Origin of the sequence: Escherichia sp. E4736 (assembly GCF_005781225.1) — a bacterium.
Classification (GTDB): domain Bacteria; phylum Pseudomonadota; class Gammaproteobacteria; order Enterobacterales; family Enterobacteriaceae; genus Escherichia.
The window spans coordinates 1-56,358 of sequence record NZ_VATT01000016.1; the positions used below are offsets into that span (position 1 = coordinate 1).

The 56,358-nt window shown below is 51.1% G+C and carries 60 protein-coding genes and 1 pseudogene (1 of these 61 only partly in view); 41 read left to right on the plus strand and 20 right to left on the minus strand.

Annotated features, from left to right (window positions below):
* The first annotated feature begins 252 nt into the window (after nt 1-252).
* Entirely contained in the window at nt 253-306 is a 54-nt protein-coding gene (locus FEK46_RS12695; RefSeq protein WP_100699686.1) for a hypothetical protein, read from the plus strand.
* On the opposite strand, the gene queG is transcribed toward FEK46_RS12695, so the two are convergent.
* Nucleotides 289-1,428 carry a tRNA epoxyqueuosine(34) reductase QueG gene (queG, locus tag FEK46_RS12700; protein WP_135560203.1) on the minus strand — a complete coding sequence of 380 codons (1,140 nt, stop codon included), beginning with the start codon at nt 1,426-1,428 and terminating at the stop codon, nt 289-291. The two genes, FEK46_RS12695 and queG, sit on opposite strands and share 18 nt — an antisense overlap.
* Between queG and nnr the strand changes: the two genes are divergently transcribed.
* The 21 genes from nnr (at nt 1,427) to FEK46_RS12805 (ending at nt 23,288) form a co-directional block, all read left to right on the plus strand.
* Entirely contained in the window at nt 1,427-2,974 is a 1,548-nt protein-coding gene (nnr, locus tag FEK46_RS12705) for a bifunctional ADP-dependent NAD(P)H-hydrate dehydratase/NAD(P)H-hydrate epimerase (protein WP_130259514.1), read from the plus strand. The genes queG and nnr overlap by 2 nt on opposite strands.
* A complete protein-coding gene (gene tsaE, locus FEK46_RS12710) occupies nt 2,946-3,407 on the plus strand; it encodes a tRNA (adenosine(37)-N6)-threonylcarbamoyltransferase complex ATPase subunit type 1 TsaE (RefSeq protein WP_000981977.1) in 462 nt (153 codons plus the stop codon). The genes nnr and tsaE overlap by 29 nt, the downstream gene beginning before the upstream one ends.
* A gap of 18 nt (nt 3,408-3,425) precedes the next feature.
* Nucleotides 3,426-4,769: an N-acetylmuramoyl-L-alanine amidase AmiB gene (gene amiB / locus FEK46_RS12715; protein WP_135560202.1), complete on the plus strand. Its 1,344-nt coding sequence runs from the start codon at nt 3,426-3,428 to the stop codon at nt 4,767-4,769.
* Between the two features lie 9 nt (nt 4,770-4,778).
* Nucleotides 4,779-6,644 (plus strand): DNA mismatch repair endonuclease MutL, encoded by a 1,866-nt coding sequence (gene mutL / locus FEK46_RS12720; protein WP_130259516.1) that lies wholly within the window; start codon nt 4,779-4,781, stop codon nt 6,642-6,644.
* Entirely contained in the window at nt 6,637-7,587 is a 951-nt protein-coding gene (gene miaA, locus FEK46_RS12725; RefSeq protein ID WP_135560201.1) for a tRNA (adenosine(37)-N6)-dimethylallyltransferase MiaA, read from the plus strand. Before mutL ends, miaA begins: the two co-directional genes overlap by 8 nt.
* An 85-nt stretch (nt 7,588-7,672) precedes the next feature.
* Nucleotides 7,673-7,981: an RNA chaperone Hfq gene (hfq, locus tag FEK46_RS12730; RefSeq protein ID WP_001051883.1), complete on the plus strand. Its 309-nt coding sequence runs from the start codon at nt 7,673-7,675 to the stop codon at nt 7,979-7,981.
* 76 nt (nt 7,982-8,057) lie between these two features.
* Entirely contained in the window at nt 8,058-9,338 is a 1,281-nt protein-coding gene (gene hflX / locus FEK46_RS12735) for a ribosome rescue GTPase HflX (RefSeq protein WP_000460360.1), read from the plus strand.
* Between the two features lie 85 nt (nt 9,339-9,423).
* Entirely contained in the window at nt 9,424-10,683 is a 1,260-nt protein-coding gene (gene hflK, locus FEK46_RS12740; RefSeq protein ID WP_000312488.1) for an FtsH protease activity modulator HflK, read from the plus strand.
* 2 nt (nt 10,684-10,685) lie between these two features.
* Nucleotides 10,686-11,690: a protease modulator HflC gene (gene hflC, locus FEK46_RS12745; protein ID WP_001232411.1), complete on the plus strand. Its 1,005-nt coding sequence runs from the start codon at nt 10,686-10,688 to the stop codon at nt 11,688-11,690.
* A gap of 81 nt (nt 11,691-11,771) precedes the next feature.
* Complete coding sequence (locus tag FEK46_RS12750; protein WP_001089295.1) at nt 11,772-11,969, plus strand: DUF2065 domain-containing protein; 198 nt, start codon at nt 11,772-11,774, stop codon at nt 11,967-11,969.
* Between the two features lie 103 nt (nt 11,970-12,072).
* Entirely contained in the window at nt 12,073-13,371 is a 1,299-nt protein-coding gene (gene purA / locus FEK46_RS12755) for an adenylosuccinate synthase (protein ID WP_000527955.1), read from the plus strand.
* Between the two features lie 206 nt (nt 13,372-13,577).
* The gene (gene nsrR, locus FEK46_RS12760) at nt 13,578-14,003 is read left to right on the plus strand and encodes a nitric oxide-sensing transcriptional repressor NsrR (RefSeq protein WP_001177639.1); all 426 of its coding nucleotides are present in this window, start codon (nt 13,578-13,580) and stop codon (nt 14,001-14,003) included.
* 38 nt (nt 14,004-14,041) lie between these two features.
* A complete protein-coding gene (gene rnr, locus FEK46_RS12765; RefSeq protein ID WP_130216725.1) occupies nt 14,042-16,483 on the plus strand; it encodes a ribonuclease R in 2,442 nt (813 codons plus the stop codon).
* A gap of 180 nt (nt 16,484-16,663) precedes the next feature.
* A complete protein-coding gene (rlmB, locus tag FEK46_RS12770; RefSeq protein ID WP_001293284.1) occupies nt 16,664-17,395 on the plus strand; it encodes a 23S rRNA (guanosine(2251)-2'-O)-methyltransferase RlmB in 732 nt (243 codons plus the stop codon).
* A 126-nt stretch (nt 17,396-17,521) separates the two neighbouring features.
* On the plus strand, nt 17,522-17,923 hold the full coding sequence (locus FEK46_RS12775) for a DUF2170 family protein (protein WP_130205993.1): 402 nt from the start codon (nt 17,522-17,524) through the stop codon (nt 17,921-17,923).
* Between the two features lie 18 nt (nt 17,924-17,941).
* On the plus strand, nt 17,942-18,640 hold the full coding sequence (locus tag FEK46_RS12780; protein WP_135560200.1) for a PspA/IM30 family protein: 699 nt from the start codon (nt 17,942-17,944) through the stop codon (nt 18,638-18,640).
* Between the two features lie 49 nt (nt 18,641-18,689).
* Nucleotides 18,690-19,349 (plus strand): YjfK family protein, encoded by a 660-nt coding sequence (locus FEK46_RS12785; RefSeq protein WP_135408730.1) that lies wholly within the window; start codon nt 18,690-18,692, stop codon nt 19,347-19,349.
* Between the two features lie 17 nt (nt 19,350-19,366).
* Entirely contained in the window at nt 19,367-19,765 is a 399-nt protein-coding gene (locus FEK46_RS12790) for a DUF350 domain-containing protein (protein ID WP_131419496.1), read from the plus strand.
* A 9-nt stretch (nt 19,766-19,774) separates the two neighbouring features.
* A complete protein-coding gene (locus FEK46_RS12795) occupies nt 19,775-20,413 on the plus strand; it encodes a DUF1190 domain-containing protein (RefSeq protein WP_135408732.1) in 639 nt (212 codons plus the stop codon).
* Nucleotides 20,414-20,415: 2 nt separating this feature from the next.
* Complete coding sequence (locus FEK46_RS12800) at nt 20,416-21,579, plus strand: glutathionylspermidine synthase family protein (RefSeq protein ID WP_130206001.1); 1,164 nt, start codon at nt 20,416-20,418, stop codon at nt 21,577-21,579.
* Nucleotides 21,580-21,662: 83 nt separating this feature from the next.
* Nucleotides 21,663-23,288 (plus strand): isovaleryl-CoA dehydrogenase, encoded by a 1,626-nt coding sequence (locus FEK46_RS12805; protein WP_135560199.1) that lies wholly within the window; start codon nt 21,663-21,665, stop codon nt 23,286-23,288.
* Nucleotides 23,289-23,404: 116 nt separating this feature from the next.
* On the opposite strand, the gene yjfN is transcribed toward FEK46_RS12805, so the two are convergent.
* Nucleotides 23,405-23,680, minus strand: coding sequence for a DUF1471 family protease activator YjfN (yjfN, locus tag FEK46_RS12810; protein ID WP_001517630.1), 276 nt, complete (start codon nt 23,678-23,680; stop codon nt 23,405-23,407).
* A 148-nt stretch (nt 23,681-23,828) separates the two neighbouring features.
* Nucleotides 23,829-24,158: a biofilm peroxide resistance protein BsmA gene (bsmA, locus tag FEK46_RS12815; protein ID WP_000254636.1), complete on the minus strand. Its 330-nt coding sequence runs from the start codon at nt 24,156-24,158 to the stop codon at nt 23,829-23,831.
* 181 nt (nt 24,159-24,339) lie between these two features.
* Between bsmA and yjfP the strand changes: the two genes are divergently transcribed.
* Complete coding sequence (gene yjfP / locus FEK46_RS12820; protein WP_130206005.1) at nt 24,340-25,089, plus strand: esterase; 750 nt, start codon at nt 24,340-24,342, stop codon at nt 25,087-25,089.
* Here yjfP and ulaR read toward each other — a convergent pair.
* Both ulaR and ulaG read right to left on the minus strand, forming a co-directional pair.
* Nucleotides 25,086-25,841, minus strand: a complete 756-nt coding sequence (gene ulaR / locus FEK46_RS12825; protein WP_000133631.1) for an HTH-type transcriptional regulator UlaR — start codon at nt 25,839-25,841, stop codon at nt 25,086-25,088. The genes yjfP and ulaR overlap by 4 nt on opposite strands.
* A gap of 107 nt (nt 25,842-25,948) precedes the next feature.
* Entirely contained in the window at nt 25,949-27,013 is a 1,065-nt protein-coding gene (gene ulaG, locus FEK46_RS12830; RefSeq protein ID WP_001295191.1) for an L-ascorbate 6-phosphate lactonase, read from the minus strand.
* A 353-nt stretch (nt 27,014-27,366) separates the two neighbouring features.
* On the opposite strand from ulaG, the gene ulaA reads away from it, so the two are divergent.
* From ulaA to ulaF, 6 genes are read left to right on the plus strand one after another with little or no spacing between them, the layout of a single operon-like run.
* Nucleotides 27,367-28,764 carry a PTS ascorbate transporter subunit IIC gene (gene ulaA / locus FEK46_RS12835; RefSeq protein ID WP_135560198.1) on the plus strand — a complete coding sequence of 466 codons (1,398 nt, stop codon included), beginning with the start codon at nt 27,367-27,369 and terminating at the stop codon, nt 28,762-28,764.
* A 15-nt stretch (nt 28,765-28,779) separates the two neighbouring features.
* Nucleotides 28,780-29,085, plus strand: a complete 306-nt coding sequence (ulaB, locus tag FEK46_RS12840) for a PTS ascorbate transporter subunit IIB (protein WP_000218362.1) — start codon at nt 28,780-28,782, stop codon at nt 29,083-29,085.
* A 9-nt stretch (nt 29,086-29,094) separates the two neighbouring features.
* Entirely contained in the window at nt 29,095-29,559 is a 465-nt protein-coding gene (gene ulaC, locus FEK46_RS12845; RefSeq protein ID WP_000776505.1) for a PTS ascorbate transporter subunit IIA, read from the plus strand.
* Between the two features lie 13 nt (nt 29,560-29,572).
* Nucleotides 29,573-30,223, plus strand: coding sequence for a 3-keto-L-gulonate-6-phosphate decarboxylase UlaD (gene ulaD, locus FEK46_RS12850; RefSeq protein ID WP_023216462.1), 651 nt, complete (start codon nt 29,573-29,575; stop codon nt 30,221-30,223).
* Nucleotides 30,224-30,232: 9 nt separating this feature from the next.
* Nucleotides 30,233-31,087: an L-ribulose-5-phosphate 3-epimerase UlaE gene (gene ulaE / locus FEK46_RS12855; RefSeq protein ID WP_135560197.1), complete on the plus strand. Its 855-nt coding sequence runs from the start codon at nt 30,233-30,235 to the stop codon at nt 31,085-31,087.
* Nucleotides 31,087-31,773 (plus strand): L-ribulose-5-phosphate 4-epimerase UlaF, encoded by a 687-nt coding sequence (ulaF, locus tag FEK46_RS12860; protein ID WP_130206009.1) that lies wholly within the window; start codon nt 31,087-31,089, stop codon nt 31,771-31,773. Before ulaE ends, ulaF begins: the two co-directional genes overlap by 1 nt.
* A gap of 130 nt (nt 31,774-31,903) precedes the next feature.
* On the opposite strand, the gene yjfY is transcribed toward ulaF, so the two are convergent.
* Complete coding sequence (gene yjfY / locus FEK46_RS12865; protein ID WP_115201975.1) at nt 31,904-32,179, minus strand: DUF1471 family protein YjfY; 276 nt, start codon at nt 32,177-32,179, stop codon at nt 31,904-31,906.
* Nucleotides 32,180-32,505: 326 nt separating this feature from the next.
* On the opposite strand from yjfY, the gene rpsF reads away from it, so the two are divergent.
* The 6 genes from rpsF (at nt 32,506) to FEK46_RS12900 (ending at nt 36,118) form a co-directional block, all read left to right on the plus strand.
* Nucleotides 32,506-32,901, plus strand: a complete 396-nt coding sequence (gene rpsF / locus FEK46_RS12870) for a 30S ribosomal protein S6 (RefSeq protein ID WP_001216676.1) — start codon at nt 32,506-32,508, stop codon at nt 32,899-32,901.
* A gap of 6 nt (nt 32,902-32,907) precedes the next feature.
* The gene (gene priB, locus FEK46_RS12875) at nt 32,908-33,222 is read left to right on the plus strand and encodes a primosomal replication protein N (protein ID WP_001296681.1); all 315 of its coding nucleotides are present in this window, start codon (nt 32,908-32,910) and stop codon (nt 33,220-33,222) included.
* A gap of 4 nt (nt 33,223-33,226) precedes the next feature.
* The gene (rpsR, locus tag FEK46_RS12880) at nt 33,227-33,454 is read left to right on the plus strand and encodes a 30S ribosomal protein S18 (protein ID WP_000135199.1); all 228 of its coding nucleotides are present in this window, start codon (nt 33,227-33,229) and stop codon (nt 33,452-33,454) included.
* A gap of 41 nt (nt 33,455-33,495) precedes the next feature.
* Nucleotides 33,496-33,945 carry a 50S ribosomal protein L9 gene (rplI, locus tag FEK46_RS12885; RefSeq protein ID WP_001196062.1) on the plus strand — a complete coding sequence of 150 codons (450 nt, stop codon included), beginning with the start codon at nt 33,496-33,498 and terminating at the stop codon, nt 33,943-33,945.
* A 410-nt stretch (nt 33,946-34,355) separates the two neighbouring features.
* On the plus strand, nt 34,356-34,847 hold the full coding sequence (locus FEK46_RS12895) for a helix-turn-helix transcriptional regulator (protein WP_135560196.1): 492 nt from the start codon (nt 34,356-34,358) through the stop codon (nt 34,845-34,847).
* Between the two features lie 2 nt (nt 34,848-34,849).
* Nucleotides 34,850-36,118: a HipA domain-containing protein gene (locus FEK46_RS12900; RefSeq protein WP_135560195.1), complete on the plus strand. Its 1,269-nt coding sequence runs from the start codon at nt 34,850-34,852 to the stop codon at nt 36,116-36,118.
* 56 nt (nt 36,119-36,174) lie between these two features.
* Here the strand turns inward: FEK46_RS12900 and FEK46_RS12905 are convergent, their stop codons facing one another.
* The 8 genes from FEK46_RS12905 to FEK46_RS12940 are packed head-to-tail and all read right to left on the minus strand — an operon-like array spanning nt 36,175 to nt 45,098.
* Nucleotides 36,175-37,146 (minus strand): TRAP transporter substrate-binding protein, encoded by a 972-nt coding sequence (locus tag FEK46_RS12905; RefSeq protein WP_135495125.1) that lies wholly within the window; start codon nt 37,144-37,146, stop codon nt 36,175-36,177.
* A gap of 52 nt (nt 37,147-37,198) precedes the next feature.
* Nucleotides 37,199-38,500, minus strand: coding sequence for a TRAP transporter large permease (locus FEK46_RS12910; protein WP_130206017.1), 1,302 nt, complete (start codon nt 38,498-38,500; stop codon nt 37,199-37,201).
* Nucleotides 38,501-38,542: 42 nt separating this feature from the next.
* Nucleotides 38,543-39,019, minus strand: coding sequence for a TRAP transporter small permease (locus tag FEK46_RS12915; RefSeq protein WP_130259525.1), 477 nt, complete (start codon nt 39,017-39,019; stop codon nt 38,543-38,545).
* Nucleotides 39,020-39,039: 20 nt separating this feature from the next.
* The gene (locus FEK46_RS12920) at nt 39,040-41,121 is read right to left on the minus strand and encodes an FAD-binding protein (RefSeq protein WP_135560194.1); all 2,082 of its coding nucleotides are present in this window, start codon (nt 41,119-41,121) and stop codon (nt 39,040-39,042) included.
* Nucleotides 41,118-42,659, minus strand: coding sequence for a CoA-transferase (locus tag FEK46_RS12925; protein WP_130206023.1), 1,542 nt, complete (start codon nt 42,657-42,659; stop codon nt 41,118-41,120). Before FEK46_RS12925 ends, FEK46_RS12920 begins: the two co-directional genes overlap by 4 nt.
* Nucleotides 42,660-42,668: 9 nt before the next feature.
* Nucleotides 42,669-43,445, minus strand: a complete 777-nt coding sequence (locus FEK46_RS12930) for an enoyl-CoA hydratase/isomerase family protein (protein ID WP_130259528.1) — start codon at nt 43,443-43,445, stop codon at nt 42,669-42,671.
* A gap of 9 nt (nt 43,446-43,454) precedes the next feature.
* Complete coding sequence (locus FEK46_RS12935) at nt 43,455-44,297, minus strand: sugar phosphate isomerase/epimerase family protein (RefSeq protein WP_130206027.1); 843 nt, start codon at nt 44,295-44,297, stop codon at nt 43,455-43,457.
* A gap of 9 nt (nt 44,298-44,306) precedes the next feature.
* Nucleotides 44,307-45,098: a 3-ketoacyl-ACP reductase gene (locus tag FEK46_RS12940; RefSeq protein ID WP_130216695.1), complete on the minus strand. Its 792-nt coding sequence runs from the start codon at nt 45,096-45,098 to the stop codon at nt 44,307-44,309.
* Nucleotides 45,099-45,309: 211 nt separating this feature from the next.
* Between FEK46_RS12940 and FEK46_RS12945 the strand changes: the two genes are divergently transcribed.
* Nucleotides 45,310-45,957: a TetR/AcrR family transcriptional regulator gene (locus FEK46_RS12945; RefSeq protein ID WP_130206029.1), complete on the plus strand. Its 648-nt coding sequence runs from the start codon at nt 45,310-45,312 to the stop codon at nt 45,955-45,957.
* Here the strand turns inward: FEK46_RS12945 and ytfB are convergent.
* On the minus strand, nt 45,941-46,576 hold the full coding sequence (gene ytfB / locus FEK46_RS12950) for a cell division protein YtfB (protein ID WP_130259529.1): 636 nt from the start codon (nt 46,574-46,576) through the stop codon (nt 45,941-45,943). The genes FEK46_RS12945 and ytfB overlap by 17 nt on opposite strands.
* A 217-nt stretch (nt 46,577-46,793) precedes the next feature.
* Here ytfB and fklB point away from each other — a divergent pair, with 217 nt between their 5' ends.
* Nucleotides 46,794-47,414, plus strand: a complete 621-nt coding sequence (fklB, locus tag FEK46_RS12955) for an FKBP-type peptidyl-prolyl cis-trans isomerase (protein ID WP_064525832.1) — start codon at nt 46,794-46,796, stop codon at nt 47,412-47,414.
* 301 nt (nt 47,415-47,715) lie between these two features.
* Entirely contained in the window at nt 47,716-49,119 is a 1,404-nt protein-coding gene (gene cycA / locus FEK46_RS12960; RefSeq protein WP_135560193.1) for a D-serine/D-alanine/glycine transporter, read from the plus strand.
* A gap of 41 nt (nt 49,120-49,160) precedes the next feature.
* Here the strand turns inward: cycA and FEK46_RS23925 are convergent.
* Nucleotides 49,161-49,259: pseudogene (locus FEK46_RS23925) on the minus strand (hypothetical protein); the annotation flags it as partial.
* A 126-nt stretch (nt 49,260-49,385) separates the two neighbouring features.
* On the opposite strand from FEK46_RS23925, the gene FEK46_RS12965 reads away from it, so the two are divergent.
* On the plus strand, nt 49,386-50,543 hold the full coding sequence (locus FEK46_RS12965; RefSeq protein ID WP_135560231.1) for a hypothetical protein: 1,158 nt from the start codon (nt 49,386-49,388) through the stop codon (nt 50,541-50,543).
* Between the two features lie 32 nt (nt 50,544-50,575).
* Complete coding sequence (locus FEK46_RS12970) at nt 50,576-52,069, plus strand: hypothetical protein (RefSeq protein WP_135560192.1); 1,494 nt, start codon at nt 50,576-50,578, stop codon at nt 52,067-52,069.
* 52 nt (nt 52,070-52,121) lie between these two features.
* Here the strand turns inward: FEK46_RS12970 and ytfE are convergent, their stop codons facing one another.
* The 3 genes from ytfE to qorB all read right to left on the minus strand — a co-directional run bounded on the left by ytfE (nt 52,122) and on the right by qorB (nt 54,825).
* Nucleotides 52,122-52,784 carry an iron-sulfur cluster repair protein YtfE gene (gene ytfE / locus FEK46_RS12975; RefSeq protein ID WP_000331451.1) on the minus strand — a complete coding sequence of 221 codons (663 nt, stop codon included), beginning with the start codon at nt 52,782-52,784 and terminating at the stop codon, nt 52,122-52,124.
* A 107-nt stretch (nt 52,785-52,891) separates the two neighbouring features.
* A complete protein-coding gene (locus FEK46_RS12980; protein ID WP_024211586.1) occupies nt 52,892-53,857 on the minus strand; it encodes a DMT family transporter in 966 nt (321 codons plus the stop codon).
* 107 nt (nt 53,858-53,964) lie between these two features.
* A complete protein-coding gene (gene qorB / locus FEK46_RS12985) occupies nt 53,965-54,825 on the minus strand; it encodes an NAD(P)H:quinone oxidoreductase (RefSeq protein WP_135560191.1) in 861 nt (286 codons plus the stop codon).
* An 88-nt stretch (nt 54,826-54,913) separates the two neighbouring features.
* On the opposite strand from qorB, the gene FEK46_RS12990 reads away from it, so the two are divergent.
* Nucleotides 54,914-55,294 (plus strand): helix-turn-helix domain-containing protein, encoded by a 381-nt coding sequence (locus tag FEK46_RS12990; RefSeq protein ID WP_000084622.1) that lies wholly within the window; start codon nt 54,914-54,916, stop codon nt 55,292-55,294.
* A gap of 212 nt (nt 55,295-55,506) precedes the next feature.
* Here the strand turns inward: FEK46_RS12990 and cpdB are convergent, their stop codons facing one another.
* Nucleotides 55,507-56,358: the 3' end of a 2',3'-cyclic-nucleotide 2'-phosphodiesterase gene (cpdB, locus tag FEK46_RS12995; RefSeq protein ID WP_135560190.1), read on the minus strand. 1,092 nt of this gene lie beyond the right edge of the window; the window shows 852 of its 1,944 coding nt (coding positions 1,093-1,944); its start codon lies beyond the right edge, outside the window; the stop codon is at nt 55,507-55,509.

Here is a 56,358-nt window from a genome sequence, read left to right on the forward strand (position 1 = left end):
AGTCTCGTTTCCCGCTCCAAATTCTTCCCCCAATAAAATATCCACAGCGACGCGATGCGTTATTGCTGGTTTTTGTTGCCTCTGACAAACTCTTGTAAACAGAGTTATCCACAGGTCCGGGCTGTAATCTTAATTTCAGAAAAACTTCGCACGGTGAATAGTAATTTTTTAACTTGTTGATATATAAGTTGAAAATTAAGATTGTATTTTGTCGTATCGATCACTTGACGATGATATTCGTCTTGAATTGCAATGCGTTTTTATTTTTATTCACAAGCTGTGGATGAATCAGGCGTCACGTGGTAGTCCCTTTTCAATTACACGAACCAGACGCTGTTTTTTTGGTAATTGCACTTCGACCACGCACGCATTTCGTCTCTCAATTTGCTGCGCAATCGCCCACGCTATATGCTCATCAAGAAGTGGGTGCTCACCTTTACGACTTTCCAGCGCCGTCAGAATCGCTTCATCCCAGGGCGCATTGCCTAATGCTATGGCGATATTACGCAGCCAACGCAGGTGACCTATACGGCGAATCGCCGATCCTTCCGTGACTTTTAAGAATTTCTCTTCGCTCCATGCAAAAAGCTCAATGAGTTCCGGTGCGTGTAGTGGTTTGCGCGGGCTGAAATCGTCTTCAGTTGTCAGTTGTGAATAGCGATTCCACGGGCAGATAAGCTGACAGTCATCACAGCCGTAAATACGGTTTCCCATTAACGGTCGCAACTCTTCCGGGATAGCCCCTTCCAGCTCAATCGTCAGATAAGAAATACAACGGCGAGCATCGACGGTATATGGCTCGACGATGGCGCCGGTCGGGCAAATCGTCATACAGGCCACGCATTTACCGCATCCTTCCTCGACCGGTTGATCCACGGGCAGAGGAATATCGACCAGCAATTCACCTAAAAAGAAGAACGAACCGGCCTCGCGATTGAGGATAAGTGAGTGCTTACCTGTCCAGCCAAGTCCAGCTTTTTCAGCTAACGGGCGCTCGAGAATAGGCGCAGAATCGACAAACGGTCTAAAATTCAGCGAAACACAATGTTGCTGAATCATCTCGCCCAGCTTTTTGAGTCGGTTGCGCAGAAGCTTGTGATAGTCACGGCCCAGCGCATAACGGCTAACATAGCCGAGTTTGGGATTTTTCAGCGTGCTGGCAAATGCGGCGTTGGCAGGAAGATAATTCATCCGCACGCTGATCACGCGCAGCGTACCGGGCAATAACTCGTGGGGGCGGGCGCGCAGCATACCGTGACGCGCCATCCAGTCCATTTCGCCGTGGTACTGTTTGTCCAGCCATGCTTGCAGTTTGGGCTCGGACTCGCTGAGATCGGTATTGGTAATACCTACCTGCTGAAAGCCCAGTTCCAGCCCCCACTGTTTAATTTTTTGCGCTAACTGATTGAGATCGAGGGGCTCTGACATGACGGACCATACAATGAAGAAAAACCCCGTAAGTATACCACACACCGTCTGGCACGCCGATGATATCCGCCGCGGCGAACGTGAGGCGGCAGATGCGCTGGGGCTAACGCTCTATGAGCTGATGCTTCGCGCTGGCGAAGCCGCATTTCAGGTGTGTCGTGCGGCTTATCCTGACGCCCGCCACTGGCTGGTGCTGTGCGGTCACGGCAATAACGGCGGTGATGGTTACGTGGTCGCGCGGCTGGCAAAAGCGGTCGGCATTGATGTCACGCTGCTGGCCCAGGAAAGTGACAAACCGTTGCCGGAAGAGGCCGCGCTGGCACGCGAGGCATGGTTAAACGCGGGAGGCGAAATCCATGCGACGAATATTGTCTGGCCCGAGTCGGTGGATCTGATCGTCGATGCGCTGCTCGGCACTGGATTGCAGCAAGCGCCTCGTGAATCTATTAGCCAATTAATCGACCATGCTAATACCCATCCCGCGCCGATTGTGGCGGTTGATATCCCTTCCGGCCTGTTGGCGGAAACCGGCGCCACGCCAGGTGCGGTGATCAACGCCGATCACACCATCACCTTTATTGCGCTGAAACCTGGCTTGCTCACCGGGAAAGCGCGGGATGTTACCGGACAACTGCATTTTGACTCTCTGGGGCTGGATAGCTGGCTGGCAGGTCAGGAGACGAAAATTCAACGGTTTTCTGCTGAACAACTTTCTCACTGGCTGAAACCGCGTCGCCCGACTTCGCATAAAGGTGATCACGGGCGGCTGGTGATTATCGGTGGCGATCACGGCACGGCAGGAGCTATTCGTATGGCAGGAGAAGCGGCGCTGCGTGCTGGCGCTGGTTTGGTCAGAGTGCTGACCCGCAGTGAAAACATTGCGCCGCTGCTGACCGCACGACCGGAATTGATGGTGCATGAACTGACTATGGACTCTCTTACAGACAGCCTGGAATGGGCCGATGTGGTGGTGATTGGCCCAGGTTTGGGCCAGCAAGAATGGGGAAAAAAAGCCCTGCAAAAAGTTGAGAATTTTCGTAAACCGATGTTGTGGGATGCCGATGCATTGAACCTGCTGGCAATCAATCCCGATAAGCGTCACAATCGCGTGATCACGCCGCATCCTGGCGAGGCTGCGCGGTTGTTAGGCTGTTCCGTCGCTGAAATTGAAAGTGACCGCTTACATTACGCCCAACGTCTGGTACAACGTTATGGCGGCGTAGCGGTGCTGAAAGGTGCCGGAACCGTGGTCGCCGCACATCCTGACGCTTTAGGTATTATTGACGCCGGAAATGCAGGCATGGCGAGCGGCGGCATGGGCGATGTGCTCTCTGGTATTATTGGCGCATTGCTTGGGCAAAAATTATCGCCGTATGATGCAGCGTGCGCGGGCTGTGTCGCACACGGTGCGGCAGCTGACGTACTGGCAGCGCGTTTTGGTACGCGCGGGATGCTGGCAACCGATCTCTTTTCCACGCTACAGCGTATTGTTAACCCGGAAGTGACTGATAAAAACCATGATGAATCGAGTAATTCCGCTCCCTGATGAGCAGGCAACATTAGACCTGGGCGAGCGGGTAGCGAAAGCCTGCGATGGCGCAACCGTAATCTATCTGTATGGCGATTTAGGCGCAGGTAAAACCACCTTCAGCCGGGGCTTTTTACAAGCTCTGGGTCATCAGGGTAATGTCAAAAGCCCCACTTATACGCTGGTCGAACCCTATACGCTCGACAATTTAATGGTTTATCACTTTGATTTGTACCGCCTTGCCGATCCCGAGGAGCTGGAGTTTATGGGGATCCGCGACTATTTTGCCAACGATGCCATCTGCCTGGTGGAGTGGCCACAACAAGGTACAGGTGTTCTTCCTGACCCGGATGTCGAAATACACATTGATTATCAGGCACAAGGCCGTGAGGCGCGCGTGAGTGCGGTTTCCTCTGCGGGTGAATTGTTGCTGGCGCGTTTAGCCGGTTAACCTTTAAAAGGTGGCGGGATGATGTATCGCATCAGAAATTGGTTGGTGGCGGCGTTGGTGCTGCTGTGCGCGCAGGCTGGCGCCGCGACGCTCTCTGATATTCAGGTTTCTAACGGTAATCAACAGGCGCGGATAACGTTAAGTTTTAATGGCGATCCTGATTATGCGTTTAGCCATCAAAGCAAACGCACCGTGGCGCTCGATATCAAACAAACGGGCGTGATTCAGGGGCTGCCGTTGTTGTTCAGCGGTAATAATCTGGTGAAGGCGATTCGCTCTGGAACGCCTAAAGATGCACAAACGTTGCGGCTGGTGGTCGATCTTACCGAAAACGGTAAAACCGAAGCGGTGAAGCGGCAGAATGGCAGCAATTACACCGTTGTCTTTACGATTAATGCCGATGCGCCGCCACCGCCCCCGCCCCCTCCAACGCCTGTGGTTGCTAAACGCGTTGAGGCTCCGCCAGTGGTTGCCCCGCGTGTCAGCGAACCGGCGCGCAATCCGTTTAAAACAGAAAGCAACCGTACCACGGGTGTTATCAGCAGCAATACGGTAACGCGTCCGGCAGCGCGCGCGACGGCTAACACTGGCGATAAAATTGTCATCGCTATTGATGCTGGACACGGCGGTCAGGACCCTGGCGCTATCGGCCCTGGTGGTACGCGGGAGAAAAATGTCACCATCGCCATTGCGCGTAAATTACGTACCTTGCTCAATAACGATCCGATGTTTAAGGGCGTTTTAACCCGTGACGGGGATTACTTTATCTCGGTGATGGGGCGCAGTGATGTGGCACGTAAGCAAAACGCCAATTTCCTTGTGTCGATTCATGCCGATGCCGCACCAAACCGTAGTGCCACCGGTGCCTCCGTATGGGTGCTCTCTAACCGTCGCGCCAACAGCGAAATGGCAAGCTGGCTGGAACAGCATGAGAAGCAGTCGGAGCTGCTGGGCGGGGCGGGCGATGTGCTGGCGAACAGTCAGGCCGACCCGTACCTAAGCCAGGCGGTGCTGGATTTACAATTCGGTCATTCCCAGCGGGTAGGGTATGATGTGGCGACCAATATGATCAGTCAGTTGCAACGCATTGGCGAAATTCATAAACGCCGACCAGAACACGCCAGTCTCGGGGTTCTGCGTTCGCCGGATATCCCGTCAGTACTGGTCGAAACTGGTTTTATCAGCAATAACAGCGAAGAACGTTTGCTGGCGAGCGACGATTACCAACAACAACTGGCAGAAGCCATTTACAACGGCCTGCGCAATTACTTCCTTGCGCATCCAATGCAGTCTGCGCCGCAGGGTGCAACGGCACAAACTGCCAGTACGGTGACGACGCCAGATCGCACGCTGCCAAACTAAGGATTATTGATGCCAATTCAGGTCTTACCGCCACAACTGGCGAACCAGATTGCCGCAGGTGAGGTGGTCGAGCGACCTGCGTCGGTAGTCAAAGAACTGGTGGAAAACAGCCTCGATGCGGGCGCGACGCGTATCGATATTGATATCGAACGCGGTGGGGCGAAACTTATCCGCATTCGTGATAACGGCTGCGGTATCAAAAAAGATGAGCTGGCGCTGGCGCTCGCGCGTCATGCCACCAGTAAAATCGCCTCTCTGGACGATCTCGAAGCCATTATCAGCCTGGGCTTTCGCGGTGAGGCGCTGGCGAGTATCAGTTCGGTTTCCCGTCTGACGCTCACTTCGCGTACCGCGGAGCAGCAGGAGGCCTGGCAGGCTTATGCCGAAGGCCGCGATATGGACGTGACGGTAAAACCGGCGGCCCATCCGGTGGGAACGACGCTGGAAGTGCTGGACCTGTTCTACAATACCCCGGCGCGGCGCAAATTCCTGCGCACTGAGAAAACTGAATTTAACCATATCGATGAAATCATCCGCCGCATTGCGCTGGCGCGTTTCGACGTCACTATCAACCTGTCGCATAACGGAAAAATCGTACGCCAGTACCGCGCAGTGCCGGAAGGCGGGCAAAAAGAACGCCGTTTAGGGGCGATTTGCGGCACCGCTTTTCTCGAACATGCGCTGGCGATTGAATGGCAACACGGCGATCTCACGCTGCGCGGCTGGGTGGCCGATCCGAATCACATCACGCCCGCACTGGCGGAAATTCAGTATTGCTACGTGAATGGTCGCATGATGCGCGATCGCCTGATCAATCACGCGATCCGCCAGGCCTGCGAAGACAAACTGGGGGCCGATCAGCAACCGGCATTTGTGCTATATCTGGAGATCGACCCGCATCAGGTGGACGTCAACGTACACCCCGCCAAACACGAAGTGCGTTTCCATCAGTCGCGTCTGGTGCATGACTTTATCTATCAGGGCGTGCTGAGCGTGCTGCAACAGCAGCTGGAAACGCCTTTGCCGTTGGAAGATAACGCCCAGTCAGCACCGCGCCATATACCCGAAAACCGCGTGGCAGCAGGGCGTAATCACTTTGCTGAACCGGCAGTTCGTGAGCCAGTGGCTCCGCGTTACTCTCCGTCTTCATCTCCTGCGCCTGCTGCAAGTAGCGGTAGCCGTCAGGCCGCCCCGTGGCCGAACGCGCAACCGGGCTACCAGAAACAGCAAGGCGATGTGTATCGCCAGCTTTTGCAAACGCCTGCAGCGATGCACAAACCAAAAGTGCAAGAATCGCAGGAACTTACGCTGGCTGCGAATGGTCAAAGCTTTGGTCGGGTGTTGACTATCGTCCATTCGGACTGTGCGCTACTAGAACGTGACGGCAATATTTCACTTTTAGCCCTGCCGGTGGCGGAGCGCTGGTTACGTCAGGCGCAGTTAACGCCGGGAGATGCGCCGGTCTGCGCTCAGCCGCTGCTTATTCCGCTGCGGCTAAAAGTCTCTGGTGAAGAAAGAGCGGCCTTAGAAAAAGCGCAGTCTGCACTGGCGGAATTGGGTATTGAATTTCAGTCCGATGCGCAGCATGTGACCATCAGGGCCGTGCCTTTACCCTTACGCCAACAAAATTTACAAATCTTGATTCCTGAACTGATAGGCTACCTGGCGAAGCAGTCCGTATTCGAACCTGGCAATATTGCGCAGTGGATTGCACGAAATCTGATGAGCGAACATGCGCAGTGGTCAATGGCACAGGCCATTACCCTGCTGACGGACGTAGAACGGTTATGTCCGCAGCTTGTGAAAACGCCGCCGGGTGGTCTGTTACAATCTGTTGATTTACATCCGGCGATAAAAGCCCTGAAAGATGAGTGATATCAGTAAGGCGAGCCTGCCTAAGGCGATTTTTTTGATGGGGCCGACGGCCTCCGGTAAAACGGCGTTAGCTATTGAGCTGCGTAAAATTTTACCAGTAGAGTTGATAAGCGTTGATTCTGCCCTTATTTACAAAGGGATGGATATCGGGACGGCGAAGCCGAACGCTGAAGAATTACTCGCCGCGCCGCACCGATTGCTGGATATTCGCGATCCGTCGCAGGCTTACTCGGCCGCTGATTTTCGCCGCGATGCGCTGGCGGAGATGGCCGATATCACGGCGGCGGGGCGGATCCCACTGTTAGTGGGCGGTACGATGTTGTATTTCAAGGCATTGCTGGAAGGGTTGTCGCCGCTACCGTCGGCGGACCCGGAAGTACGGGCCAGAATTGAGCAACAGGCGGCAGAGCAAGGTTGGGAGTCATTGCATCGTCAACTTCAGGAGATCGATCCGGTTGCGGCAGCAAGGATTCATCCAAATGATCCACAAAGGCTTTCCCGAGCACTGGAAGTTTTTTTCATTTCGGGTAAAACTTTAACGGAACTGACGCAAACGTCAGGAGACGCTCTACCGTATCAGGTGCATCAGTTCGCCATCGCCCCGGTGAGCCGTGAACTGCTCCATCAACGAATTGAGCAGCGTTTTCATCAGATGTTGGCTTCAGGTTTTGAAGCAGAAGTCCGGGCGCTTTTTGCCCGAGGAGATTTGCATACGGATTTGCCTTCCATTCGTTGCGTGGGTTATCGCCAGATGTGGTCTTACCTTGAAGGCGAAATCTCATACGATGAAATGGTTTATCGAGGTGTTTGCGCCACGAGACAGTTGGCGAAGCGGCAGATAACCTGGCTGCGTGGTTGGGAAGGAGTTCACTGGCTTGACAGTGAAAAACCAGAACAGGCGCGTGACGAAGTATTACAGGTTGTTGGTGCTATCGCAGGCTGAATGTGTACAATTGAGACGTATCGTGCGCAATTTTTTCAGAATCGAAAGGTTCAAAGTACAAATAAGCATATAAGGAAAAGAGAGAATGGCTAAGGGGCAATCTTTACAAGATCCGTTCCTGAACGCACTGCGTCGGGAACGTGTTCCAGTTTCTATTTATTTGGTGAATGGTATTAAGCTGCAAGGACAAATCGAGTCTTTTGATCAGTTCGTGATCCTGTTGAAAAACACGGTCAGCCAGATGGTTTATAAGCACGCGATTTCTACTGTTGTCCCGTCTCGCCCGGTTTCTCATCACAGTAACAACGCCGGTGGCGGTACCAGCAGTAACTACCATCATGGTAGCAGCGCGCAGAATACTTCCGCGCAACAGGACAGCGAAGAAACCGAATAAGGTTTCGGGCTGTTTTTTTTACACGGGGAGCCAGCGATCCTGCGTTCCCCGCTGATCTATTTAGAGGGTTATACGCTTGTTTGACCGTTATGATGCTGGTGAGCAGGCGGTACTGGTACACATCTATTTTACGCAAGACAAAGATATGGAAGACCTCCAGGAGTTTGAATCTCTGGTTTCTTCCGCCGGTGTCGAAGCATTGCAGGTGATTACCGGTAGCCGTAAAGCGCCGCACCCAAAGTATTTTGTAGGTGAAGGTAAAGCAGTTGAAATTGCGGAAGCCGTAAAAGCGACGGGAGCTTCGGTCGTTCTTTTTGACCATGCCCTGAGCCCGGCGCAGGAGCGTAACCTGGAGCGTTTGTGCGAGTGTCGTGTTATCGACCGCACCGGCCTTATTTTAGATATTTTCGCCCAACGTGCGCGTACCCATGAGGGTAAGTTGCAGGTTGAGCTGGCGCAGCTGCGCCATCTGGCTACGCGCCTGGTGCGTGGCTGGACCCACCTTGAAAGACAGAAAGGCGGGATAGGTTTGCGTGGTCCGGGTGAAACCCAGCTCGAAACCGACCGTCGTTTGTTGCGTAATCGCATCGTGCAGATACAGTCGCGCCTGGAAAGAGTTGAAAAGCAGCGTGAGCAGGGGCGGCAATCACGTATCAAAGCCGACGTCCCTACTGTTTCGCTGGTGGGATATACCAACGCCGGTAAATCTACCCTTTTCAATCGCATCACCGAAGCGCGGGTCTACGCGGCAGACCAGTTGTTTGCCACCCTCGACCCGACGTTGCGGCGTATTGACGTCGCAGATGTCGGTGAAACCGTGCTGGCAGATACCGTAGGGTTTATTCGCCACCTGCCGCACGATCTGGTGGCGGCATTTAAAGCCACGTTACAAGAGACGCGGCAAGCCACATTGCTGCTGCACGTCATTGATGCGGCAGATGTGCGTGTACAAGAAAACATCGAAGCGGTGAATACGGTTCTTGAAGAGATCGATGCTCACGAGATCCCAACTCTGCTGGTGATGAACAAGATCGATATGCTGGAAGATTTCGAACCGCGTATTGATCGGGACGAAGAGAACAAACCGATCCGTGTCTGGCTTTCCGCACAGACCGGAGCGGGGATACCACAGCTTTTTCAGGCTTTGACGGAGCGGCTTTCCGGCGAGGTGGCGCAGCATACATTGCGTCTGCCGCCGCAGGAAGGGCGTCTGAGAAGTCGTTTTTATCAGCTTCAGGCAATAGAAAAAGAGTGGATGGAGGAGGACGGCAGCGTAAGTCTGCAAGTTCGTATGCCGATCGTTGACTGGCGTCGCCTCTGTAAACAAGAACCGGCGTTGATCGATTACCTGATCTAACGGCGTAGCGTCTGAAGCGTGGAGTCATATCCTCTGGCGTCGAAAGACAACAGGGATCACCGCATAACAAATATGGAGCACAAACATGGCGTGGAATCAGCCCGGTAATAACGGACAAGACCGCGACCCGTGGGGAAGCAGCAAACCTGGCGGCAACTCTGAGGGAAATGGAAACAAAGGCGGTCGCGATCAAGGGCCACCTGATTTAGATGATATCTTCCGCAAACTGAGCAAAAAGCTCGGTGGTCTGGGCGGCGGTAAAGGCACTGGTTCTGGCGGTGGCAGTTCATCGCAAGGCCCGCGCCCGCAGCTTGGCGGTCGTGTCGTTACCATCGCAGCGGCAGCGATTGTCATTATCTGGGCGGCCAGTGGTTTCTACACCATTAAAGAAGCCGAACGCGGCGTGGTAACACGCTTTGGCAAATTCAGCCATCTGGTTGAGCCGGGTCTGAACTGGAAACCGACGTTTATCGACGAAGTCAAACCGGTGAACGTGGAAGCCGTGCGTGAACTGGCCGCTTCCGGTGTGATGCTGACGTCCGATGAAAACGTAGTGCGCGTTGAGATGAACGTGCAGTACCGCGTCACCAATCCGGAAAAATATCTGTATAGCGTGACCAGCCCGGATGACAGCCTGCGTCAGGCTACCGACAGCGCCCTGCGTGGGGTTATCGGTAAATACACCATGGACCGCATTCTGACGGAAGGTCGTACCGTGATTCGTAGCGATACTCAGCGCGAACTGGAAGAGACTATCCGCCCGTATGACATGGGTATCACGCTGCTCGACGTCAACTTCCAGGCTGCTCGTCCGCCGGAAGAAGTAAAAGCGGCGTTTGATGATGCGATTGCCGCGCGTGAAAACGAACAGCAATACATTCGTGAAGCAGAAGCGTATACCAACGAAGTTCAGCCGCGTGCGAACGGTCAGGCGCAACGTATCCTCGAAGAGGCGCGTGCGTATAAGGCCCAGACCATCCTGGAAGCTCAGGGTGAAGTGGCGCGCTTTGCTAAACTTCTGCCGGAATATAAAGCCGCGCCGGAAATTACTCGCGAGCGTCTGTATATCGAGACGATGGAAAAAGTGTTGGGTAACACCCGCAAAGTGCTGGTTAACGATAAAGGTGGCAACCTGATGGTTCTGCCGTTAGACCAGATGCTGAAAGGTGGTAACGCCCCTGCGGCGAAGAGCGATAACGGTGCCAGCAATCTGCTGCGTCTGCCGCCAGCCTCTTCCTCCACAACCAGTGGAGCAAGCAACACGTCGTCCACCAGTCAGGGCGATATTATGGACCAACGCCGCGCCAACGCGCAGCGTAACGACTACCAGCGTCAGGGGGAATAACGATGCGTAAGTCAGTTATCGCGATTATCATCATCGTGCTGGTAGTGCTTTACATGTCTGTCTTTGTCGTCAAAGAAGGTGAGCGCGGTATTACGCTGCGTTTTGGTAAGGTACTGCGTGACGATGACAACAAACCTCTGGTTTATGAGCCGGGTCTGCATTTCAAGATACCGTTCATTGAAACGGTGAAAATGCTCGACGCGCGTATTCAGACCATGGACAACCAGGCCGACCGCTTTGTGACCAAAGAGAAGAAAGACCTGATCGTCGACTCTTACATCAAATGGCGCATCAGCGATTTCAGCCGTTACTACCTGGCAACGGGCGGTGGCGACATTTCGCAAGCGGAAGTGCTGTTGAAACGTAAGTTCTCGGACCGTCTGCGTTCTGAAATTGGTCGCCTGGACGTGAAAGACATCGTCACCGATTCCCGTGGTCGTCTGACCCTGGAAGTGCGTGACGCGCTGAACTCTGGTTCTGCGGGTACAGAAGATGAAGTTACTACCCCGGCAGCAGATAACGCCATTGCCGAAGCGGCAGAGCGCGTAACGGCTGAGACGAAGGGCAAAGTTCCGGTCATCAACCCGAACAGTATGGCGGCGCTGGGTATTGAAGTTGTCGATGTGCGTATCAAGCAGATCAACCTGCCGACCGAAGTGTCTGAAGCGATCTACAACCGTATGCGCGCCGAGCGTGAAGCGGTAGCGCGTCGTCATCGTTCACAAGGTCAGGAAGAAGCAGAAAAACTGCGTGCGACTGCCGACTATGAAGTGACCAGAACGCTGGCAGAAGCTGAGCGTCAGGGCCGTATCATGCGCGGTGAAGGTGATGCCGAAGCTGCCAAGCTGTTTGCAGACGCATTCAGCAAGGATCCGGACTTCTACGCATTCATTCGTAGCCTGCGTGCTTATGAGAACAGCTTCTCTGGCAATCAGGACGTGATGGTCATGAGCCCGGACAGCGATTTCTTCCGCTACATGAAGACGCCGAGTTCCGCGACGCGTTAAGATAACGACCGCGGTACAGGTCAATAAAGCCACCGCATCCTCAGGGATGTCGGTGGTTTTCTTTTTCTATAAGGATAATGAATGAATTCGACAATCTGGCTGGCGCTTGCCCTGGTTTTAGTCTTGGAAGGTTTAGGGCCGATGCTTTACCCGAAGGCATGGAAGAAGATGATCTCCGCAATGACTAATTTACCCGATAATATTTTACGTCGTTTTGGCGGTGGACTTGTGGTTGCGGGCGTTGTGGTCTACTACATGTTGAGGAAAACGATTGGCTGAGCAAAAAATAGGCTGACTAAGGTCATTTTTGGATGCAAAAAGTGCTGTAACTCTGAAAAAGCGATGGTAGAATCCATTTTTAAGCAAACGGTGATTTTGAAAAATGGGTAACAACGTCGTCGTACTGGGCACCCAATGGGGTGACGAAGGTAAAGGTAAGATCGTCGATCTTCTGACTGAACGGGCTAAATATGTTGTACGCTACCAGGGCGGTCACAACGCAGGCCATACTCTCGTAATCAACGGTGAAAAAACCGTTCTCCATCTTATTCCATCAGGTATTCTCCGCGAGAATGTAACCAGCATCATCGGTAACGGTGTTGTGCTGTCTCCGGCCGCGCTGATGAAAGAGATGAAAGAACTGGAAGACCGTGGCATCCCCGTTCGTGAGCGTCTACTGCTGTCTGAAGCATGTCCGCTGATCCTTGATTATCACGTTGCGCTGGATAACGCGCGTGAGAAAGCACGTGGCGCGAAAGCGATCGGCACCACCGGTCGTGGTATCGGGCCTGCTTATGAAGATAAAGTGGCTCGTCGTGGTCTGCGTGTTGGCGACCTTTTCGATAAAGAAACCTTCGCTGAAAAACTGAAAGAAGTGATGGAATATCACAACTTCCAGTTGGTTAACTACTACAAAGCTGAAGCGGTTGATTACCAGAAGGTTCTGGATGATACGATGGCAGTTGCCGACATCCTGACTTCTATGGTGGTTGATGTTTCTGACCTGCTCGACCAGGCGCGTCAGCGTGGCGATTTCGTCATGTTCGAAGGTGCGCAGGGTACGCTGCTGGATATCGACCACGGTACTTATCCGTACGTAACTTCTTCCAACACCACTGCTGGTGGCGTGGCGACCGGTTCCGGCCTGGGCCCGCGTTATGTTGATTACGTTCTGGGTATCCTCAAAGCTTACTCCACTCGTGTAGGTGCAGGTCCGTTCCCGACCGAACTGTTTGATGAAACTGGCGAGTTCCTCTGCAAGCAGGGTAACGAATTCGGCGCAACTACAGGTCGTCGTCGTCGTACCGGCTGGCTGGATACCGTTGCCGTTCGTCGTGCGGTACAGCTGAACTCCCTGTCTGGCTTCTGCCTGACCAAACTGGACGTTCTGGATGGTCTGAAAGAGGTGAAACTCTGCGTGGCTTACCGTATGCCGGATGGTCGCGAAGTGACTACCACTCCGCTGGCAGCTGACGACTGGAAAGGTGTTGAGCCGATTTACGAAACCATGCCAGGCTGGTCTGAATCCACCTTCGGCGTGAAAGATCGTAGCGGCCTGCCGCAGGCGGCGCTGAACTACATCAAGCGCATTGAAGAGCTGACCGGCGTACCGATAGATATCATCTCTACCGGCCCGGATCGTACTGAAACCATGATTCTGCGCGACCCGTTCGACGCGTAATTCTGGGACGCCCGGCAGATATTTTGCCTGCTGGGCTAACAGTGTGATACATTGCTGTGTCGGGTAAGCCATTACGCTATCCGACACAGTGTTAAATCCTCGCTTTTTTCCTTCCCCAAACTGAAATAAATTAGCGACACAGCTTGTGGCTGGTTTATCATCAATATAAATGTATTTTTTCCCGATTTCCCTTTTTTGAGGTTGATGTGCAGTTAACGAGTTTCACTGATTACGGATTACGTGCGCTGATCTACATGGCATCATTGCCAGAAGGGCGGATGACCAGTATTTCTGAAGTGACTGACGTCTACGGCGTCTCCCGTAATCATATGGTCAAAATAATCAATCAACTTAGTCGTGCCGGCTACGTGACTGCTGTTCGTGGAAAAAATGGCGGCATTCGCCTGGGTAAACCGGCGAGTGCGATACGTATTGGTGATGTGGTGCGCGAGCTGGAACCTTTATCGCTGGTGAATTGCAGTAGTGAGTTTTGCCACATTACACCTGCCTGTCGGTTGAAACAGGCACTTTCTAAGGCCGTGCAAAGTTTTCTTACGGAACTGGATAACTACACGCTTGCCGATTTGGTTGAAGAGAATCAACCGCTTTATAAATTATTGCTGGTGGAGTGACGAAAATCTTCATCAGAGATGACAACGGAGGAACCGAGATGTCACAAGATCCTTTCCAGGAACGCGAAGCTGAAAAATACGCGAATCCCATCCCTAGTCGGGAATTTATCCTCGAACATTTAACCAAACGTGAAAAACCGGCCAGCCGTGATGAGCTGGCGGTAGAACTGCACATTGAAGGCGAAGAGCAGCTTGAAGGCCTGCGTCGCCGCCTGCGCGCGATGGAGCGCGATGGTCAACTGGTCTTCACTCGCCGTCAGTGCTATGCGCTGCCGGAACGCCTCGACCTGGTGAAAGGTACCGTTATTGGCCACCGTGATGGCTACGGCTTTCTGCGGGTTGAAGGACGTAAAGATGATTTGTATCTCTCCAGCGAGCAGATGAAAACCTGCATTCATGGCGATCAGGTGCTGGCGCAGCCGCTGGGCGCTGACCGTAAAGGTCGTCGTGAAGCGCGTATTGTTCGCGTACTGGTGCCAAAAACCAGCCAGATTGTTGGTCGCTACTTTACCGAAGCGGGCGTCGGCTTTGTGGTTCCTGACGACAGCCGTCTGAGCTTCGATATTTTAATCCCGCCCGATCAGATCATGGGCGCGCGGATGGGCTTTGTGGTGGTTGTTGAACTGACCCAACGCCCGACTCGCCGTACCAAAGCGGTGGGTAAAATCGTCGAAGTGCTGGGCGACAATATGGGCACCGGCATGGCGGTTGATATCGCTCTGCGTACCCATGAAATTCCGTACATCTGGCCGCAGGCTGTTGAGCAACAGGTTGCCGGGCTGAAAGAAGAAGTGCCGGAAGAAGCAAAAGCGGGTCGTGTCGATCTGCGCGATTTACCGCTGGTCACCATTGATGGCGAAGATGCCCGTGACTTTGACGATGCAGTTTACTGCGAGAAAAAACGCGGCGGCGGTTGGCGTTTATGGGTCGCGATTGCCGACGTCAGCTACTATGTGCGTCCGCCAACACCGCTGGACAGCGAAGCGCGTAACCGTGGTACGTCGGTGTATTTCCCTTCGCAGGTTATCCCGATGCTGCCGGAAGTGCTCTCTAACGGCCTGTGCTCGCTCAACCCGCAGGTAGACCGCCTGTGTATGGTGTGCGAGATGACAATTTCGTCGAAAGGCCGCCTGACTGGCTACAAATTCTATGAAGCGGTGATGAGCTCTCACGCGCGTCTGACCTACACCAAAGTCTGGCATATTCTGCAGGGCGATCAGGATCTGCGCGAGCAGTACGCCCCGCTGGTTAAGCATCTCGAAGAGTTGCATAACCTCTATAAAGTGCTGGATAAAGCCCGTGAAGAACGCGGTGGGATCTCGTTTGAGAGCGAAGAAGCGAAGTTTATTTTCAACGCTGAACGCCGTATTGAGCGTATCGAACAGACCCAGCGTAACGACGCACACAAGTTAATTGAAGAGTGTATGATTCTGGCGAATATCTCGGCGGCGCGTTTCGTTGAGAAAGCCAAAGAACCGGCACTGTTCCGTATTCACGACAAGCCGAGCACCGAGGCTATTACCTCTTTCCGTTCAGTGCTGGCGGAGCTGGGGCTGGAACTGCCGGGCGGCAACAAGCCGGAACCGCGTGACTACGCGGAGCTGCTGGAGTCGGTTGCCGATCGTCCTGATGCAGAAATGCTGCAAACCATGCTGCTGCGCTCGATGAAACAGGCGATTTACGATCCGGAAAACCGTGGTCACTTTGGTCTGGCATTGCAGTCCTATGCGCACTTTACTTCGCCGATTCGTCGTTATCCTGACCTGACGCTGCACCGCGCCATTAAGTATCTGCTGGCGAAAGAGCAGGGGCATCAGGGCAACACCACTGAAACCGGCGGCTACCATTATTCGATGGAAGAGATGCTGCAACTGGGTCAGCACTGTTCGATGGCGGAACGTCGTGCCGACGAAGCAACGCGCGATGTGGCTGACTGGCTGAAGTGTGACTTCATGCTCGACCAGGTGGGCAACGTCTTTAAAGGCGTTATTGCCAGCGTCACTGGTTTTGGCTTCTTTGTTCGTCTCGACGACCTGTTCATTGATGGTCTGGTCCACGTCTCTTCGCTGGACAATGACTACTATCGCTTTGACCAGGTAGGGCAACGCCTGATGGGCGAATCCAGCGGCCAGACTTATCGCCTGGGCGATCGCGTGGAAGTTCGCGTCGAAGCGGTTAATATGGACGAGCGCAAAATCGACTTTAGCCTGATCTCCAGCGAACGCGCACCGCGCAACGTCGGTAAAACGGCGCGCGAGAAAGCGAAAAAAGGCGATGCAGGCAAAAAAGGCGGCAAGCGTCGTCAGGTCGGTAAAAAGGTAAACTTTGAGCCAGACAGTGCCTTCCGTGGCGAGAAAAAACCGAAGCCGAAAGCGGCGAAGAAAGATGCGAGAAAAGCGAAAAAGCCATCGGCTAAAACGCAGAAAATAGCCGCAGCGACCAAAGCGAAGCGTGCGGCGAAGAAAAAAGTGGCAGAGTGATCATTACCCTCTTCAAACAGAAGAGGGTTAGATTGCTGACAAAATGCGCTTTGTTCATGCCGGATGCGGTGTGAACGCCTTATCCGGCCTACATAATCACGCAAATTCAATATATTGCAGGGACCATGTAGGCCGGATAAACGTAGTGCATCAGGCAAAACGTAAACAACGAGTACATTAATGAGCGAAATGATTTACGGCATCCACGCAGTGCAGGCCCTGCTGGAGCGCGCCCCTGAACGTTTTCAGGAAGTCTTTATTTTAAAAGGCCGTGAAGATAAACGTCTGTTACCGCTGATTCACGCCCTTGAATCCCAGGGCGTGGTTATCCAGCTGGCAAACCGCCAATATCTCGATGAGAAAAGCGACGGTGCCGTGCATCAGGGCATTATCGCCCGTGTGAAACCAGGACGGCAGTATCAGGAAAACGATCTGCCGGATCTGATCGCTTCGCTCGAACAACCGTTCCTGCTGATCCTCGACGGTGTAACCGATCCGCACAACCTCGGTGCGTGCCTGCGTAGCGCGGACGCCGCTGGCGTTCATGCGGTGATTGTGCCGAAAGATCGCTCCGCACAGCTCAACGCCACGGCGAAAAAAGTAGCCTGCGGCGCGGCAGAAAGCGTTCCGCTGATTCGGGTGACTAACCTTGCGCGCACCATGCGTATGTTGCAGGAAGAGAACATCTGGATCGTCGGTACGGCAGGCGAGGCGGATCATACGCTCTATCAGAGCAAAATGACCGGACGACTGGCGCTGGTGATGGGCGCGGAAGGTGAAGGTATGCGTCGTCTGACCCGTGAACATTGCGATGAGTTGATCAGCATCCCAATGGCAGGAAGTGTTTCTTCGCTGAACGTTTCGGTTGCGACCGGAATTTGCTTATTTGAAGCGGTTCGCCAGCGCAGCTAATCCCTCTGATTTAAGAAAAACCATCCAGATTTGGATGGTTTTTTTTTATCTATAGCTGGTAAGATAATTACGCTCTATAAATATTCACCTTATTAATAATTAAATTTAATATATATGGAATAATATATGATATGGAATCCGTTGGCGCTGGCGACAGCGTTACAAGCTGTACCTAAACAAAATATTGATGTAACAAATAGTGAAAATGCATTAATTATTAAAATGAATGATTACGGCGATTTGCAAATCAATGTTCTTTTTACTTCTCGCCAGATGATTATCGAAACATTTATTTGTCCGGTAAGCTATATCAATAATCCAAATGAATTTAATACATTCCTTTTAAGAAATCAGAAAATTATGCCGCTGTCATCGGTGGGGATCTCCAGCGTGCAACAGGAAGAGTATTACATTGTTTTCGGGGCATTATCGCTTAAATCTTCTCTTGAAGATATCCTGCTTGAAATAACCTCGCTGGTAGATAATGCATTGGATCTGGCTGAAATTACAGAAGAATATTCACACTAATTACAAGGACGGGTATTTATGGGAATTTTAAAAAGTTTATTTACGCTGGGGAAATCGTTTATCTCCCAGGCGGAAGAATCCATTGAAGAAACCCAGGGCGTGCGCATGCTGGAACAGCATATTCGTGACGCAAAAACTGAACTCGATAAAGCCGGAAAATCTCGCGTTGATCTGCTGGCGCGAGTGAAATTAAGTCACGATAAGCTGAAAGATTTACGTGAGCGCAAAGCCAGTCTGGAAGCTCGTGCGCTGGAAGCGTTAAGCAAGAACGTGAATCCGTCGTTGATTAACGAAGTTGCTGAAGAAATCGCGCGCCTTGAGAATCTCATTACCGCTGAAGAGCAAGTGTTGTCGAATCTGGAAGTCTCCCGCGATGGTGTGGAAAAAGCCGTTACGGCAACGGCACAGCGTATTTCCCAGTTTGAGCAACAAATGGAAGTCGTTAAAGCTACTGAAGCCATGCAGCGTGCGCAGCAGGCCGTAACGACCTCGACCGTTGGCGCCTCTTCCAGCGTTTCGACAGCTGCAGAGTCATTAAAACGCCTGCAAACGCGTCAGGCTGAGCGCCAGGCCCGGCTGGATGCCGCCGCGCAGCTGGAAAAAGTGGCAGACGGTCGCGATCTCGACGAAAAACTGGCGGAAGTGGGGATTGGTGGTGTTAATAAAAGCAATGCCCAGGATGTGCTGGCAAGGCTGCAACGCCAACAGGGCGAGTAATTTTTTGCCAGCCTCACTAAAAGGCTGGCTGCTAATTTAAGGATAAAATATGTCTGGTTTTTTCCAGCGCCTGTTTGGTCAGGATGATAAGCCTGTTATCGTTCGCGGTCCGCTGGGACTTCATCTCAATAGTGGCTTTACGCTCGACTCGTTAGCGTTTCGTTTGCTGGAAGATGAATTGCTGATTGCGCTGCCGGGTGAAGAATACACGGTAGCAGCTGTCAGCCACATCGATCTGGGCGGCGGTAGCCAGATTTTCCGCTACTACACTTCGGGCGATGAATTTCTGCAAATCAATACCACCGGCGGCGAAGATATTGATGACATTGATGATATCAAGCTCTTTGTCTATGAAGAGAGCTACGGTATCAGTAAAGAGAGTCACTGGCGCGAGGCGATCAACGCCAAAGCGATGGGGGCAATGACCTTAAACTGGCAGGAAAAACGCTGGCAGCGATTTTTTAACAGCGAAGAACCGGGAAATATCGAACCCGTCTACATGCTGGAAAAAGTAGAAAATCAAAACCATGCCAAATGGGAGGTCCATAATTTTACCATGGGCTACCAACGGCAAGTGACCGAAGATACTTACGAATATTTGCTGTTAAATGGTGAGGAATCTTTTAACGATCTCGGCGAGCCGGAGTGGTTATTTTCGCGCGCGCTGGGCGTCGATATCCCGCTGACATCACTTCATATTATTGGTTAATTACAGGGACGTTTACGATGCATATACTGGATTCACTTCTTGCTTTTAGCGCCTATTTTTTTATTGGCGTGGCGATGGTAATTATTTTTCTTTTTATCTATTCTAAAATTACACCACACAACGAATGGCAGTTAATCAAAAACAATAATACCGCGGCGTCACTGGCGTTTAGCGGTACATTGTTGGGCTACGTGATCCCGTTATCCAGTGCGGCAATCAATGCGGTGAGCATTCCAGATTATTTCGCCTGGGGCGGGATCGCACTGGTGATTCAGTTACTCATTTTTGCTGGCGTCAGGCTTTATATGCCGGCATTAAGCGAAAAAATTATTAATCACAATACCGCAGCAGGAATGTTTATGGGAACCGCCGCGCTGGCTGGCGGTATTTTTAACGCAGCTTGTATGACATGGTAATGGACGATCATGGCCAGAAAACGCAAATCAAGAAATAACTCTCAGTTAGGTCACGGAGCTATCAGCCGTATCGGTAGACCAAATAACCCTTTCGAGCCGCGTCGGAATCGCTATGCGCGAAAATATCTGACCCTGGCGATTATGGGGGGCGCTTTATTTTTAGTGCTGAAGGGATGGAGTGAAAGTAGCGACGAAGATAACGACGGCGACGGAACGTTTTATTCGACAGTGCAGGATTGTATTGATGACGGTAATAATGCAGACATTTGCGCACGTGGCTGGAACAACGCCAAAGCGGCATTTTATGCCGATGTTCCGAAGAATATGACTCAGCAAAATTGCCATTTTAAGTATGAAAATTGCTATTACGACAATGTTGAACAGAGTTGGATCCCGGTCATTTCTGGATTTTTGTTAAGCCGGGTTATTCGTAAAGATCGCGATGAGCCGTTCGTCTATAACAGCGGCGGATCCTCATTTGCTTCCCGTCCCGTCTGGCGCAACACTTCCGGTGATTACTCCTGGCGCTCCGGTTCTGGCAAAAAAGAGTCTTATTCCACGGGCGGCTTTACCACCAAAAAAGCGTCTACCGTTTCTCGCGGCGGCTATGGTCGTTCTTCCAGCGCCCGTGGGCATTGGGGAGGCTAATCATGCTGAGACACAATGTTCCTGTGCGGCGGGATCTGGACCGGATTGCCGCCGATAACGGATTTGACTTTCATATCATCGACAATGAAATCTATTGGGATGAGAGTCGGGCTTACCGCTTTACTCTGCGCCAGATTGAAGAGCAGATCGAAAAACCGACTGCGGAACTGCATCAGATGTGCCTGGAGGTGGTGGATCGTGCGGTTAAAGATGAAGAGATCCTGACGCAACTGGCGATCCCGCCGTTGTACTGGGATGTGATCGCCGAAAGCTGGCGCGCACGCGATCCTTCGCTGTATGGCCGTATGGATTTTGCCTGGTGTGGTAATGCGCCGGTTAAGTTGCTGGAGTACAACGCCGATACGCCAACTTCATTGTACGAGTCGGCTTATTTCCAGTGGTTGTGGCTGGAAGATGCTCGGCGCAGCGGCGTTATTCCGCGCGATGCCGATCAGTACAATGCCATTCAGGAGCGCCTGATTTCACGCTTTAGCGAGCTTTATAGCCGGGAGCCATTTTATTTTTGCTGCTGTCAGGACACCGACGAAGACAGGAGTACCGTGCTGTACTTGCAGGACTGCGCTCAGCAGGCAGGACAGGAGTCGCGGTTTATCTACATTGAAGATCTCGGTTTGGGCGTCGGCGGTGTACTGACCGATCTTGATGATAATGTCGTCCAGCGTGCATTTAAGCTGTATCCGCTGGAGTGGATGATGCGTGACGATAACGGTCCGCTGCTGCGCAAGCGTCGTGAGCAGTGGGTGGAGCCGTTATGGAAAAGTATCTTGAGTAACAAAGGGCTAATGCCGCTGCTTTGGCGCTTCTTTCCTGGTCATCCTAATCTTCTGGCGTCCTGGTTTGAGGGCGAAAAACCGCAGATCGCCGCTGGCGAAAGCTATGTGCGTAAACCGATCTACTCACGCGAGGGCGGTAACGTCACCATTTTCGACGGCCAGAATAACGTCGTTGACCACGCTGATGGTGATTACGCCGATGAACCGATGATCTATCAGGCGTTTCAACCGCTACCGCGATTTGGCGATAGTTACACGCTGATTGGTAGCTGGATTGTCGATGATGAAGCGTGCGGTATGGGTATCCGCGAAGATAACACGCTGATCACTAAAGATACTTCGCGTTTTGTTCCGCACTACATTGCGGGTTAAGAATGTTTTAGCAATCTCTTTCTGTCAGGAATCCGTGGCAGTGACCATACTAATGGTGACTGCCATTGATGGAGGGAGACACCGTGCACTGGCAAACTCACACTGTTTTTAATCAACCTATACCCTTAAATAACAGCAATTTATACCTGTCTGATGGCGCGCTCTGCGAAGCGGTAACGCGCGAAGGCGCTGGCTGGGATAGCGATTTTCTCGCCAGTATTGGTCAGCAACTCGGAACGGCAGAATCCCTTGAACTGGGGCGGCTGGCGAATGTAAACCCACCTGAACTGTTGCGCTACGATGCCCAGGGGCGACGTCTGGACGATGTCCGTTTCCATCCCGCATGGCACCTGCTGATGCAGGCGTTATGTACCAATCGGGTACACAACCTGGCCTGGGAAGAAGATGCTCGTTCTGGCGCATTTGTGGCGCGGGCGGCGCGTTTTATGTTGCACGCGCAGGTTGAGGCCGGGTCGTTATGCCCGATAACGATGACCTTTGCCGCTACGCCATTGCTGTTACAGATGCTACCCGCGCCGTTTCAGGACTGGACCACGCCGCTGTTGAGCGATCGCTACGATTCCCACTTATTGCCAGGCGGGCAAAAACGCGGTTTGTTGATTGGCATGGGAATGACGGAAAAGCAGGGCGGTTCCGATGTCATGAGCAACACCACCCGTGCAGAGCGTCTGGAAGATGGCTCTTATCGGCTGGTGGGGCATAAATGGTTTTTCTCGGTGCCACAAAGCGACGCGCATCTGGTGCTGGCGCAGACCGCGGGCGGTTTGTCCTGCTTTTTTGTGCCGCGATTTTTGCCTGACGGGCAACGCAACGCGATTCGGCTGGAGCGTCTGAAAGATAAGTTGGGTAATCGTTCCAATGCCAGTTGCGAAGTGGAGTTTCAGGATGCCATTGGCTGGTTGTTGGGTCAGGAAGGGGAAGGGATTCGCCTGATCCTGAAAATGGGCGGGATGACGCGTTTTGATTGTGCACTGGGCAGCCACGCCATGATGCGCCGTGCGTTCTCGCTGGCGATTTATCACGCACATCAGCGTCATGTATTTGGTAATCCGTTAATAGAACAGCCTCTGATGCGCCATGTCTTAAGTCGCATGGCGCTTCAGCTTGAAGGGCAAACAGCATTGTTGTTTCGTCTGGCGCGGGCCTGGGATCGACGTGCCGATGCTAAAGAAGCCCTATGGGCGCGCTTATTTACGCCTGCGGCGAAATTTGTGATCTGCAAACGTGGCATTCCGTTTGTGGCTGAAGCGATGGAGGTAATGGGCGGTATTGGCTATTGCGAAGAGAGCGAACTACCGCGACTTTATCGAGAGATGCCAGTGAACAGCATCTGGGAAGGCTCTGGCAATATTATGTGCCTCGATGTGCTGCGCGTTCTTAATAAGCAAGCGGGCGTATACGACTTGCTGTCGGAAGCGTTTATGGAAGTGAAAGGGCAAGATCGTTATTTTGATCGCGCGGTTCGTCGCTTACAACAGCAACTGCGCAAACCGGCTGAGGAATTGGGACGGGAGATAACACATCAATTATTTTTGCTGGGCTGCGGCGCGCAAATGTTGAAATATGCTTCTCCGCCAATGGCGCAGGCGTGGTGTCAGGTGATGTTAAATACGCGCGGTGGCGTGCGGTTGTCAGAGCAGATCCAGAATGATTTATTGCTGCGGGCGACGGGGGGAGTGTGTTTGTAAGCGTATACGACGGATGCGACGCTGGTTTCGATTAACTAAATGAAATATGTGAAAATTGTAGGCCGGACAAGGCGCTCGCGCCGCATCCGGCATTGTTCATTTGCTGTAGATGACACTCACGCATACAGTATCGCCTGTACACGCCAGTTATCGGGCTGCTGGTCTTCATACATGGTAATAATGCGATACCATGATGCCCCTTGTTCATCGGCCTTTAACGCCACGATACGTTCCACGTCCTGCGGATCCCCTGAAATATTGCTAACCGAGATCTGACCTATTTCATTCAGGCCCGTCACGCAGTCAGCACTGGCGAATTCTGCAGACTGTGCCGTGGCGCTCGCAGGGCAAGTCACTAATTGCAGCGAGGGTGAGGCAAGTAATTGTTTCATCGTCAGCTCCATTTTTCGTTTCCCCACATGTTGCAGGGCATTCCATCGCGGTAATAAACGCCCGAGCTTCCAGCCGGTAATTTATTGTGCACAGGTAAACGCATAGGGACGCAAAGCAATGTAAAGCTGACTATGTAAGTTGTCTGATTTATTTACGGTACAAAATGGCTTGTGAATACCACTGTCCTGTCACGATGGTTTCATCCACCATTACGACAACGTAATAATCAGCTTTTGCAGCGACAGCTTTCGCTCTGATTTCTGCTAATGCGTCATCCGGAGAGCCCCGTACCATCGTGCTTACGCTACCTATTCGCTGTAACCCTTGTGTCTGGTCACGGCGAATCTCTTGCGGATGGTCCGTTACTGGCGGTGCTGGCTGTGGCGTACCTTGCAGTGCGCTACAGGCGCTTAGCATCAACACCAATAATAAACTGGCAAACCGATAAATAACGCTATTACGTTTCCTGCTAACCATAGTGTAGTGCCTTATTTATTTAACTTGAGGGGAATGTTCCCGAATTGTTACCTGGTACGCGATTTTCGAATGAAAACGTTGTGAAAGCGTAATCCACATCTCAACATTATGAACTAATACGGTCAGCAGAAACTTGTGCTAAGGATTTCTTCATGTCATACCAGACTCAAAGGAGAAAAAGATGATTGAATTAGAATCACGCGTGCTGGCTGATATTCCCGTTCTTCACGCTTATCCCATAGGGCAAAAAGAACCCCCATTACCGTGTGTGATTTTTTATCACGGATTTACTTCATCCAGCCTGGTTTATAGCTATTTTGCCGTCGCGCTGGCGCAGGCTGGTTTCCGGGTGATCATGCCGGATGCGCCCAATCACGGTAGCCGTTTTAGTGGCGACGCAGCGAGGCGTTTAAATCAATTCTGGCAAATCTTGCTACAAAGTATGCAGGAATTCACTACTTTACGTGCGGCAATAGCCGAAGAAAACTGGCTGCGTGATGAACGCCTGGCGGTTGGTGGCGCGTCGATGGGCGCAATGACCGCGTTGGGGATTACCGCTCGCCACCCCACGGTGAAATGTACCGCCAGCATGATGGGGTCTGGCTATTTCACATCGCTTGCCCGTTCACTGTTTCCACCGTTGAAGCCTGAAACGCCAGCACAGCAAAACGAATTTGATAACATTATTGCTCCACTGGCAGAGTGGGAAGCGACAAACCACCTGGACGAACTGGGAAGCAGGCCACTGCTGTTGTGGCATGGCCTTGACGATGATGTTGTGCCTGCCGAGGAATCACTACGTTTGCAGCAGGCATTAAGAGAAACGGGACGAGATAAACAGTTAACCTGTTTATGGCAGCCTGGCGTGCGCCACCGTATTACACCCGAGGCGTTAGATGCTGCGGTGACATTTTTCCACCAGCATCTTTAAACACGCAGAATGCTGACCCCTTGCGCTTCCAGCTGTTGCAGGATCTCTGGGTTAGCATTTTTGCCGGTGATCAGCATATCGATTTGATCGGCGCGGCTAAAGAGCATCCCCGCGCGTTCACCAATCTTACTGCTATCGACCAGCACTACCAGTTTCCCCACCACACTCAGCATCTTCTGCTCTGCCATCGCCGTCAGCATATCGGTTTTATATAACCCTTCTGCGGTCAGCCCTTTGCCGCTGGTAAACATCCAGTGCCCGGCATAGAGACTGTTTTCGCTGCCCTGTGGGCTTAAGGTGATGGACTGACTTTTGTTGTACTGCCCGCCCATGATGATCACGCTGTCATGTTCCTGATCGATCAGATAGTTTGCCAGCGGGAGATAATTAGTGATGATTTGTACCGGTTTGCCACACATTTCCCGGCCGAGCAGAAACGCGGTAGAGCCGCAGTTGATGACCACGCTTTCGCCCGGATTGACCAGTTGTGATGCCGCTTTAGCGATACGTACTTTTTCATCGTGATTCTGCGCCTGATGCAGATTCATCGGCGTCCATCGCGGGCGCTGCTGGGTAATCGCTTCGGCGCCATTGCGCACTTTTTTCAGTTTGCCGCTTTCGTCGAGTTTATTGATATCGCGTCGCGCAGTGGCAGGCGAAATTCCCAGACGCTCAACGACTTTCTCCACGGTCACAAAGCCCAATTGTGCTAGCATTTCCAGGAGGATTTGATGTCTTTGTGCTTCAGTCATGAGCTATTCCGATAAAATTTGATTTTTTTAGATGATATTTGAAATAGCCAGGAAATACTACGCCGGATAGCGCGAACAGATCCACGCTACCCGGTATCAACGACAGATTACAGGAACGATTTGAACGGCAGATCCGGTTCAATAGTGAAGCAATCGTCAAAACCACGCGGATAGTGATACTCGAAGTTATCTTTATCCAACGGCCAGGTAAACTTGCCACCGACCTGCCAGATAAATGGCTTAAAGCCATACTTCAGACGATCTTTTTTCATCTCCCACAGTACGCGGATTTCCTGCGGATCGGCCTGGAAGTTTGACCAGATATCATGGTGGAACGGGATAACTACTTTCGCATTCAACGCTTCGCCCATACGCAGCATATCGGCGCTGGTCATTTTGTCGGTAATACCGCGTGGGTTCTCACCGTACGATCCTAACGCCACGTCGATCTGATGCTCGTTGCCATGTTTTGCATAGTAGTTAGAGTAGTGGGAATCGCCGCTGTGATACAGGGAACCGCCCGGTGTTTTGAACAGATAGTTTACTGCGCGATCGTCCATGCCGTCTGGCAGCACGCCAGCCGCTTTTTGATCCGCTGGTAGGGTGATCAGTGCAGTACGGTCGAACGCGTCAAGGGCATGAATTTCAATGTCTTTCACTTTTACCACATCGCCTGGTTTGACCACGATGCAGCGCTCTTTTGGTACTCCCCAGCCAATCCATAAATCCACGCAGGTTTTCGGTCCGATAAACGGTACGTCATCAGCACAGTTCTGCATCACGGCAGCAGCGACGTTGACGTCGATATGATCGTTGTGATCGTGAGTTGCCAGTACGGCGTCGATCTGGCGAATCGCAAATGGATCAAGAACAAACGGGGTGGTACGCAGGTTTGGCTGCAGTTTTTTCACACCAGCCATGCGCTGCATCTGATGACCCTGTTTCATCAGCGGGTTACCGTGACTTTGTTTGCCAGTACCGCACCAGAAATCAACACAAACGTTGGTGCCACCTTCCGATTTCAGCCAGATCCCAGTACAACCGAGCCACCACATCGCGAATGTACCAGGAGCTACCTGCTCTTGTTCAATTTCTTCATTCAGCCAGCTACCCCACTCCGGGAAAGTGCTCAGGATCCAGGATTCACGGGTGATACTTTTCACTTTACTCATCGCCATTTACCTTCATGATGTTCAATTTTAATCAATATGTGATTGGTTTTGATTAATTCTGACACTATTTTTTCAGGAAGGCAATGACCATTTTTTGACTTTTTGCCAGGGGAGTTGTTGTGGATTTTGAGTGCGGAAAGATTTAACGGAATGTGTAATTCATTTAACTAAATGAATTTAAATGAATAATTGTTTCGTTGCATGAATCCCACTCTATCCATGTGGAATTATTTGCGTGCCGCGTCACATTTAATCATAAATAATCTTGTTGTGATTACTTTTGAAAATTAGAGTGAATGCACAACATTCCGGGTGTGCGGAATACCCGGTTACCTCTTCTTCAGGAGATCGTTATGGAGATTCTCTACAACATCTTTACCGTGTTTTTTAACCAGGTCATGACCAATGCCCCGTTGTTGCTGGGTATTGTGACCTGTCTGGGCTACATCCTACTGCGCAAAAGTGTCAGCGTTATTATTAAAGGGACGATTAAAACCATTATTGGTTTCATGTTGTTGCAGGCAGGGTCCGGCATCCTGACCAGCACCTTCAAACCGGTGGTGGCGAAAATGTCGGAAGTCTACGGTATCAACGGTGCGATTTCAGATACTTACGCTTCGATGATGGCCACTATCGAGCGCATGGGCGATGCCTATAGCTGGGTGGGGTACGCGGTGCTGCTGGCACTGGCGTTGAACATCTGTTACGTGCTGCTGCGTCGTATTACCGGTATTCGCACCATCATGCTGACTGGTCACATCATGTTCCAGCAGGCGGGGCTGATTGCCGTTACGCTGTTTATTTTCGGTTATTCCATGTGGACGACCATTATCTGCACCGCGATTCTGGTTTCGCTCTACTGGGGTATCACCTCCAACATGATGTACAAGCCGACTCAGGAAGTCACCGACGGCTGCGGTTTCTCCATCGGTCACCAGCAGCAGTTTGCATCATGGATTGCTTATAAAGTCGCGCCGTTCCTGGGCAAAAAAGAGGAGAGCGTTGAAGACCTCAAACTGCCTGGCTGGCTGAATATTTTCCACGACAACATCGTCTCCACGGCGATTGTCATGACCATCTTCTTTGGCGCCATTCTGCTCTCCTTCGGTATCGATACCGTGCAGGCGATGGCAGGCAAAGTGCACTGGACGGTCTACATCCTGCAAACCGGTTTCTCCTTCGTGGTGGCGATCTTCATCATCACTCAGGGCGTGCGCATGTTTGTGGCGGAACTCTCTGAAGCATTTAACGGTATCTCCCAGCGTCTGATCCCAGGTGCGGTTCTGGCGATTGACTGTGCGGCTATCTATAGCTTCGCGCCGAACGCCGTGGTCTGGGGCTTTATGTGGGGCACTATCGGTCAGCTGATTGCGGTTGGCATCCTGGTCGCCTGCGGTTCCTCCATTCTGATTATTCCTGGCTTTATCCCGATGTTCTTCTCCAACGCCACCATCGGCGTGTTCGCTAACCACTTCGGCGGCTGGCGTGCGGCGCTGAAAATTTGTCTGGTGATGGGGATGATTGAAATCTTTGGTTGCGTCTGGGCGGTGAAACTCACCGGTATGAGTGCCTGGATGGGTATGGCGGACTGGTCAATTCTGGCACCGCCGATGATGCAGGGCTTCTTCTCCATCGGTATCGCCTTTATGGCCGTCATCATTGTAATTGCACTGGCTTATATGTTCTTCGCTGGCCGCGCGCTGCGCGCAGAAGAAGATGCAGAAAAACAACTGGCAGAACAGTCTGCTTAATAAGGAGTTTTGATTATGACCGTACGTATTCTGGCTGTGTGTGGCAACGGACAAGGCAGTTCCATGATCATGAAGATGAAAGTGGACCAGTTTTTAACCCAATCAAACATTGACCACACGGTAAATAGCTGCGCGGTTGGCGAATACAAAAGCGAGTTGAGCGGCGCGGATATCATCATCGCTTCTACGCACATTGCGGGCGAAATCACCGTGACCGGCAACAAATACGTGGTTGGCGTACGCAACATGCTCTCTCCTGCTGATTTTGGCCCGAAACTGCTGGAAGTGATCAAAGAGCATTTCCCGCAGGATGTGAAGTAAGGACGCGCCATGAAATTACGTGATTCGCTGGCGGAGAATAAATCTATCCGTCTGCAGGCTGAAGCTGAGACATGGCAGGACGCAGTGAAAATCGGCGTTGACCTGCTGGTGGCGGCGGATGTCGTCGAGCCGCGTTACTACCAGGCGATTCTGGATGCGGTTGAACAGCACGGCCCGTACTTTGTGCTCGCACCAGGCCTGGCAATGCCGCACGGTCGACCGGAAGAGGGCGTTAAGAAAACCGGTTTTGCGCTGGTGACGCTGAAAAAGCCGCTGGAGTTCAACCACGAAGATAACGACCCGGTGGATATCCTCATCACTATGGCGGCGGTTGATGCCAACACTCACCAGGAAGTGGGCATCATGCAGATCGTCAACCTGTTTGAAGATGAAGAGAATTTCGACCGTTTACGTGCCTGCCGTACCGAGCAGGAAGTACTGGATCTCATTGACCGCACCAACGCGGCAGCTTAAGAAGGAATTGAACATGTCATTACCGATGTTGCAAGTCGCGCTGGACAACCAGACTATGGATAGCGCCTACGAAACCACTCGCTTGATTGCCGAAGAAGTCGACATTATCGAAGTGGGCACCATTCTATGCGTGGGCGAAGGCGTGCGTGCGGTTCGTGACCTGAAAGCGCTCTACCCGCACAAAATCGTGCTGGCAGATGCCAAAATTGCCGATGCGGGCAAAATCCTTTCTCGTATGTGCTTCGAAGCCAACGCTGACTGGGTGACCGTAATTTGCTGTGCGGATATCAACACCGCCAAAGGTGCGCTGGACGTAGCAAAAGAGTTTAACGGCGACGTGCAGATCGAACTGACCGGTTATTGGACCTGGGAACAGGCGCAGCAGTGGCGTGACGCAGGCATTCAGCAGGTGGTTTATCACCGCAGTCGTGACGCGCAGGCCGCAGGCGTGGCATGGGGCGAAGCGGACATTACCGCGATCAAACGTCTTTCCGATATGGGCTTCAAAGTAACCGTCACCGGTGGTCTGGCGCTGGAAGATCTGCCGCTGTTCAAAGGTATTCCGATTCATGTGTTTATCGCAGGTCGCAGCATCCGTGATGCCGCTTCTCCGGTTGAAGCTGCGCGTCAGTTCAAACGTTCCATCGCCCAGCTGTGGGGCTAAGGAGCGGATATGTTGTCCAAACAAATCCCGCTTGGCATCTATGAAAAAGCGCTCCCCGCCGGGGAGTGCTGGCTGGAACGACTGCTACTGGCAAAAACATTAGGCTTCGATTTTGTCGAGATGTCAGTGGATGAAACGGACGATCGCCTGTCGCGCCTCGACTGGAGTCGCGAGCAGCGTCTGGCGCTGGTCAACGCGATTGTTGAAACCGGCGTGCGCGTGCCGTCCATGTGCCTTTCTGCCCATCGTCGTTTCCCGCTGGGTAGCGAAGATGATGCAGTGCGGGCGCAGGGGCTGGAGATTATGCGTAAAGCTATCCAGTTCGCCCAGGACATCGGCATTCGCGTGATCCAGTTGGCGGGCTATGACGTTTACTATCAGGAAGCCAATAACGAAACGCGTCGTCGTTTCCGTGACGGCCTGAAAGAGAGCGTTGAGATGGCGAGCCGCGCGCAGGTCACGCTGGCAATGGAGATCATGGATTACCCATTGATGAACTCTATCAGCAAGGCGCTGGGCTACGCGCACTATCTCAACAATCCGTGGTTCCAGCTCTACCCGGATATCGGCAACCTGTCGGCGTGGGACAATGACGTGCAGATGGAATTGCAGGCCGGAATCGGGCATATCGTCGCGGTGCATGTGAAAGACACTAAACCGGGTGTCTTCAAAAACGTGCCTTTTGGCGAAGGTGTAGTGGATTTCGAACGTTGCTTCGAAACGCTCAAGCAGAGTGGCTATTGCGGGCCGTACCTGATTGAGATGTGGAGCGAAACGGCGGAAGACCCGGCGGCAGAAGTGGCGAAAGCGCGTGACTGGGTAAAAGCGCGCATGGCCAAAGCGGGCATGGTGGAGGCGGCATAATGCAAAAGCTGAAACAGCAGGTGTTTGAAGCCAACATGGATCTGCCGCGTTACGGGCTGGTGACCTTTACCTGGGGCAACGTCAGCGCCATTGACCGCGAACGCGGGCTGGTGGTGATCAAGCCCAGCGGCGTCGCCTACGAAACCATGAAAGCGGACGATATGGTGGTGGTCGATATGAGCGGCAAGGTGGTGGACGGGAAGTATCGCCCGTCTTCCGACACCGCGACGCATCTCGAACTCTACCGCCGTTATCCGTCGCTCGGCGGCATTGTCCATACCCACTCCACTCATGCCACCGCATGGGCGCAGGCAGGGCTGGCGATCCCGGCGTTAGGCACCACGCACGCTGACTACTTTTTGGGCGATATCCCGTGTACGCGCGGGTTAAGCGAAGAAGAGGTGCAGGGCGAGTACGAACAGAACACTGGCAAAGTGATTATCGAAACGCTGGGTGACGCCGAGCCACTGCATACGCCGGGAATTGTGGTGTATCAGCACGGACCGTTTGCCTGGGGGAAAGATGCCCACGATGCGGTGCATAACGCGGTGGTGATGGAAGAAGTGGCGAAAATGGCGTGGATTGCCCGCAGTATTAACCCACAACTGAATCACATCGACAGCTTCCTGATGAATAAACACTTCATGCGTAAGCACGGCCCCAACGCCTATTACGGGCAGAAGTAAAATACGTGCTGCGGAAATTTCCTTCTTCGGGAGATAACTGGTCTGATTCCGCAGCCGTTTTTTCAAAAAAATGCCCCCTGTGAAGGGGGCAAAGCAAACTATGGCAATGTTTCGTTGGTTATACCTGGTGCTAGCGATAAATATCCGCGCTGGCGTGCATATTGCCGTTACTCCCCGGTTCCCGCATCAGAATCACGTGGTAGTACGTTGCGCCTTGCGCATCTGTCTCTTCATTCAGTGCCTGGCGAGCTTCACTTTCAGTGGCGAAGTTATGGTTGATATAAATCACGCCTAAGCTCTGCACGTCGTCCATATTTCTGGCCTGGTGGTTATTAATTTCAATGGCTGCCCATGTATTTGCACTTAGCAAAAGCACAGCCAGAAGGGCTAAAATACGGCTGAACATAGATACCTCCTCAACGGCTGACTTTGTGTGCGCTCCTCTGTAATGATCTTCTGATTTAATTTTAATCAATGATAAAGAAGTTGATGGTGACCATTTCTGATGCAGTTGTTCAAAAAAACGCCCTGATGGGATGTGATGAACTTCAAATCAGCGGGTTAGTACGATTTGGCGAAAGATGAGATTTATTTGTCGGCTGGCCTTGAGTTTAGCGGGGCATACAAGTACTATAACGCGTCATTTTTCAGCCGACCTTTAACACGTTCCTTGCCTCCCCGGGATTCGGCTGACCCAGACAGGAGGCTGAATAATCCGTAAGGAGCAATTCGATGCGTCATTACGAAATCGTTTTTATGGTCCATCCTGACCAGAGCGAACAGGTTCCGGGCATGATCGAGCGCTACACTGCTGCCATCACTGGTGCAGAAGGCAAGATCCACCGTCTGGAAGACTGGGGCCGCCGTCAGCTGGCTTACCCGATCAACAAACTGCACAAAGCACACTACGTTCTGATGAACGTTGAAGCTCCGCAGGAAGTGATCGATGAGCTGGAAACTACCTTCCGCTTCAACGATGCCGTTATCCGCAGCATGGTTATGCGTACCAAGCACGCTGTTACCGAAGCATCTCCGATGGTTAAAGCGAAAGACGAGCGCCGTGAGCGTCGCGATGATTTCGCAAACGAAACCGCAGATGATGCTGAAGCTGGGGATTCTGAAGAGTAATTTCTGATGACCAACCGTCTGGTGTTGTCCGGCACCGTGTGCAGGACTCCCCTTCGCAAGGTCAGTCCATCAGGAATTCCTCACTGCCAGTTCGTGCTTGAGCATCGTTCTGTGCAGGAGGAAGCCGGTTTTCACCGGCAGGCGTGGTGCCAAATGCCCGTTATTGTTAGCGGACACGAAAACCAGGCCATTACTCACAGTATAACGGTCGGCAGTCGCATAACCGTTCAGGGGTTCATTTCATGCCACAAGGCAAAGAACGGACTGAGCAAAATGGTTTTGCATGCCGAGCAGATTGAATTGATAGATTCTGGAGACTAGCCATATGGCACGTTATTTCCGTCGTCGCAAGTTCTGCCGTTTCACCGCGGAAGGCGTTCAAGAGATCGACTATAAAGATATCGCTACGCTGAAAAACTACATCACCGAAAGCGGTAAGATTGTCCCAAGCCGTATCACCGGTACCCGTGCAAAATACCAGCGTCAGCTGGCTCGCGCTATCAAACGCGCTCGCTACCTGTCCCTGCTGCCGTACACTGATCGCCATCAGTAATCGGTCACGGTCCATTAATACGACTTTGAGAGGATAAGGTAATGCAAGTTATTCTGCTTGATAAAGTAGCAAACCTGGGTAGCCTGGGTGATCAGGTAAACGTTAAAGCGGGCTATGCTCGTAACTTCCTGGTACCGCAGGGTAAAGCTGTTCCAGCTACCAAGAAAAACATTGAATTCTTCGAAGCACGTCGCGCTGAACTGGAAGCTAAACTGGCTGAAGTTCTGGCAGCAGCTAATGCTCGCGCTGAGAAAATCAATGCACTGGAAACTGTTACCATCGCGTCTAAAGCTGGCGACGAAGGTAAACTGTTCGGTTCCATCGGTACTCGCGACATCGCTGACGCTGTAACTGCAGCTGGCGTTGAAGTGGCTAAGAGCGAAGTTCGTCTGCCGAACGGCGTTCTGCGTACCACTGGCGAACACGAAGTGAGCTTCCAGGTTCACAGCGAAGTATTCGCGAAAGTGATCGTAAACGTAGTAGCTGAATAATTCGTTATTCAACGAGACGTAAAAACGCCGACCTTGTGTCGGCGTTTTGCTTTTAGTGATAAAAACCTCAGAAACAGCTGTTCCCTTCATAAAGTTCTCTTACTATTCCTTTTATAAAAAATTCTCAGGACCCATACCTGGCCCCCAGCCTCGCCGCTGGTAGCTCGTGTCATGTTTTTTTACGCGGAAAACATGACAAAAGCATCAATACAGCGTCTCCCTTGCAAGATAATAAAAACAATAAGTTAGGTGCAAATGCGCTGTTATTTTATTGTTTTTTTAGATAAAAAGATAAAATATTATCGCTTCTATGGGACTGATTGCTTGATGTGCAAAGTAAAAGATCGTTTAACCAAAAAAATGCTAATATTATGGTTATTATGGTCGTAAAAAGATAAAATATTATCACTATGGGTAAAAAAACAGCACCGTTACTCCCTTATACGAATCAGATGCTTAGTGAATTTGGTGAGCGGCTGAAACTTGCTCGTTTACGACGCAGGCTTACCGCAAAGCAAGTTGCTGAACGTGCCGGGATGTCGCCAATAACATTGCGTTCTCTGGAGTCAGGAAGTGCAGGGGTCACGATAGGGGCATATTTGTCTGTGATGCAGGTTTTGGGTCTGGAAACGGATTTAAATAAGCTTGCAGCTGAAGACGACTTAGGGCGTCAGCTCCAGGATTCCCGTTTGATTAAAAAAAGAGGGCTTGCTCGTTCATCCGGTAAAAATAACGAAGGGATTCAGACAGCCTCATTTCAGACGAAACGCGAGAAAGAAGGCCATCTCACCACGGATTTAACAGCGCTGGCAAAAGACTCAACGCCAACTAATCCAGGGGAAACGTCCACCTCTCTTGCTGCACTATTACAACCGATAAAAAAACCGATAAAAGGAAATTAATTATGGCATTAATCGGAGTGTATGCGGATTGGGAAGGCCTGGATGGTCCTGCGCGTATTGGTTATTTGCACAGTCGTCGCACCCAGGCGCGTGAGATATTTGAGTTTGAGTACGATAAAAAGGCGCTTGCAGATCCTGCACTTAATTTTATTCAGTTAGATCCTGAAATAATGTTGTATGAGGGAGCACAGTACCCAATTCCTCCTAAGGATAAATTTGGTGCATTTAGTGATTCCTGCCCGGATCGTTGGGGACGCATGCTAATGAAGCGGCGTTTTGAGAGGGATATCCGAGACGGATTATTTGATAAAGACTCCCACCTTTATGAGTCTGATTATTTATTAGGTGTACATGATCTTTATCGGGTTGGGGCTCTTCGATATAAACTTGAAGACACTGGAGAGTTTCTTGATAACCGCATTGATGTTGCAGCCCCACCATTTACCGAAATAGCGAGTCTGGAAAGAGCTAGCCGGGCAATTGAAGAAGATCCTGATAATAGAGAACTCATGGGGCAAAAATGGTTAAGAATGCTAATCGCTCCGGGGGGATCATTAGGAGGGGCACGTCCGAAAGCCAGTGTTGTTGATGAAGCAGGACATCTCTACATCGCTAAATTTCCCAGTGTAAAAGATGAGTATGATGTTGGTGGATGGGAAATGGTCGTTAATGCACTTGCTGTTGGCTGTGGACTGAATGTTGCACCTGCTCAGGCGCATAAATTTGCCAGCAATTACCATTGTTTTATGGTTCGTCGTTTTGACCGCACTAATGCGGGAAGGCGTCTGCATTTTGCTTCGGCTATGACACTAACCAGGCATCAGGATGGTGAAGATGCCTCTACAGGTGTAAGTTATCTGGAATTAGCAGATGTTCTTATCAGGCATGGCGCGCAGACTAATACTGATCTTAAGGAACTCTGGTCCAGGATTGTTTTTAATATTCTTGTTTCTAATACCGATGACCATTTACGTAATCATGGATATATCTTGATACCGGGAAAAGGTTGGCGGCTTTCTGACGCATATGATTTGAATCCTGTTGCCAGGTCTGACGGTCTAAAACTCAATATTACGGAAAATGATAATGCACTTGATTTGGAATTAGCTCGAGAAGTTGCGGAGTATTTTCGACTTGGTTTGACAGAAGCAGATGACATTATTGCTAATTTTAGAGGAATTGTCAGTCAGTGGCGAACCATTGCCGAGCGTCTTAGATTACCTGGTCGTGAACAAGAGTTAATGGCAGAGGCGTTCAGGGCGTCAATTTAGAATAGTTATTTCGATATATTCGATGAGGGCCGCAATAAGCAGCCCTATTAAGATAATTACTTCGTCGCCTGAATGTCGGCCAGCATTGGGGCAAGGGCAGGGTTATCCTTAGCGAAGTTTGCGTACATTGGCTGTACTTTCTCGATAAACGGAGCTTTATCAACCTGGTAGACTTTCACGCCCATTTTATCCAGTTTCGCAAATTCTTGTTTCTCTTCTTCGCTCCACAAGTCTTTCATGTAGCTCATTGATTCTTTAGATGCTTTTAATATAGCAGCCTGATTTTCCGGGCTAAGTTTATCAAACGCAGCATTGCTCATCAGAACCACATCGGGAACCATAGTGTGTTCGTCAAGGCTGAAGGATTTTGCCACTTCACCGTGACGCATGGTGGTCAGCGCCATCACACTGTTTTCCGCCATATCGACGACGCCCTGCTGTAAGGCTGTATACAGCTCGCCGTAATCCAGTGGCGTCGGGTTACCGCCCATGACTTTGATCATTTCAACTGCGCCAGGACTTGGCTGGACACGGACTTTCATGCCTTTCAGATCCTCTGGTTTCAGTACCGGTTTATTGCCGTAGAAGCTGCGGGCGCCTCCATCATAAAAAGTCAGCCCGAAATAACCTTTGCTTTTCGTTGAGTCGAGGATTTTTCTCCCGATATCGCCCTGCATCACCTGATAATAATGATCACGATCGCGGAACAAATAAGGCAGGCTAAATAATTTATAAGAATTTTCAAATGCTTCCATTTCTGCCGCATTGGTTTTTACCAGCGGAATAGCGCCAGAACGAATCAGCTCCATTGTTTCTCGTTGAGTACCCAATGTTCCATTTGGATAAATACGAATAGTAATATCACCGTTAGAGTACTCTTTGCTCTTTTTCGCAAAGAACTCCATCGCTTTATGAACAGGATGAGACTTATCCTGATTATGACTCAGTTTTAATGTCACTGCCCAGGACTGGCTTGCGGATAACATAAGAACAGCACCAATAATGCCAGCGGATACTTTTATTTTCATAGATGTTCCTTTTCTAATAAATATGGCGGCAGGTGCCGCCAGTGAATGCATATCAGTAGCCCAGTGCTCTTGGCAATGCCATACTGATTTGCGGAATATAGGTCACCATTGCCAGCACCAATACCATCACGGCATAGAATGGCAGCATAGGTTTGATAATTTTATTAATCGGTAATTTAGATACACTACAACCGACAAATAACACACTGCCTACAGGCGGAGTACAAATACCGATACACATGTTCAGTACCATGACAATACCAAAGTGAATCGGGTCCATGCCCAGTTCGGTGACAACCGGTAAAAATATCGGCGTAAAAATCAGTACCGCTGGCGTCATATCCATAAATGTGCCAATGATCAACAAGATAATATTGATAATAAGCAGGATTACTATTGGATTATCAGAAATGGTATTGAGCAAATCGAGGATCAGGAAGGGTACGTCAGCGTTGGACATAGCCCATGACATGCCCATTGAAGAACCGATCAATAACAAAACAATTGCGGTGGTAATGACGGATTCCAGAAATATTTTAGGCAAATCTTTAACTGAGATTTCACGATAAAGAACCAGCGCAAGGAAAAGGGTATAAATTACCGCAATTGCCGAAGCCTCTGTCGGGGTAAAAACACCGCTTAGTACACCGCCCATAATTAACACAATCAGGAAAATACTGGGGATCGCCATCCATATAGCCACTCCAGCCTGGCGTAAAGTTGGGCGTTCTGGTTTGGGGTATCCGCGACGTACCGCGATAATACCGGCGACGACCATCAGCGCCAGGCCCAGTAAAATTCCCGGAACATACCCTGCCAGGAACAGTGCAGCAATAGACGTACCGCCGCTGACCAGTGAATAGACGATCAACGTATTGCTTGGTGGAATAAGTAAACCAGTAGGAGCAGAAGCAACGTTAACCGCAGTGCTGAATGCCGGGTCGTAGCCTTCTTTAACCTGTTGCGGATGCATGACACCGCCCATCGCCGCCGCCGAAGCAACGGCTGAACCAGAAATTGCCCCGAACAGCATATTGGCAAGAATATTACAGTGAGCAAGTGAGCCTGGCAGACGACCGCCAAGAATTCGCGCAAAGTTAATTAGCCTTCGTGCTATTCCTCCATGATTCATAATGTTGCCAGACAAGATAAAAAATGGGATTGCCAACAACGTAAAACTATCTAACCCGGAGGCTAACTTTTGGGAAACCACACTCAATGCTGAGTTGAAATCGAGTTGTGTGGAAATTGATGCCAGTGTCGATAAACCAATGGCATAAACAATAGGTACACCTAATGCCAACATAAAAAAGAAGGCACCAAATAACACAATAATCGGTAACCAGTAATCCATAATTTCTCCATTCCTACTATGGTTGGTTGTTGTTTATTATCTTTAGCGTGGTTGTTTAAGTTCTGTTAAAACCATATCTATGGTGTATATAATAATAAGTACACCACTAATCGGGATGCTCATATAGATATATCCCATCTGCCAACCTAAAGCGGGTGAGGTTTGACCTGAATCGAATGTGTCCATAGTTAATAGCCCACCACCATATACCATAATGATGGTGGCGAAGATAATAACGATAGTCTGAATACACAAAAATAAATGACGCCGTGCTTTTCCTTTCAGCATCATAGGAAGCAGGTCAATCGCCAGGTGCCGGTTCTGCCCCGCGGTATAGGCACCACCAAAAAGGCCAAGACAAATAAAAAGCAAACGACTGAGCTCATCCGTAAATATACTGGGGCTTTTAAATATAAATCGTGCTACCACCTGCCATGTCACACATGCCACAATGATCGCCAAAATGGTAATATTCAATGTTGCAAGCAGAGCATTAATAGATCTAATTATATTTCGCATAGTGATTAACCTTTGCAATATCATTCATCCTGTGGCTGGTAAATTGTCCCATTAAGAAAACCAGGCCAGTTTTTTTCAAACCAAATGCCGCGGATAATGGGAAACTCACGAACAGGTGCTTTTCTGACGTGAAAGATACCATTACAATAATGAATAAGTAGCTTATCTTTTTTATCCTCAGTACGCTCTGAACGAAAGCGCCAAGCATCACAAAAACCATTTCGTGTTTGCGGAATAGAATTTCCATCTCCGTCGAGAATAATACGAGCCCCACGGCTACCACCATCGGCATCAATATAATGCGTCAACTGTGTCAATACGGCAGCAGAGGTCAGCGTCATATGCCGCCACATAAACAGCTCGGCAATTTCGCCCACATGTTTGATAGCCAATCCATGCTGTTGGACAAATTCGTTCAATAGCAGGGCATCACGAGTGGCACGTCGGACTTTATCGGCATGGCAAATAAACCCCGCATGATCAGACATTCGTGCCTGAATTTTTTCCTTAACCAATGACAATGGCATCCCGGTCTCGTTATCGTGCGCCTGAGTAATGATCTCTCTTATGGACGCCAGGGCCGGAGCGGTCAGTTGTGCAATATCCCCATCAACAGACTGCTTCTGCGTGCAACCAATAAAACGCGCCAGGCGCACTGCAAAAACCTGTCCAGCATTCAGTGCCGCGCCGCCAGGCCGGGTAACGCCGTGAGTTCCGGCAGCTTCTCCCACCGCGAAGCAACCAGGCAGGGAGGTTTGCCCCCAGATATCCACTTCTATACCGCCATTCATATGTTGATTGTTCATGGCGAACTGCAGAGGCTGCGCGGTGAGATCGTAACCGTGCATCTTGTACAGCGAGATAGACAGCGGATTCATTCGTTGCAGGCGTTCGATGGGCGATTGCGCCAGGGCGCCGTTGTTTTCAAGATATGCGCGAACGTCGTCGTCCAGTCGATCCAATGAGAACGGCAAATCACCAGGCACCGCTTCAGGATTGCGATTGAAATCCATAAATACCTGGCGACCTGATTGCTGTTCCTGCGCCACCGCCATGTCTAACAAGCTTGAACCAAAATCCATCACTCGTGTGGCGTGGAATGGCCACTGATAGCCTTTACGGAAGATGTTTGAAGCCAGTTCCTGGGTGGTGCGATAGTAATCTGCAAGGAAGTTATACTCGTTGCCCTCAGCATCCACAGAATAGATATACGGGATCACCTGCACATAGGTGCCGGATAAATTCCATGGAAACGTGCTGCGTGGCGTGCCTATACCAAACTGGCTTTCTGTCAGATTGGTTAGCGTCAAACCTTCTTCCAGTGCCAGTCCCAGCGAGCCGAAGCATTTATGTGGATAAACACTGTCGCGATAAAGCTCGCCCGGTCCGCCCGTTGCCAGTACCACATTGGGCGTAGTCACAATGGCCAGCCCCCAGGGGTTATGGGCGCGGGAACCGGTTGCGAGAATAGCCCCCGCAACGCGATCTTCGCCATTCTCTCCGCACTGATGCAGGAGCTTAATCACCGTTGCACTGGTCAACATTGGGATGGCGAGGCGCTGCACTTCCTCCAGCAATACTTTTACCATCAGGCGAGATGTCCGCGGTCCACAGGAGGTTGCGCGTCCGGCTTCGTCATGGTCGGTTTGATAACGGAGAATTGCGCCATAGCGATCTTCCGGTAATTCCAGACCAAGATATTGCAGACCGCCGAGGGTATGCAGGGAACCGACCGCCTCGACATAAGCGGTGTCGTGATCCATTGCGCCACCGCTCGCCAGTGCTTCCGCCAGTTTGGCGAAGTTGTCACCATTGCCCGCAGTAGCGGCGGTAAACAGTGTTTGTTTATCAGAACCGGAACACGCTGACGTCCCCATGTATAACCCGGCGGTCGCGATCAGTACATTTTGCTGGCGACGTTTCAGCTCAACCGCCGCACGTAATCCTGCTGCGCCGCTACCAACGACCAGCGCATCAACTTGCCAGATCGGGTAATCAACATCCTCAACGGTGACAATTGACGTTGGTTCTGCTGACACAAACCCCTTTGGAAAAGTGACGTGCGTCAGCGAATCGAGGATGGCGTCATCAAGCTGGCTCATGCATCCTCCATCGGCGTAAACAGGCTGCTTTCCATCAGACGTGGTTGCCTGATAATCGGGCGGAAGGCCATGAACGGCAGAATGTCGCGCTCAATCTCCACACCTGGTGCGATCTCAATTAATTCAACGCCTTCTGCCGTTAACTGGAATACCGCGCGTTCGGTGATATACAGCACCTCCTGACCGCTTTGCTGTGCGTACGCGGCGCTAAAGGTAATTTTTTCCACCTGAGTAACCAGTTTGGGGATTTGACCTGACTGGGCGATATGCAGGCCATCTGGCGTTACATCGATTTTGCTGCCTTTGGCGTCAAACGTGCCGCAGAACACCACTTTTCGGGCGTTTTGTGCAATTTCGAGGAAGCCGCCGGGGCCGATCAGATTGCCGTTGAGATGCGAAACGTTGACGTTGCCGTGCTGATCCATCTCGCCCATGCCGAGGAAAGTGATATCGATACCGCCGCCGCTGTAGAATTCGAATTGATCCAGCGAAGGGATAATGGCGTCGGCGTTACGGGCGCAGCCAAAAAACGCGTCATCCAGCATCATGCCGTTATGTACGCCTTGCTCAACACTTAGCCACAAACTTTGATAAGGCACGCCTTCACGCAGCGCAACGCCAGGAATACCGCCCGGAATACCAAAGCCAAAGTTGGTTGAAGCGCCAGCCACCAGTTCGCGCGCTGCCCGACGGGCAATCAGACGACGCACCGGATGACTAACCAGTTCAATAGCGTCGTTAGAACTCAGACGGCGATGTTGACCACTAATTGTCAGGTCGTAACCACCAAGATAGGTTTGCGGTTGTTCGCGGTGTTCAACGATGCCATCGACCAGAATCCCCGGAAGCTTGACTCTACGTGGTTCAAGCGCGCCTGCTTCCAGTACATCGCGCACCTGTACGAACACTTTGCCGCCGCTGTTGTGTGCTGCCAGCGCCATTGAATAGCTATCCATATCAATCGCTTCTTCTTCGAGGCTGACGTTGCCACGCGGATCGGCATAAGTGCCGCGCAAAATGGCATAGTCCACTTTGAAAGGGCGATAGCGGAGTTTGGTTTCACCATCAATTTCAATCAGTTCTACCAGATCATCGGTGGTGCAAGCGTTTGACTTCCCGCCGCCATTACGCGGATCAACAAACGATCCCAACCCTACGTGGGTAAAAAGTCCCGGACGTCCGGCGCCGATCTCCCGCAGCAGAGCCTGAATTACGCCGCCCGGGAAGCAGTAGGCTTCAATGGCATTGTTTTTCACCAGTTCCTGCATTTTGGGCGACCAGGTAAAGTGTCCGGCAATTATGCGTTTGAGCATTTCGGCATGAGCGAAGCGATTGGTACCTTTGCTGTCGCGATCGCCAATACCCAGCGAGTGGATTAATGTCAGATCGCGCGGGTGTCCGGTTTGCAGGAAACGAGCTTCAATGGCTGCCAGAATATGGTCAGCTTCCACCATGCCGCCGCCGTTACCGCTAATGGCAATGGTTGCGCCGTCCTGAATTTGCGCCGCCAGTGCCTCGGCGGTTGTTATCTTACGCATACAATTTCCTTATTGATTGTGGAAGCTCACGCTACTTTTTTCGGCAAACGCGCGCGTCGCCTGCTGGCAATCCTGAGTGGCGGACATTAACCCTGCCAGTAACTGGTGCGAGTAATCGGCGTGTTTATTTTCCAGCGCCAGAATCAGTTGCTTAATATGCGCCAGTGCCACCGGACCACATTTTTCCAGCTGCGCTAACTGATTCGCCATCCAGCTTTCTACCTGTTCTTTTTCCACCACTTCATCAATTAAATTCGCCGCCTGGGCTTCATGTGCCGTCAGACGTTTCCCCAGCATCAGCATCTGGCGACCGACCACCGGGCCAACCTGATTAAGCACGCGCTCGATGCCCATCCAGCCTGGCACCATGCCGAGGATCACTTCAGGATTAGAGAATTTCGCGTGGGGGCGAGCGATACGAATATCACAGCACAAGGCGAGTTCAATCCCACCGCCAATGGTATGACCGTTGAGATTCGCAACGGTTAATTGGGGTAAATTGCGCAGGCGATTAAAAACCTCATTACCGCGTTTAATCCATTTTCTGCCCATATCTAATGGCGAATAGGCTGACCACGATTTAATATCGCCGCCTGCACAAAAGAATTTATCGCCGGTAGCAGTTAATTCGACTAATCGTAATGTGGTGTCGTTTTCAATTTCATTTAAATAATGATCGAGAGATTCGATCATTTCTTCATTAATAGCATGACATTTATCTTCACGGTTCAATGTCAGGCGGCAGGTAGCCGCCGCTCTGCTGAACAGAACGGGTTGGTCACTCATGTTCATTCCTTAACAATAATGCGCGATGCGATCGACGCTAATATCCAGCGTGCTGTTAATATCTTTCTGCCACCAGTACGGCGAGAATATTTCCAGTTCAATAGCGCCATTAAATCCGGCGTTTTCAACCAGCCGACGGATTGACGGAATATTGATGACGCCATCTCCCGGCATTCCCCGATCATTGACCAGATCGGTGGTTGGTACTAACCAGTCGGAAACATGAAACGCGAGAATGCGTTTTCCGGCACGCAGGATTTGGCTGGCGAGCTCCGGATCCCACCAAACGTGGTAGACATCTACCGCGACGCCGAGGCCAAATTCGCCATCGGGATCGAGTTCATCACACCAGTCCAGCGCCTGGCGTAACGTACACAAACAGGAACGATCGGCTGCGGTCATCGGGTGCAGCGGTTCCAGCGCAATCGGCACGCCGACCTCTTTCGAATGCGGTAGTAACTGGCGAATCCCTTGTTTCACCTGTTCCCGCGCCTCATACAGATCTTTTGTACCCGTTGGCAGTCCACCAACCACCTGCATATAACAGGCGGCGTTAAGCACGGCGGCGTCGTCCAGCGCCCGGCGGTTATCATCAATCGCTAGTTTGCGTTCCGCCAGCGTCGGTGCGGTGTAGTAAGTGCTACGGCACAAACCGGAGACGCTCATGTTACTGGCGGCGAGTTGGCGGGCGATCTGCTGGAGATCTTCGCCCTGCAATTCTCTGCGCCAGGGGGCTATTGCGCCAATACCGCGCGCGGCGCAAGCGTCAATAATGGCGGGCAGCGGCGTTTTATAACCCAGCGTCGCGGTATTAATGCTGAATAAATCAGGGCGTTGTAACAGATCTCTCATGATTCAGCCTCAGAAGCGCGGCATACTTAAGCCGCCGTCGATGGCGACCGCCTGACCACAGGTGTAAATCAGTTTGCCTTCCGCCATCGCGCGGACAGTGGAGGCGATATCAGCCGGATAACCCCAACGTCCCCACGGCACCAGACCTTTGGCAATCAATTCGTCGTAATAGGCGGTTGCCGGAATGGTCATATCGGTTTTTATTAGGCCAGGGCGCACTTCATAGACGCCAATTTGTTCGTTACAAAGGCGAGCGGCAAACAGACGAGCAGCGGCAGAAACGGCGGTTTTGGCAATGGTGTATTCGCCGCGATTCATCGCCAGCATGATGGCGTTTATGGAACTGACAAAAATAATCGAACGGTGCGGCAGCTCCGCTTCCGGCTTCGGCTGTGCGAGCAGACGTTTACTGAATGCCTGAGCGAGGAAGAACGGTGCGCGGGTATTGATGGCAATGTTTTGGTCGAAACTGTCTGGTTCGAGATCGAGGAGGTCACCGCGCTTTTTCACTGAAATCCCTGCGTTGTTGAGCAGACAGTCCAGACGCCCCCACTGGTTTTGCGCCGCATCGAGCATCTCTTCATGTAGGGAGAGATCGCCGACATCGGCAGGGAAGCAAATGACTTCCACGCCTTCTGCCATACATTCTTGTTGTGTGATATGCAGTTTTTCTACGCTGTCGGCATCAGGGCGATCGTTAATCAGCAGGTTAAACCCGCCACGAGCAAGTTCCAGCGCACAACCCTTTCCAATACCACGTGCAGCGCCAGTGATGACAGCAACAGGACGAGTGGATTTCATAGGTTAATCCTCTTTTTTTGAATATTGTTTCCTTAAGTGATGGTTAGCTTGCAACTAGTTAGTAAAAAGATCAACCATCTGGTTGGTTGATCTGCGATAATGATCACAGGACATTTGATAACTCGATGAAAGACAATGTTTTGCCTTTTTGCTGTCGCTGAGATCAAATACGGTTATGATAGCCATCACGAAGAAGACGTGGGGAAGCGGAATGTATCTTGATACCAGTCACGCGCAAAACCTGAAGGAAAAATTGTTGTTATGCGCAGTCAATGAATTTGCCGAATATGGCTACGAAGGGGCCAGAGTCGATAATATTGTGAAGGCCGCAGGGTGCAGTAAACAGACGGTTTATCACCACTTCGGGAACAAAGAAAATTTATTTATTGAAGTTCTGGAATATACCTGGAATGATATTCGGCAAAAAGAAAGATCCCTTGATGTTTCTGGCCTTCCGCCACAAAAAGCCATAGAGGAAATTATCGATTTCACCTGGGATTATTATATATCTAATCCCTGGTTTCTAAAGATCGTGCATAGCGAAAACCAAAGTAAAGGTGTGCATTATGCGAAATCACAGCGCCTCCAGGATATTAACCACGCGCACTTGCAGTTAATGGAGTCATTATTGGCTGAAGGGAAGAAACGTAATATTTTTAAGCCAGATATCGACCCGCTGCAGGTGAATATTAATATTGCTGCACTCGGGGGATATTATTTGATAAACCAGCATACACTTGGCCTGGTTTATCACATCAGTATGGTTTCACCGCAGGCGCTGGAAGCCAGACGTAAGGTCATCAAAGAAACTGTCCTTAGCTGGCTTCTGATTGACCCTTCAGCTATCGAGCGCGAATAAAACTGCCATCCGGCTGGCGGGTAAACAAGACTTGTTGATTATTCCCCGTATCAATGGTTAAGCCCGTCACCACGCCGCTGGCGTTCTGGCGGATTTTCACTATCTGCCCGTTTTGCAAATTACTTAATGGTTTACCTGCGCCTTCTACCTGTGCCATTGCGTATACATCGGTAGGAGGCAGACCGTGGTCGCGGAACAGTTGTGCCATCGTTTTACCGGCTTCAACACGATAAGAGCGCCATTGATTGTCAATACCGCTATCTGGCTGGAAAGGTTGCGCTTGCGTAGTTTGCTGCTCTTCCGGTTGACCTTCCTGTATTGGTTCTGGAGCGACCGGGGCAACTTGATCCGGATCGTTTTGCGGCGTAACTAGCTGCGCCCGAAGTTGTTCTTCTGTCGGCGGCTGAGATTGCGACTGAATATCCAGCTGCGCTTCACGCGTCACGACGGGGGAGTCGGGCGCATCCTCAGACGGAAGCAGAAAACCGACCACCAAAATAATGGCGGCAATAATAATCCCCCGACGATGCATCGGTGGTAGCGGATCCATGAAGCGAAAGTTGTCTGGCGCGTGCCAGACCTTCTCCAGGGTTGGTTTTAGTTCAAAGCGCCCGGGCATGGTTTCCTCCTGCTCCGCGTCTTGTTCCTCAATCATAGCCTATGAATAAGCTAACGCTATGATGTCCGTGGTAAACCCGCCTCTATTATATTCATACGGGATATTGCTATTGTTTCTTTTTCCCCGGGATTTGTCATCACTCTCGCGACAAAGTTTTACCCAAGGAAGTGTGGCTGATATGCTGCCCGTTACTTTATACCCTGAGGAAGGAAATACGATGACCACCCCAACTTTTGACACCATCGAAGCGCAAGCAAGCTACGGCATTGGTTTGCAGGTAGGGCAACAACTGAGTGAATCTGGTCTGGAAGGGCTGCTGCCAGAAGCGCTGGTTGCAGGTATTGCCGACGCGCTGGAAGGCAAACATCCGGCTGTTCCGGTTGATGTGGTGCACCGCGCGCTGCGTGAAATCCATGAACGTGCCGATGCTGTTCGTCGTCAGCGTTTCCAGTCGATGGCTGCTGAAGGTGTGAAATATCTTGAAGAAAACGCTAAAAAAGAAGGCGTGAACAGCACTGAATCCGGCCTGCAATTCCGCGTGATCAACCAGGGCGAAGGCGCAATTCCTGCCCGTACCGACCGCGTCCGCGTTCATTACACCGGTAAATTGATCGACGGCACTGTATTTGACAGCTCTGTTGCCCGTGGCGAACCGGCTGAATTCCCGGTGAACGGCGTGATCCCTGGCTGGATTGAAGCACTGACTCTGATGCCAGTAGGTTCTAAGTGGGAACTGACTATCCCGCAGGAACTGGCCTATGGCGAGCGCGGCGCTGGCGCGTCCATCCCTCCGTTCAGCACCCTGGTGTTTGAAGTCGAGCTGCTGGAAATCCTCTAAACAGCGTATTCTGTTCCCCTCGAGCCAGAGGGGAGCAGGCATTTAGCAATAAACCCTTCAGTTTGCCAATAGGCGATATTTTGTGTTGCAAACACTCCGTAAGCGTGTATTTTTGTGAGCTGTTTCGCGTTATCACCGTGATATGACACTCACTTTAAACATAAAATTAACATTAGATCTAAATCTTAGTATTCATCCCACGTATTGTTTCCTAATATCGATGAGTCCCGATACAGATTCGTCGTATCATAGACTGACTAAAGGCCGCAGAGCCTGAACAACACAGACAGGAAGAAAAAACATGGTAGATCAGGTAAAAGTCGTTGCCGATGATCAGGCTCCGGCTGAACAGTCGCTACGGCGCAATCTCACAAACCGGCATATTCAGCTTATTGCCATTGGCGGCGCCATTGGTACGGGGTTGTTTATGGGATCCGGTAAAACAATCAGTCTTGCCGGGCCGTCGATCATTTTCGTTTATATGATCATCGGTTTTATGCTCTTTTTCGTGATGCGGGCAATGGGGGAATTGCTGCTTTCGAATCTGGAATACAAATCTTTTAGTGACTTCGCTTCCGATTTATTAGGGCCGTGGGCAGGATATTTCACTGGCTGGACTTATTGGTTCTGCTGGGTGGTTACCGGTATGGCGGACGTGGTTGCCATCACGGCTTATGCGCAGTTCTGGTTTCCGGGGCTATCTGACTGGGTCGCCTCGTTGGCGGTGATAGTGCTGTTGCTGACCCTGAACCTCGCCACCGTGAAAATGTTCGGTGAGATGGAGTTCTGGTTTGCGATGATCAAAATCGTCGCCATCGTGTCGTTGATTATCGTCGGCCTGGTCATGGTGATGATGCACTTCAAGTCTCCGACCGGTGTGGAAGCGTCATTTGCGCATTTGTGGAATGACGGCGGCTGGTTCCCGAAAGGCTTAAGCGGCTTCTTTGCCGGATTCCAGATAGCGGTTTTCGCTTTCGTGGGGATTGAGCTGGTAGGTACTACTGCTGCGGAAACCAAAGATCCAGAGAAATCACTGCCGCGCGCAATTAACTCTATTCCGATCCGCATCATTATGTTCTACGTCTTCGCGCTGATTGTGATTATGTCCGTGACGCCGTGGAGTTCGGTAGTCCCGGATAAAAGCCCGTTCGTTGAACTGTTTGTGTTGGTGGGGTTGCCTGCTGCTGCCAGCGTAATCAACTTTGTGGTGCTGACGTCTGCGGCTTCTTCCGCTAACAGCGGCGTATTCTCTACTAGTCGCATGCTGTTTGGTCTGGCGCAGGAAGGTGTGGCGCCGAAAGCGTTCGCTAAACTCTCTAAACGCGCCGTACCAGCGAAAGGGCTGACCTTCTCTTGTATCTGTCTGCTCGGCGGCGTGGTGATGTTGTACGTGAATCCAAGCGTGATTGGCGCGTTCACGATGATCACGACGGTTTCCGCGATTCTGTTTATGTTTGTCTGGACGATTATCCTTTGCTCATACCTTGTGTATCGCAAACAGCGTCCGCACCTGCATGAGAAGTCAATCTACAAGATGCCGCTCGGCAAGCTGATGTGCTGGGTATGTATGGCGTTCTTTGTGTTCGTCATCGTGCTGCTGACGCTGGAAGATGACACCCGCCAGGCGCTGCTGGTTACCCCACTGTGGTTTATCGCGCTGGGGCTGGGCTGGCTGTTTATTGGTAAAAAACGCATGGCGAAGTAATGCCGCTAAGGCACCTGCGGGTGTCTTTCAGGCTGCAAAATTGCCTGATGCGCTACGCTTATCAGGCCTACAGAACCTCTGCAATATATTGAATTTGCGTGCTTTTGTAGGCCGGATAAGGCGTTTACGCCGCATCCGGCATGAACAAAGCACACTTTGTCAGCAATCTCCTTTGTCTTTATACATTCCTAAAAATACTTCCTGTCATCGACAGCTCTCAGGCGCGGGCTTACCGTGGATCTTTGCCACTCATTGCAGAGTTCACTATGGCTAAGCACAGTTGGTTATTAATCGCCGCATTACCTCTCTCCATTTCACCTTCCTGGGGCGCAGATTTTTATTATCGCCAGCAGGAGAAAAGCACGGTTTATGTTGCCGAACAGAAGGGGGAAAAAGATGAGATCCTCTCCGAACTGCCGGACGTTAATTATTCCCGGCTCTGGCGCATTGCCAATTTAGCCAATAAACAAGAAACCCGCTTACTGTCCGATTTTAATCCCGATAAGTTCGACTGCGATGATCGGAATAATTGCCAGCATACCTGGCTCACCGATGGACGCTCTGTTCTTTGGGCAGGCAAAGTCTTGAAAAATCCATCCGGTGAACCTAATGTCGATGCCGCCAGTTTTCAGGCATTCGGCGCTTTCGCTGCCGATAAACGCAGCGTCTATTTTGACGGTCAGCGTACCGATGATAATAGCGGCGATAAGCAGGTGGATATGTCAACGCTGGAAGAGACGGACATCTGGAATTTACTGCGTGATAAAAATAGTCTTTGGCATAAGGGGCGCTGGTTGGGAGGCACTGACGGGTTTCAAATCGTGCGGCATGATTCATCCCTGCAATTTGTTGTGCTGACAAATTCGCAGGTGATTGTTAATGGCAAGCCGCTGCCCGCCGATCGCAAAACCTTTCAGATTAAACGTTGGATGCCTGGCGAACGGTTGGTTTATCGCGATAAAAGCGGTGAGCATGACTATGAGCTGGAGGATACCAGCTATCGCTGTGCACCTTTTAATATTGGTCTGAATAACGTGTCCTGGCTCAAACATAAAGCCACTCCAGCGGGCAGTGAGTGTATTTATGAAACGCTGGCGGGAGTTGATCCGGAATATTTTTATCTATTTGTTCGGAATACCGGTTTATATAAGAACCAAATTTATAAAGTCACAACCAACGCCCTGGGCGAAGGGGAGTTGATTAATCTCAAGCCAGAGGATCTCTCCGACTCACTTGAAGCAGGTGGTAGTTGGGGATTAACTAACACGTTTATATCAACAGACGGGCAGCTTTACACTCAACAAGCGACTGGAATTGGGAAAGAGCACGCCCAACAAGGTGAATGGCTGCGTTATAACTTAGGTAAGGGAGGTTGGTCATCGGTGAAGCAACCCCCGAGCGGTCTTAAACCCTTATTTAAATAACCTCTTCACGCTAACAGCTTCAGGATGACGCTATGTTGCCAATTAAACCCTTTTGTCTCGCACTGGCTTTATTTTCAACCTCCTCACTAGCCTGCTCCGGTGTGCCTACTGCTGTGTTTTATTACCAGCCGTGGGGGCAAGGCACAAAATATATCGTTGAAGATAGCGACGGTTACGGACTCTATTTCCCGGATATTCATATACCACAGGTGAAGTTCAAACAACTGCGCCGTGTATCTGACGGCACTGATGATGAATATGATTCTCCTGATGATATCAATAATGATTTTGTGCGGGTGGATGGTGGCGCTTATATCAGAACCAACGGTGGTTGGCGTTTCGACTGGTTGACTGATGGCCGCCATATTTTATGGGCAGGGAAAATAGTTCAGAACCCGTCGGGAACACCGAAAGTCGATGCCGCAACATTCCGCGCATGGGGGCGTTTTGCTGCCGATAAAGACAGCCTCTATTTTGATGGCGAACGCACGGATGATAATCACGGCGAAAAGCAGGTCGATATGGATTCGCTGCAACAGGTGGGAGGGAGGATGAATTCAATTGATTCCGCGGATGTGCTGAAAGATCGTCGCAATCTTTACTTTCAGGGGCGCTGGTTAGGTAGTGCGCAAGGGTATTCTATTCTTGACATTAAACCCTGGACACGTCGTCCCATTATTTATTCACCTAATAGCTGCGAAAGCAAAAGTAATCCGGGACCCTGGGATACAATCTGGCGGACTAAATCGCAGGTCTTTGTGAATGGAGATGCTATCAACGCCGATCCGGATACCTTTCATATTGTGCGCTGGATAGCCGGTTCACTGCTGATTTATCGCGATAAAGACGGGGAGAAACGTTATTCATTCGGTAAAAATTGCCGGAGTACGTTTGACCTGCAGCGGGATAAAGTAACATGGTTGACGCGTGATGCTTCCCGGCGTGCCAATGACTGCCGGGTTGCGACTATTCCTGATGTTGATCCGGAATATTTTCGCCCGCTGACGGAGAATGTGGCGCAATATAAAGATTCGCTCTATCTGGTGAAATATATATCTGCGGTCGAAAAAACGCTGTCGGTCATACATTTACCAGGCCCACAACAAGAATTACAGGAAGGTGCTAATGTTGTAGGGAACAAAGTTTATTTCATTGCGAGCGATGGTGTGACTATTTTTGATATCAATGGGCAATGGCAGTGGTATAAAAGCTCCGATGGCACACCATTAAATTATTTAGCACATGACGATCGCTATACGTATTTTATTAATGGAGACACGGTTGAGCATTTTGAACTGAAAGGCCAATGGACCTGGTTTAAAGACGCTAATGGTCAATTATCAGATACCTTTGCTCATGATGACCATTATATTTATTACGTAGGCGATGGGCTGGTTCGTGATGCGAAGCGGCGTAATGAGACTCGACAACTCAATGCGGCGCATCTTGATAAAAATGGCAGTCTGCTTACCGTTGAAGGCAGGTACACCAGTTACAACAATGAATTACTTCCATTGAATGACTGAGTCACTTAATAATCAACGATCCTGCTCATGTCAGGATCGTTGATCGAACAAATCACTCACCCGCCAGCGCGCGCGGGAACAGTACATTGTTTTCCAGACTGATGTGCTCCATCAGGTCATCAATCAGTTCATTAATGCCGTTATACATCGCTTTCCAGGTGGTGCAGGCTTCTGGCGGCGGTGTGACATTATTGGTGGTGTGTTTAATCACTTCCAGCAGTTCGCCCGCTTCATCGTGCTCGCTTTCCATTACGCTGATTGGCCCCATTGCCTGGCTGCCCATGCCTTGTTTGATCATCGGGAAGAGGATCTGCTCTTCTTTCATCATGTGGCTGGAAAGCTCTTCATGCAGCATAGTCAGATATTTTGTCAGCCCTTTTGGAACGCTCGGTTTGTCGGCGTGAACGCGCTCTACTTTGGTAGCTTGCAGGATCAGCTCCGGCAGTTGCTCGCGGTGACGATCGTGGTAGCGCACGATGATATGATCGATGATTTCCGCCAGCGGCGCGCTACGCCAGTCTTTCTCAATCGGTTGTTCAGCAAGCTTTGCCAGCTCGGCCTCAATGACGTCAACATCCAGCTCTTTACGTGCCGCAGCACGAGCCAGCGTCTGCTTACCGCCACAGCAGTAATCCATATCATATTTACGAAACAGAGCCGAAGCGCGAGGAATAGAGAGCGCCAGTTCACCTAAAGGTTGGTCGCGATAAGCCATAGCTGATACCTCATTCTTAATAATATAAGATGCATTTTAAATGCATCTTTAAGGCAAAAGCTATAACCCTTACGTAGCAGAGGCTTATTTAACTTACTGCCAGCATGTCAACTTTCTGAGACAGATTCAGTTAAAGGCTTTTCCGGTTTTGCTCTGACCGCAATAACCACGCCAACCACTAACAGCGCGATACCGCTCAACGTCATCAGCGGTGGCATTTGCTGGCGGAGTAAAAAGGTGTACAGCAAACCTGCCAGCGTTTCGAAAACAATCAGCGGCCCGAGAATCACTGTCGGTAATCGCTGGCTGGCGACGTTCCAGCAGAGTGCACCGACCCATGAGCAAAGTACGGCAATGGCAATCATCAGACTAATAAACACCAGCGGACGGGGGCCAAAGGGTAGGGAGAAGTCCGGCGTTTGGGTATTCAGCCAGTAACAAGCGACGAGATAGCCGATGAGAGAAACCGGCAGCGTGACCAGCGCCTGCGCCGTCGCCCACATCATTGGATGTTTGTCGGGATTTTCCCGCAGCCAGCGGGCGTTGCGCAGGGCATACCACGCCCAGCAGACCACGGAAACTAACGCCAGCACGATGCCAGAGGTATAACGTGCCCAGTCAAAATCGGGGAGTCCGTGGTTTAACTCAGCAATATTCACACACGCCAGGCCGATGCCAATACAAACCAGCGCCGGGGCGAGTTTTCCCCACGCGAGTTTGCCGTCGCGCTGGCTATAAAGCAGATTGGCGAAGACAGGAATAACTACCGGCAGAGTTCCGATAATCATCGTGGAAACAGGCGCGCCGGTACGTTGAATGGCACTGGCGAGACAGAAGTAATAGATGAGGTTGCCCATCATGGTGAGCATTAGTGCGGTAAGCCAGTCGCGACGCGCCAACTGACGCAGACGCACGCGTCCCAGCCAGGCAATGGGCAGCGCAATTAACCCTAACGCCAGATAACGCCCCATCGACTGCAACATCGCCGGGTATTCTGGCACGATCAACGGCCCGACAAAAATAAGCCCCCACATCAACCCTGCTAACAGGGCGTACAGCACGCCGCTAATCATTACTGGCATCCATTGGTCTGTCAGAAGAAAGTTCAGGAAGCAGACGTGATTGCTCCCGGCATCCCGTCATTATCAGAGAGGATGCGGGAGGATGCCACTTTAATTAACTAGTTATTAACATTAAAAAGATGGCTTACGCTTTCGGCTAGCGTTGTCGTTGGGCGGCCAATTAATTTGCTAAGCGTTTTGCTGTCATCAAACAGACCGCCTTTCGATGCGCCAACGTCAGAATCCGCCAGCATATCCGCCAGTCCGCCAGGCAGTCCGACGCTTTTCAGTGCCGCGGCGAAATCGGCTTCGCTCAGGTTTTGATAGGTAACCTGTTTGCCGCTCTGTTTGGTCAGCTCTGCCGCTAACTGTGTCAACGTCCAGGCACTATCGCCTGCCAGTTCATAAATTTTGCCTTCGTGGCCTGTTTCGCTCATTACGCGCGCCGCAGCCGCCGCATAATCTGCACGCGTCGCCGAGGCAATTTTGCCCTCGCCCGCCGCGCCAATAAATACGCCATGCTCCAGTGCTGCCGGGGCGCTGGCGAGGTAGTTTTCGGTGTACCAGCCGTTACGCAGCAGGGTATAAGCGATGCCAGAATCAGCCAGCATTTTCTCCGTCTCGATGTGCTCATCGGCGAGGCCGAGCGGTGAGGTATCTGCATGTAGCAGGCTGGTATAAGCGATAAATTTCACGCCAGTCGCCTTTGCGGCATTAATAACATTACGATGCTGCGGGGCACGTTGACCCACTTCGCTGGAAGAGATCAGCAGCAGTTTTTTCACTCCCTGAAGTGCAGATGTCAGTGCGGCTTCATCGCCGTAGTCAGCCTGGCGCACGGTAATGCCTTGTGCTGTCAGAGCCTGTGCTTTTGCCGGATTACGAACGATAGCCACTATTTGGCTGGCAGAAACCGATTTCATCAAGGATTCAATAATATAGTGACCAAGTTGGCCAGTTGCGCCAGTAATAGCGATCATGGGAAGTCTCCATCTGTTTGTCTTGTGTTTAAATACGCTAACACCTAAACTTACTTTTAGTAAGTACGTACAAAAAGGTAAGTATGAGATGAGTCAGGTTAGCCTGTCGCAACAACTGAAAGAGGGAAATCTCTTTGCTGAACAGTGCCCTTCGCGCGAGGTGTTGAAACACGTCACCAGCCGTTGGGGGGTATTGATTCTGGTGGCGCTACGCGAAGGTACTCATCGCTTTAGCGACCTGCGGCGCAAAATCGGCGGGGTGAGTGAAAAGATGCTTGCGCAGTCGTTACAGGCGTTAGAGCAGGATGGTTTTCTTAACCGTATCGCGTATCCGGTGGTGCCGCCGCATGTGGAATATAGCCTCACGCCGCTGGGCGAGCAGGTGAGCGAAAAGGTTGCTGCACTGGCGGACTGGATTGAGTTGAATTTGCCCGAGGTGTTGGCGGTGCGGGATGAACGTGCGGCATAACAGCCGGATGCGCTGCGCTTCTACGGCCTACGGTTCATAGCTTGTAGGGCGGATAAGATGCGCCAGCATCGCATCCGCCAGGAAGAGCCGGATGAGCTGCGCTTATCCGGTCTACGGTTCATGGCTTGTAGGGCGGATAAGATGCGCCAGCATCGCATCCGACAATAAATGCCGGATGCGGTTGATGATTTGTAGGCCGAAAATGAAGTGTTTTACTTACTCAAATCCACCTGATAAATCGCAAAGCCGATATCATCGGTCGCGACTTTATTCATCGGATACTGCCCTTTCTCTTTAATAAATGCTGCGGCTTTATCTGACGGGGATGTTTCGAAACGGATATCCAGTTTCTTATCGCCAGCAATCGGCGCTAGACGCCAGTTGTTATCTGCCGCCGGGTGGATTTCTCCCGCACGTTTAGACTCTTCAGCAATCCACGCTGCCAGTACCGAACGGTTCTCATCCGGTGAAGTAAAGGCAATATGGCTATCACCTGTTCCGGCAAATTTGCCGCCGTAAGCGCGATAGTTATTGGTGGCAACGAGGAACATGGCGTTCGGATCAATGGGTTTACCGTTAAAGGTCAGGTTCTTAATCCGCTCTGCATTGGCATTAACCACCTGACATTCGCCGTCATAGCGGGCGGGCTGGGTAACATCAATCTGATAATTCACGCCATCAATCACATCAAAGTTATAGGTACGGAAACCATCCCAGTTGATGAGTGACTGTGGTTGAGTGCTGTTGGGGCCTATCTGATTAAACTGCCCGGCGGAGCACTCCAGCCACTCTTTCACCTCTTTACCGCTGGCTTTCACCACGATAAGCGTATTGGGATAGAGATAGAGATCGGCGGCATTACGGAAGGTCAACTGGCCTTTTTCCACTTCGACATAACTGGCAGGGTCGTTCTTACGCCCACCGACTTTAAACGGCGCGGCAGCAGAGAGCACCGGCAGTTTTGCCAGGTCCGGATCGCCCTGAATGTAATGTTCGACATACGCTTTTTGCGCGTTGTTCACTACCTGCACGGTCGGATCATCCTGCACCAGCGCCAGATAGCT

What these genes read in the sequence shown, in the direction of transcription:
- nnr (WP_130259514.1), top strand. Translation starts at nt 1,427, where the DNA reads ATGACGGACCATACAATGAAGAAAAACCCCGTAAGTATACCACACACC.
- queG (WP_135560203.1), bottom strand. Translation starts at nt 1,428, where the DNA reads ATGTCAGAGCCCCTCGATCTCAATCAGTTAGCGCAAAAAATTAAACAG.
- tsaE (WP_000981977.1), top strand. Translation starts at nt 2,946, where the DNA reads ATGATGAATCGAGTAATTCCGCTCCCTGATGAGCAGGCAACATTAGAC.
- amiB (WP_135560202.1), top strand. Translation starts at nt 3,426, where the DNA reads ATGATGTATCGCATCAGAAATTGGTTGGTGGCGGCGTTGGTGCTGCTG.
- mutL (WP_130259516.1), top strand. Translation starts at nt 4,779, where the DNA reads ATGCCAATTCAGGTCTTACCGCCACAACTGGCGAACCAGATTGCCGCA.
- miaA (WP_135560201.1), top strand. Translation starts at nt 6,637, where the DNA reads ATGAGTGATATCAGTAAGGCGAGCCTGCCTAAGGCGATTTTTTTGATG.
- hfq (WP_001051883.1), top strand. Translation starts at nt 7,673, where the DNA reads ATGGCTAAGGGGCAATCTTTACAAGATCCGTTCCTGAACGCACTGCGT.
- hflK (WP_000312488.1), top strand. Translation starts at nt 9,424, where the DNA reads ATGGCGTGGAATCAGCCCGGTAATAACGGACAAGACCGCGACCCGTGG.
- hflC (WP_001232411.1), top strand. Translation starts at nt 10,686, where the DNA reads ATGCGTAAGTCAGTTATCGCGATTATCATCATCGTGCTGGTAGTGCTT.
- FEK46_RS12750 (WP_001089295.1), top strand. Translation starts at nt 11,772, where the DNA reads ATGAATTCGACAATCTGGCTGGCGCTTGCCCTGGTTTTAGTCTTGGAA.
- purA (WP_000527955.1), top strand. Translation starts at nt 12,073, where the DNA reads ATGGGTAACAACGTCGTCGTACTGGGCACCCAATGGGGTGACGAAGGT.
- rnr (WP_130216725.1), top strand. Translation starts at nt 14,042, where the DNA reads ATGTCACAAGATCCTTTCCAGGAACGCGAAGCTGAAAAATACGCGAAT.
- rlmB (WP_001293284.1), top strand. Translation starts at nt 16,664, where the DNA reads ATGAGCGAAATGATTTACGGCATCCACGCAGTGCAGGCCCTGCTGGAG.
- FEK46_RS12775 (WP_130205993.1), top strand. Translation starts at nt 17,522, where the DNA reads ATGATATGGAATCCGTTGGCGCTGGCGACAGCGTTACAAGCTGTACCT.
- FEK46_RS12780 (WP_135560200.1), top strand. Translation starts at nt 17,942, where the DNA reads ATGGGAATTTTAAAAAGTTTATTTACGCTGGGGAAATCGTTTATCTCC.
- FEK46_RS12785 (WP_135408730.1), top strand. Translation starts at nt 18,690, where the DNA reads ATGTCTGGTTTTTTCCAGCGCCTGTTTGGTCAGGATGATAAGCCTGTT.
- FEK46_RS12790 (WP_131419496.1), top strand. Translation starts at nt 19,367, where the DNA reads ATGCATATACTGGATTCACTTCTTGCTTTTAGCGCCTATTTTTTTATT.
- FEK46_RS12795 (WP_135408732.1), top strand. Translation starts at nt 19,775, where the DNA reads ATGGCCAGAAAACGCAAATCAAGAAATAACTCTCAGTTAGGTCACGGA.
- FEK46_RS12800 (WP_130206001.1), top strand. Translation starts at nt 20,416, where the DNA reads ATGCTGAGACACAATGTTCCTGTGCGGCGGGATCTGGACCGGATTGCC.
- yjfN (WP_001517630.1), bottom strand. Translation starts at nt 23,680, where the DNA reads ATGAAACAATTACTTGCCTCACCCTCGCTGCAATTAGTGACTTGCCCT.
- bsmA (WP_000254636.1), bottom strand. Translation starts at nt 24,158, where the DNA reads ATGGTTAGCAGGAAACGTAATAGCGTTATTTATCGGTTTGCCAGTTTA.
- yjfP (WP_130206005.1), top strand. Translation starts at nt 24,340, where the DNA reads ATGATTGAATTAGAATCACGCGTGCTGGCTGATATTCCCGTTCTTCAC.
- ulaR (WP_000133631.1), bottom strand. Translation starts at nt 25,841, where the DNA reads ATGACTGAAGCACAAAGACATCAAATCCTCCTGGAAATGCTAGCACAA.
- ulaG (WP_001295191.1), bottom strand. Translation starts at nt 27,013, where the DNA reads ATGAGTAAAGTGAAAAGTATCACCCGTGAATCCTGGATCCTGAGCACT.
- ulaA (WP_135560198.1), top strand. Translation starts at nt 27,367, where the DNA reads ATGGAGATTCTCTACAACATCTTTACCGTGTTTTTTAACCAGGTCATG.
- ulaB (WP_000218362.1), top strand. Translation starts at nt 28,780, where the DNA reads ATGACCGTACGTATTCTGGCTGTGTGTGGCAACGGACAAGGCAGTTCC.
- ulaC (WP_000776505.1), top strand. Translation starts at nt 29,095, where the DNA reads ATGAAATTACGTGATTCGCTGGCGGAGAATAAATCTATCCGTCTGCAG.
- ulaD (WP_023216462.1), top strand. Translation starts at nt 29,573, where the DNA reads ATGTCATTACCGATGTTGCAAGTCGCGCTGGACAACCAGACTATGGAT.
- ulaE (WP_135560197.1), top strand. Translation starts at nt 30,233, where the DNA reads ATGTTGTCCAAACAAATCCCGCTTGGCATCTATGAAAAAGCGCTCCCC.
- ulaF (WP_130206009.1), top strand. Translation starts at nt 31,087, where the DNA reads ATGCAAAAGCTGAAACAGCAGGTGTTTGAAGCCAACATGGATCTGCCG.
- yjfY (WP_115201975.1), bottom strand. Translation starts at nt 32,179, where the DNA reads ATGTTCAGCCGTATTTTAGCCCTTCTGGCTGTGCTTTTGCTAAGTGCA.
- rpsF (WP_001216676.1), top strand. Translation starts at nt 32,506, where the DNA reads ATGCGTCATTACGAAATCGTTTTTATGGTCCATCCTGACCAGAGCGAA.
- priB (WP_001296681.1), top strand. Translation starts at nt 32,908, where the DNA reads ATGACCAACCGTCTGGTGTTGTCCGGCACCGTGTGCAGGACTCCCCTT.
- rpsR (WP_000135199.1), top strand. Translation starts at nt 33,227, where the DNA reads ATGGCACGTTATTTCCGTCGTCGCAAGTTCTGCCGTTTCACCGCGGAA.
- rplI (WP_001196062.1), top strand. Translation starts at nt 33,496, where the DNA reads ATGCAAGTTATTCTGCTTGATAAAGTAGCAAACCTGGGTAGCCTGGGT.
- FEK46_RS12895 (WP_135560196.1), top strand. Translation starts at nt 34,356, where the DNA reads ATGGGTAAAAAAACAGCACCGTTACTCCCTTATACGAATCAGATGCTT.
- FEK46_RS12900 (WP_135560195.1), top strand. Translation starts at nt 34,850, where the DNA reads ATGGCATTAATCGGAGTGTATGCGGATTGGGAAGGCCTGGATGGTCCT.
- FEK46_RS12905 (WP_135495125.1), bottom strand. Translation starts at nt 37,146, where the DNA reads ATGAAAATAAAAGTATCCGCTGGCATTATTGGTGCTGTTCTTATGTTA.
- FEK46_RS12910 (WP_130206017.1), bottom strand. Translation starts at nt 38,500, where the DNA reads ATGGATTACTGGTTACCGATTATTGTGTTATTTGGTGCCTTCTTTTTT.
- FEK46_RS12915 (WP_130259525.1), bottom strand. Translation starts at nt 39,019, where the DNA reads ATGCGAAATATAATTAGATCTATTAATGCTCTGCTTGCAACATTGAAT.
- FEK46_RS12920 (WP_135560194.1), bottom strand. Translation starts at nt 41,121, where the DNA reads ATGAGCCAGCTTGATGACGCCATCCTCGATTCGCTGACGCACGTCACT.
- FEK46_RS12925 (WP_130206023.1), bottom strand. Translation starts at nt 42,659, where the DNA reads ATGCGTAAGATAACAACCGCCGAGGCACTGGCGGCGCAAATTCAGGAC.
- FEK46_RS12930 (WP_130259528.1), bottom strand. Translation starts at nt 43,445, where the DNA reads ATGAGTGACCAACCCGTTCTGTTCAGCAGAGCGGCGGCTACCTGCCGC.
- FEK46_RS12935 (WP_130206027.1), bottom strand. Translation starts at nt 44,297, where the DNA reads ATGAGAGATCTGTTACAACGCCCTGATTTATTCAGCATTAATACCGCG.
- FEK46_RS12940 (WP_130216695.1), bottom strand. Translation starts at nt 45,098, where the DNA reads ATGAAATCCACTCGTCCTGTTGCTGTCATCACTGGCGCTGCACGTGGT.
- FEK46_RS12945 (WP_130206029.1), top strand. Translation starts at nt 45,310, where the DNA reads ATGTATCTTGATACCAGTCACGCGCAAAACCTGAAGGAAAAATTGTTG.
- ytfB (WP_130259529.1), bottom strand. Translation starts at nt 46,576, where the DNA reads ATGCCCGGGCGCTTTGAACTAAAACCAACCCTGGAGAAGGTCTGGCAC.
- fklB (WP_064525832.1), top strand. Translation starts at nt 46,794, where the DNA reads ATGACCACCCCAACTTTTGACACCATCGAAGCGCAAGCAAGCTACGGC.
- cycA (WP_135560193.1), top strand. Translation starts at nt 47,716, where the DNA reads ATGGTAGATCAGGTAAAAGTCGTTGCCGATGATCAGGCTCCGGCTGAA.
- FEK46_RS12965 (WP_135560231.1), top strand. Translation starts at nt 49,386, where the DNA reads ATGGCTAAGCACAGTTGGTTATTAATCGCCGCATTACCTCTCTCCATT.
- FEK46_RS12970 (WP_135560192.1), top strand. Translation starts at nt 50,576, where the DNA reads ATGTTGCCAATTAAACCCTTTTGTCTCGCACTGGCTTTATTTTCAACC.
- ytfE (WP_000331451.1), bottom strand. Translation starts at nt 52,784, where the DNA reads ATGGCTTATCGCGACCAACCTTTAGGTGAACTGGCGCTCTCTATTCCT.
- FEK46_RS12980 (WP_024211586.1), bottom strand. Translation starts at nt 53,857, where the DNA reads ATGATTAGCGGCGTGCTGTACGCCCTGTTAGCAGGGTTGATGTGGGGG.
- qorB (WP_135560191.1), bottom strand. Translation starts at nt 54,825, where the DNA reads ATGATCGCTATTACTGGCGCAACTGGCCAACTTGGTCACTATATTATT.
- FEK46_RS12990 (WP_000084622.1), top strand. Translation starts at nt 54,914, where the DNA reads ATGAGTCAGGTTAGCCTGTCGCAACAACTGAAAGAGGGAAATCTCTTT.